Source organism: Rathayibacter sp. AY2B3 (assembly GCF_002931755.1).
Taxonomy (GTDB): domain Bacteria; phylum Actinomycetota; class Actinomycetes; order Actinomycetales; family Microbacteriaceae; genus Rathayibacter.
On the sequence record NZ_PSUG01000016.1, the window covers coordinates 1 to 55,330 of the forward strand.

The window sequence follows — 55,330 nt, forward strand, 5'->3', positions numbered from 1 at the left end:
CGGGCGTCTCGCTCTCGATGGTCACCGAGGGCGCGCTCGAGCTCCTCCTCCCCTCCGGGAGCGTCCGGGCGGAGCGCGGGCAGGCCGTCTTCACCCGGGCGACGCGCGTCCTCGGGACGAGGAACACGGATCCGGTCGGCACGATCGAGATCGTCTTCGGATCGACGTCCTCCCGGTTCGACCTGCAGCTCGGGGAGGAGCCGCTGCTCGTCGAGGGCGCCCTCCGAGGGGTCCGGACCCTCTCCGCGCTCGCCAACGAGATCCTCGGGAGCACCGACGAGTCGTCGATCCCGCTCCCGACCGGCTACCGGACGGCGCTGGAGGCGCTCGCCTCCGACGTCCTCGATCGGATCGGACCGGACCTGCCGCGGACGCTCGACCCCGCGGACCGCCGCCTCGTCCTCGGCGCGCGGCGGATCATCCGGGAACGGCTCGGCGATCCGGCTCTCTCCGTCCGCCGCCTCGCGGCCGAGCTCGCCGTCAGCGAGCGGAGGCTGCAGCGCGCGTTCGCACCGACCGGCACCACGGCGAAGGGCGCCCTGCGGCTCGCCCGAGCGGAGACGGCGGAGAAGCTGCTGCGCACCTACCCGGCGGTGACGCCGATCGAAGCGGAGCTCGTCGCGCACCAGGTCGGGCTGCCCGGCGTCCGCGCCCTGAAGGACCACCTCGCCGCCCACGGGCTGTCCCTCCCGGGTCCGGCGCGGTCGTCCGTCACTCCCGTCCGGCCGGATCCTCCTCGGGAACGACCGGGACCGGCTCCGTCACGCCGATCGTGCTGACGATCGGCACGACACCGGTCCGGACGAACGGCTCCTCCGCCGCGGTCGACGGCTCGTCCGGCAGCGGCGCGGGCGAGCCCGGGGACGACTCGTCCGGGGCCGGTGCGCCCGCCTGCTGCTCGGGGGCCGCCGCGGCGTCGTCCTGGTAGAGGACGTCGGCGGCGAGGGCCTGCTCCATGCCGCGGTCGCGACGCGTCCGGGCGCGGACCGGCGCCACGGCCCGCACGATCGGAGTGCGCAGCCGGCGGTAGGCGATGCGGCCGAGCGTGACTCCGCCGGCGAGGCCCAGCGCGATCATGCCCGCCTGCAGCAGGAGCTCGATCCCGGCGCTCGGGCCGGCGTTCGAGGTGAGGCCGAGGACGCCGCGGTAGAGGGTGAGGCCGGGCAGGAGGGGGACGATCGCGCACGCGGTGGTCACCACGGCGGGCACCCGCATCCGCTCGGCCAGCATCTCGCCGAGCAGTCCGATCGCCAGCGCCGGGAGGGCGTTGGCCATGAGCGGCGCGAAACCCGAGGTGGTCAGCGAGTCGGAGACGAGGAACGCGCCGGCGCCGGTGAGGGCGGCGATGAGCGCGGGCCGCGGCGGGGTGTGCGACGAGAGCGCCCAGGCGCCGGCCGCGACCCCGGCGCCGAGCACCTGCACGGCGGCCGGCCAGGGGCGGGCGTAGGAGTCGACCAGCACCAGCTCGACCCCGAGCGAGCGCGCGCCGTCCAGCACCACGGCGATGCCGACGACGATGCCCAGCGTCAGCAGTCCGACCTCGAGCAGCCGGCCGCCCGCCGTGATCGGGAACCCGTTGATCGCGTCGTCCGCCGCTCCCACGAACGAGAGCCCGGCGAGGAGCACGACCACCCCCGACGCGACGACGAGCGCGGGCGGGAGCACCGCCAGCTCCACGGGCAGCCGCGGCACGACCGCGAGCAGCACCACCGCCACTCCGGTCGCCAGCGCGGCACCGGCGATCTGCTGGAAGAAGGCGGGCAGGCCCCAGCGTGCGAGCAGCTGGTTGACCAGGTCGATCGCGGCGGCCGTCGCAGCGGCGAGGAGCACGACGAGGGGTCCGCCCCCGAGCAGGAGCGCGACGCCCGCGGCCATCAGCGCGAGCGTGAGGGTGACGACTCCGCGGCGGTAGCGGTGCGGCTGGACGAGGATCGCGTCGAGCCGGTCGTGCGCGGCCTCGAACTGGTGCCGGGCCTCCTCGCGGGCCTCGGCGGAGTCGACGGCGTCGGCGACCCGCACCTCCGGCGAGCCCTCGGTGATGGCGGTGACGAGCGCCGTCACGCGGGCGAGTCGCTCGTAGTCGGCGCTGCGGGAGGGGACGACGCGCAGCACGCTCACGCTGGGGGAGTCGTCGCCTCCGTCGTGCACGACCAGGATCGACGTGAAGGTGAGGTCGACCTGGCACTCGATGCCGTACGCGCGGCACACCCGCTGGATCGTCTCGGTCACCTCGGCGGCCGCGGACCCCAGCGAGAGCAGCGTCTCGCCCAGCCGCACGGCCAGCTCGAGCACCCCGCGGACCGTCTGCTCGGCGAGGAGCGCCCGTTGCGCTCGACGGCTCACCGGGGCCGCGGGCCGCTGCCCGCCGAGCTTGCCGACGACCTGCTGCAGAAGACGAGGAGAGCGCACCGTCCAGGGTAGGCATGCGGGGGCCGGTCCGGGGACGGGTCGCGGCCGCGGCTCCTGCTCCGGCCCCCCGTTCAGCACCGCTCGGCCGCGCGGCTCGGTAGCATCGGCGCGGAAGAAGAGATGAGCGGGCGCACGATGCCCGACCGATCGGATGTCGTCGCCGTGCTGGACGCGCTGATCGCTCTGCTCGAGGAGTACGAGCGCCCGCAGTGGGCCGTCGTCCTGCGCCACGATCGATCGCGTCTGCGATCCGGTGACGACGGAGCGTACGACGTCCTCCGGTACCGGCTGTCGGCGCCTCGGGGGCTGCGGGAGACGACGACAGGGCTCGCCGATCGGCGACTGAACGAGCGCTTCCGGGTGCTGGTCGATCGGCTCGACGGGCTCCTGGTGCCCGACCGCGCAGTCGACTCCGACTCGACGCCGCTGCCTCCGCCGGACTTCGGTGAGCGCACGGAGCGGACGGCGCCCGCGCCGGTCATCCATTCCGCAGCCGCCTACGTGCGCGGCACGCTCCTTCTGCTGGGCGGGGGGCGGTTCTACCGGTCCACCTGGACGGTCCTCTCTCGTGATGACCGCGATCGCCTGCGTCCCATGCTCCGGGTGTGGGTGCCGTGCGAGGTCGTCAGCGTGGAGGAGTGCCGGAGTCTTCAGCACGCCTGTCTCGGCTGGTGGCTGACGCTCGCCGGGATCGTGCCCGCCTTCGCGGCCGTGGCCGTCTTCGTCGCGCCGCCGCCGACGTTCGGCCTGCTCTACAGCGTCTGCTTCGTGCTGCTCGTTGCGGCCGCGGTGATGGTTGGAGTGGTGGAACGGCGTCGCTCCGCGGTGGCCGCGCTCTGGAGCGAGCGGACCGGGCGGCTCGTCGCGCCGATCAGCCGAGGAGTGCCGTCGCGCGAAGCCGAGCGTCGCCCGCCTCGCTGATCCGCGGCCGGGGGCTGCGAGCGCGTCGCCCTCAGAAGGAGGCGTGCACCCGGGTCGTCAGCCAGAGGGCGGCTTCGAGCTCGGTGTGCAGCTCGCGGCCGAGGGCGAGCCAGCGCTCCTCCGCCTCGGCGCTCCTCCAGCCCTCGAACACGTCGCACCCGGACGCCCAGAGCTCCTGCCAGCGGAGCAGCGGTCCGAGCAGGGCCTCCGGGACGCCGACCGCACCCGGATCGTCGATCATGCCGTCGACTCCCCAGAGCGGATACCCCGCGCAGTGGTCGGGGGACAGGCGCAGATCCGTGAGCCGCCCCTCCCGATCGGCCCGCGCGCGGGCGAGGGTGCCCTCCTCCGTCGCGAAGCGCGGGACGATCCACTCGACCTGCGTGACGGGGTCGACGACTCGGCGTTCCACGGCTCCTCCTCCGCTCCTCGATGCGCGCACGACCGTAGCAGGGGCGTTCCACGCCGCGTCGGAGGGCGCCTGCCTACACTGGCGAGCGACTGCGTCCGCCAACGGGCGGGCGGGGCGAGGGGTGGGAGCGCATGAGGGTTCACGAGCGCGCGGTGCGGCACGGGCGGCTCCGGCGGCGATCCGGGGTGCGGACAGTCGTGGTCGGGATCGCGGCGGTGGTCGGCGTCCTCGCCGTCAGCGCCACCTCGCTCGTGGCGATCGCGACGGTGAGCATCAGCCGGAACGTCGCCGACAACGCGGTCGACCTGGGCGTCGCTCCTCCCACCGCGGGGAACGTGCAGATGGGCGCGGTCGAGGGCGGCTTCGACGTCCTGGTGGTCGGCACCGACAACGACGCGACGCAGGGCGACACGTTCGGCGTCCGCGACGACACGCTCAACGACGTCAACATCCTTCTCCACGTCTCGGCCGACCATCGCAGCGCGACGGTGATCAGCTTCCCGCGCGACCTGATCCTGGACCGTCCCGCCTGCACCGATCCGGAGACGGGCGTCGTCACCGAGGCGACCACCGGCGTCCCGCTCAACTCCGCGTTCCAGTACGGCGGGCTCGCCTGCGTCAACGACACCCTGCAGCAGTTCACCGGGCTGACCGTGCCCTACGCCGGCTGGGTGTCCTTCAACGGCGTCATCGAGATGAGCAACGCCGTCGGCGGCGTCCCGATCTGCCTCACCGGTCCGATCCTCGACACCGACTCGGGCCTCGACCTGCCCGCCGGCACCTCGACCGTCTCCGGGTCGATGGCCCTCTCGTTCCTCCGCAGCCGCCACGGCGTCGGCGACCAGAGCGACCTCAGCCGCATCTCGTCGCAGCAGCAGTACCTGGCCTCCCTGATGCGCACCGTCCGCTCGGCCGACACCCTCTCGAACATCCCCGCCCTCTACGGACTCGCGCAGGCGACCTCCTCGAACGTGCACCTGTCGACGTCGCTCACGAGCCCGGCGACGATGATCTCGCTCGCCCTCGCGCTGAAGGACGTCGACCTCTCGAAGATGGTGTTCGTGCAGTACCCGGCGCTCGACGACCCGGACTACCCGGGCAAGGTCGTGCCCAACGCCGAGGTCGGGGCCGAGCTCATGAACCGCGTCCTCAACGACCAGCCGGTGACCCTCGCATCCGACGCTCCGGCGGAGGAGGCGCCCGCGGAGGAGGCGCCCGCGGACGGCGGCGCGGCTCCGACGGATCCCACTCCCGTCGCCGTCGACGCTCCGGGTCAGACCGCGGCGGAGGAGACCTGCGCGGTGCCGTCCGACTGACCCGACGGGTCTCGCGACCGCGAAGGCGCCCGGGCGGTGTGCCCGGGCGCCTTCGTCGTCCGCGGTGCGTGGCCGTCTACGCGCGGCGGCGGAGCACCGTCAGGGCGAGACCGCCGAGGATGCCGAAGGCGGCCAGGGCGAGCGGCGCGGTCGTCGAGACGCCGGTCGAGGCGAGGACAGGGCGTTGGCCGCCCGTCTGCGCAGCGGGTCCGGAGCCGGCCGGGTGCCCTGCGGGCCCGGCGCCGACAGGGTGCGCCGTGACCGCGGCGACCGCGGCGGAGCAGTCGGCCTCTCCGGCGATCGGGTCCTCCTCCGTCAGGGTGTAGTCGTAGGAGGTGCTCGCCACGAGACCGCTCGACGTGCCGCGGGCGATGACGCAGTAGATCTCGCTCGCCGGGTCCTGCAGCGGGTACTGGCCGAGGGAGATCAGGCTCCAGCCGAGCGCGTCGACGCCGACCTCGAGGCTCGAGCCGCCGCCCGTGAGCGTCTGGCGCGCACCCGAGGTCGAGAAGACGCCGATCGAGACGGTCTCGTCCGCGCCGAAGCCGAGGAGAGCGCCACCGCTGGTGGGCTGTCCGTCCGCCGGGGCGGGCTCGGGCGAAGCCCCCTGGGGCCAGATCCGGATCGCGGTGCGCGAGGGAACCTGCTCGAGCGACGACGTCACGGAGCGTCCGCTGGTCTCTCCCGTGGCGGTGACGGTGAAGGTGCCCAGCTGGTCCGCCATGGTGTCGGCGTCGAGCAGGACGAAGGCCTCGCCCGAGAGCGGGGTCGGCGCGGGGGGCACGAGGGCGGAGGTGCTGCCGTCGGGCGCGGTGAGCGTGACGGACACGTCCTCGCCGCGGTCGAATCCGCGGAACGAGGCGACGACGCCGTAGATCCGGAACTCGCCGACCTGGATGTCCGCACCGGCCGGGAGCACCCCGCCGTCCTCCCGGTTCTGGAAGACGACGCTCGTGTCGGGCTGCGTCACGGTCAGCTCGACGGCATCGGAGGCGACACGGGCGCCGGAGGCGTCGAGTCCCTCCGCGATGACGGAGATCGTCTCGCCGGGGAGCGGGAGATGGGGGTCCACCGCGACGCCGTCCGCGTCGGTGGGGAGCCAGTCCCGGAGGCGGAGCTCGCCGGAGGCGGTGATCACGCTGGTGGTGACGGCCTCCTCCGAGTCGCCGTCGCGGAGCACGACGACGGCGACGGTGCCGGGCTGGAAACCGGTCCCGGACACGTCCAGGCCGCCGGCCCAGCCCTCCGCCGACGGGATCGCGGAGAACGCCGAGCCCGCTTCGTAGGTGGTGCGGTCGAGGGCGATCGCCAGGGGCGACTGCGCGCTCTCGACGGGCGCGATGGTCGGAGCCGGAGTGGGCGCCGGAGTCGAGGCCGGCTGCGGCGTCGCCGTGGGCTCCGGAGTCGCGGTCGGCTCCGCGGTGGGAGCCGGCTCGGCCGGTGCAGGACTCGAGGCGGCGTCCGGGACGACCTCGGTGGCCAGAGCGACGGACGGGAACGCGAGCGCCCCCAGCAGTGCCGCAGTGGTGATGACGGTGACGCCGTGGCGTCGTCGCGCAGAGCGCACGATTCCTGCTTCCTCCGAGCCGCTGATCGCGGTCGGCTTCCCCATGAGCGGGGGACGCTCGCCCCCTGTCGCTGAGTGTGTCCTATGCGGAACCTCAGCCGGTGCCGGATCCTGCAACGATCCGATCACGCCGCGCGGCGCGAGGTGACGGTTCGGTCACGGGCGCGCGCGGCGACCCGGACAGACTGGTGGGCGACGCTCCCCGGGGGGTCCTCAGACCGGCGGCACGACCAGCAGCACCACGCCGATCGCGGCGCTCACCGCGGCGACCACGCACCAGCGCTCCGCTCGTGTCCCCGCGGCTCCGCGCGTCCGCGCCACGGCGGCGAGCCCGATCGCGAGCACGGCGATGCCGACCTGCAGGGCCACCGTGGTCCGGATCAGCGCCCAGGCCTCGAAGGCGCTCGTTCCGGTCGATCCGGCGGCGAGCAGCGGCACTCCGCCGACGCCCGCCGGCACCAGCAGCAGGCCGGATCCGATCGCCAGCGCCGCGACCAGGTGGGCGAGCACGTCGTCCAGCGCGGTCCGTGGCGCGCAGACCGGCCCGAGCGCGGCGGCGCCGGGCCTCATCGCGACAGTGCGGAGGTGCATGGGGCGAGCGTAGGCCGGACCGCACCCGAGCGGACCCCCGGCGGAGGCCCCTGTCCGGTGGGCATTCCGGAGGAGGATCGGCGCTGAGCGTGCAGTCGACCGGCCCGGTCCTCCGGTCGCTCGTCGACGCCGTCCGGGCGGTTCGCGACGCGGCCCCCGCTGCTCGCGCCACGGGCTTCAGCCGGGCGGCGCATGCTGGGTACGGTCGTCGCGGAGCCGGCCACGCGGACGCGGGAGGCCTCCGGCCGAGGAAGCGAGGACACGGTGAGCAACGGCGTTCAGCAGCTCGTCGACGCGATGCTCGACAAGGTCGAGGCGGAGCAGCCCCACATCGACCACACGATCACGATGACGCCGGTCAATGCGCTCTTCCTCCCGGTCCACGCGAGGGAGCTGCCGGCCCGCGACGTGGACGGGCCGCTGCGCGGGCACATCTACCGGGACTGCCTCGTGTGGGAGCAGGAGTTCCTCGACCACGTGGTGATCGTGTCGCCGGTGGTCGGGCGGGTCCCCGAGGAGGCCTGGGTGCCGAGCTTCTACGGGAACCTCCGCACCGGCGACATCGGACCGTTCCCACCGTTCGTCGACGACGACGAGTGAGCCCGGGCGCTCGCGCGTCCCCCTCGGCCCGGCCCGCGGTCCCGGTCGGCCTCGTGTCTCCCTGCACCCGCACCACCGCCTCGGGCAGGATCAGGGGATGCTCCTGCAGACGATCACCACCGGATCCGGACCGCGACACGTCGGGCTGGTGCACGGGCTCGGCGCGTCGGCGGCGACCTGGGGGCCGTTCGTCGAGCGGCTCGTCGCGACCGGCCGCTGCACCGTCACGGCCGTCGATCTGCGCGGGCACGGCGCGAGCGCACGGGCGGAGTCGTACCGGATCGACGACATGGCCGCCGATCTGGTCGAGTCGCTGCCGGCGGGGCTCCACAGCGTGGTCGGCCACTCGCTCGGCGGAGCGGTGCTGCAGCGCGCCGTCCCAGCGCTCGCGCCCGGCCGAGCCGTCTACCTCGATCCCGGGTTCGCCCTGTCGCTGCCGACGAGCGGCCTCGCCGGACGGCTGTTCTGGGCGGCACCGCTCCTGTCGCTCGGCCTCGCGCAGCTCGGGCAGGCGCGGGCGAGCGCCGCGGTCCGCGCCGCCTGCAGCCCCGAGACCCGCTCGCTCCTCGACGACGCGAAGAAGCGGTTCGACGCGCGGATGGCCGTCGGCGTGTTCCGGGACGTCGCCTTCCACCCGGTCCCGGTCGAGGCGCCGGCGGTCCCGTCGACGGTCGTGCTCTCCGACCAGTCGCCGGCGGTGCTGCCGGACGCCCTGGCGGCGCGGCTCGAGCAGCGGGGCTGGCAGGTGCGCCGGCTCCCGGGCGTGCACCACGACATGCAGCTCGAGGACCCGGAGAGGACGTTCGCCGCGATCGCCGACGTGCTCTAGCGGCGCGCACCTCCTCGGGTCGGGCGCCGGTGAGCGGGGATTCCCCGGAGCATCCGCGTTCCGACGACCGCGGAGGCGGGCGATACCGGAGCTCCGCCCGCCGTCCTCCTGCGCCCGCGGTCAGCGGACGGTCGTCGCGGCGGTGTCGGCGTTGCTGCGGATCGACGGGTCCGGCGTCCTGACCGAGAACGCGGCGGCGAAGGCCGACGCGGTGCCGGAGCCGGTGGCCGTGACGGTGATCCTCTCGGTGACGGTCCGCCCGTTCGCCAGACTCGAGCGCGGGTAGATCACGATGTTCCCGATACGGCTGTACGAGCCCGTGGCGGAGACGAACTGCACGGTCGGGGGGAGGACCACCTTCGAGTAGACGGACGTCGAGGCGGAGGGTCCGGCGTTCTTCGTGAGGAGCGTGTACGTGAACGTCCTCCCCTTCACCGCGGTGGTCGGCGCCGAGACGTCGACGCGCAGGTCCGCCTTCGTGGTCGCCTTCTGCGGAGAGACGGTCAGCGTGCTCGCCGCCTCGGCGGTGCCCGCCGAGTTCACCGCGCGGAGGGTGAAGCCGTAGGTCCCCGCGGTGGTCGGGGTACCGGTGAGGCGCCCGGAGACGTCGAGGGCGAGTCCGGGAGGCAGAGTGCCCGCTGCGACGGTGACGACCGGCGCCGGGGATCCGGTCGCCGTGTACGTGAAGTCGTAGGCGGAGCCGACCACGCCGGCCGCGGCCGTTCCCGAGAGGGTCGGAGCGGTCGCCGCCGGCCCGACGGTGAGGGTGTGCGGCGCGCCGGTGGTGGTGCCGAAGGTGGTGCGGGCGGACACGGTGAAGGAGGACGCTCCCTCGGCGGTCGGGGTGCCGGAGAGGACGCCCGCGGAGGTGAGGGCCAGGCCGGCCGGGAGGGACCCGGAGGAGAGCTCGAACGTCGACGCGCCGCCGGCGGTGAAGGTGTAGGAGAAGGGCGCTCCGAGAGGCGCCGTCACCGGAGGGGCGTCGGCCGTGAAGACGGGCCGAGCGCCGAGGGCGAGGCTGTGGAAGCTGCCGCCCGCCACGGCGGTGACGCCCGTGAGTCCCGTCGGCACGGAGGCCTCTCCGAAGCCGTCGTAGCCCCAGGCGGTGACGGTGCCGTCGCGGCGCACGGCGAGGCTGTGGTAGCCGCCGGCGGCGACGGCGGTGACGTCCGCGAGGCCGTCGGGGACGTCGGACTGGCCGTCGCTGTCGCTGCCCCAGGCGACGACGGTCCCGTCCGAGCGCAGCGCGAGGCTGTGGGAGGAGCCGGCGGAGACGGCGGTGACGCCGGAGAGTCCCGCGGGAACGTCGGTCTGCCCGAAGGCGTCGTCTCCCCAGGCGGTGACGGTGCCGTCGCGGTGCAGTGCGAGGTCGTGGAAGCGGCCGGCGGCGATGGCGACGACTCCGCTGAGCCCGTCCGGCACGGTCGCCTGTCCGGAGAAGTCGTATCCCCAGGCAGTGACGGTCCCGTCCTCGTGCAGGGCGAGGTTGTGGTAGCCGCCGGCGGCGATGGCGGTGACGTCGGTGAGCCCGTCCGGCACCGTGGCCTGCCCGTCGCCGTCGTCGCCCCAGGCGGTGACGGTCCCGTCCCTGCGCAGGGCGAGGCTGTGGTTGACGCCGGCGTCGACGGCGACGACGTCGTCCAGACCGGTCGGCACGGTGGCCTGCCCGCTGCTGTCCTCGCCCCAGGCGGCGACAGTGCCGTCGGCGCGCAGGGCGACGCTGTGGGAGCCGCCCGCGGCGATCGCCGTCGCGTCGGTGAGCCCTGCCGGCGCAGTGACCTGCCCGCTGGAGCCGTCACCCCAGCCGACGACACCGGTCGCAGCGGGAGCCGCGGCGACGGCGGTCAGAGGAGCCGTCGTCCCGATCAGGAGCGCGACGGTCGCCGTCAGCGCGAGCAGGCCGACCGCCGCCCGAGGCCTCGTCCTCCGCTCACGGGCGGAGCGGCGTGTGCCGGCGTCCGGGTCGGTCGGGCGGGAGGCGGAGGGAGAGTGCATGCTGGAGCCTTCGATCGGGTCGACCGTGGGCGGCCGTCTCCGAACAGTGGCACCCGGTCCCGCCGTCGACAACAGCCGCTAGCGGACATGTCCGCAACAGGGCAGCGGCGGGTCCGCGGAGGAGGCGTCCACCTCGGCTCGGGCCCGCGGAGCATCCGCCGCCGGTGCCGGGAGCGGTCCCGCCGGATCGCGCGCCCCGCTCGGTCGTGCCGACACCCCCCCCGACGCGAGGAAGGGCCGCCCCGAGGGACGGCCCTTCCTGCGACTCCGTCGGCCCTCGCTCCTCCAGAGGAGCCGGGCCGACGAGTGCTCAGTGCTGGCGGATCTTGTCGATCAGCTTCCCGCCGAGGTCCTTGACCTTGTCGGTGATGGGGGTGTTCGACGTCGGCCGCTCGGTGACGGTGAACGGCAGGGTGATCGCCTTGCCGGTCTGGTCGCCGGTCACCGTGACGCTGTAGTCGCCGGGCGTGGTGGGCGCCTTCGCCGTGACGGTGAGGCCGCCACCGGCGAGGTCGCGGGTCGCAGTGCGGTCCGTGAACAGGGGCGCGGAGCCGATCAGCTGCGTGTCCCCGTTGAAGCCCTTCGCGGTGAGGGTGACGTCGGCTCCGGGGGCGAAGGACGAGCCGGAGAGCTCGGCCGTGGCTCCGAAGCTCATCGAGCGGATGTCGCGGTCCACTCCGAGCGCGTTCGTGATGGTGAAGAACGTGTCGGTCTGGTCGGTGAGCCCGGCGACGTTCGCCGCGCCCGGTCCGTAGGCGGCGATGCGCAGCTGCGTTCCGGTGTGCTGCTGCGATCCGCCCTCGGCGGCGGTGCCGTACGACACCTTCATGGTGCTGCCGTCGGCGGTCTTCAGCGCGGTGCTGAGCGAGGTCGGCGGGGTGGAGTCGACGATCTGGCTGGAGTGGGCGTGGTCGGCGGTGACGATGACGAGGGTGTTCCCGTCCGCCTCGGCGAACGCGAGCGCGGCCTGGACGGCCTCGTCGAGGTCGACGGTCTCGCCGATCTGGCCGCACGCGTTCGCGGCGTGGTCCTGCTTGTCGATGCTGGCGCCCTCGACCTGGAGGAAGAAGCCCTTGTCGCCGGTGTCGAGGAGGTCGATCGCCTTCTCGGTCATGGAGCGGAGCGTCGGCTGCTCGGCCGGACGGGCGGGGTTCGCGACGCAGGTCTGCGGGGCGGCGTCCGCTCCGCCGACCGTCGCCGGGGTGGGCGCGTAGCGGACGGGCAGGTTGCCGGCGTTGAACAGTCCGAGCACGGGCGCGTCCTGGTCGGCGACGGTCAGCGCGTCGAGCTGCGCGGCGGTGGCGGGAGTCGTGGCGTCGCCGAGCACCTGGAAGCCGCGCTCAGCGGCCTGCTGGAACAGCGGCTCGCCGCTCCAGTCGCCGGCGCGGGCGACCTGCGCGAAGCTGGCCGAGCCGCCGCCGAGGGTCAGGTCGGCGCGGGTGTCGAGGATCTGCTCGCTGATCGAGCCGAGTCCGCCGTTCTCCAGCGCGTCGTCGCCGCAGCTCGCGCTGTCGGGTCCGTAGCAGCTGCGGGCGTCGACGTGGGCGGCCTGTACGGCCGGGGTGGCGTCCTGGATCTCGGCGGTGGTGACGTTGCCGGTCTTCAGGCCGTTCGCCTTCGCGATCTCGAGGAGGGTGTCCTTGCGCTGCTGGTCGATGTCGACCGAGATGGCGTTGTCGTAGGTCTTGGTGCCGGTGGCCCAGGCGCTGCCGGTGGCGGCGGAGTCGGGCACGTAGTCCGGGGCGCCCTTGACGGCGCCCGTCGCCGGGTCGTCCGCGCGGTAGAGCGAGTAGGTCGTGTACTGACCGGTGATCGGCAGGGCGTCGATCCCGGGGAAGCGGCCGGCCGCTCCGTACTGGTAGTTGCGGGCGACGGTGATCTCCGAATCGCCCATGCCGTCCCCGATGAGGAGGATGACGTTCTTCGCGTCCTGCTCCTTCACCGCTGCGCGCAGCGAGTCGGAGAGGTCGGCGTCGACCGGGGAGATGCGGGCGGCTCCGCCGGTGGCGGAGAGATCGGCGGCACCGACGGCGGTGGCGGCACCGGGTGCGGCCAGGGCGGCGGCGCAGACCAGAGCAGCGGCCGACAGGGCCAGGGCGGAGCGTCCGCGGTTCGCGGAGCGGAACAGTCGTGTCACGTCGTGGACTCCTTGAGAGGTGAGACCCCGAAAAGGGGCACGCTCATCTCACTCCTCATCGCCGCGTCGGTGGGTGAACGGTGATGCATAGCTGAGTGAACTTTCCGACGAGGGCTTTCGGCCCCGGCGGCCCGCCGGAGCGTCCTGCCGACCGGCGCCCTGCCGACCGGCGCTCACCGGGAGCGTCGGTCGGCAGGGGCGCGGTCGCCGGGAGCCTTTCGGGTCAGCGCTGGACGAGCGGGACGGCGATGTCGGTGACGTTCGCCCCGATGGTGCCGAGCGGAGTCGCCGTGCCGTTCAGCAGTCCGATCTCGTAGAGCGACCCGTTGACGGCGGCGAGGCCGACCGAGCCGATGGAGCTGCCGTTGCGGAGGACGGAGTAGATGTCGAAGCCGGTCGCGCCCACCGCGTCGAGGCCGAGCTTCCCGGTCGGCGCCAGGGTTCCGGCGTTGGCCGGGGACTGGATCGCGATCTGGTCGAGGGCCGTGTCGAGGACGAACAGCGTGGTCGCGCTGTTCGCGTCGAGATCGTTGTTCGTGTACGCGGCCCCGGCGACACCGGTGGCCACGGCCGGCGCGGCGTAGCTCAGCGTGCCGTCGGCGACCGTCGCGGCGCCCGCGGTGGCGAACGGCTGACGGAGGTTCTGGCCCGTGTCGCTGACGACGCGGAGCGCGTTGGCGGCGGGGTTGAAGTCGACGCCGAAGGAGGTGCCGCTCAGCGCCACGGTGAGACGGGTCACCTGGGTGGCGACGCCGGTGGACGGGTCGATGGAGTAGACGCCGGCGCTCGCCGCGTTGTCGCCGACGCCGTAGAGGGCGCCGTCCTGGACCCGGTAGTCGATGCCGATGAGCGCGGTGTCGCCGCCGGTGAGGCCGGTGACGGCGACGCGGTTCGTGACCTTGCCGGGCTTCGTCGGGTTGAACTGCACGAGCTTCGTGCCGCCGTCGGAGAGTCCGACGACCCGCAGCTTCGCCGCCACGGAGCGGACCGCGTTGATCAGGTTCCTGTCCGACGCGCTGCTGGAGTCGCTGGTCGCCGCGGCGGGAGCGACGCTGCTCGCACCGGCGAGCACGGGTGCCACCGCCATCACGCCCGCGACGGCGACAGCTGCGATACCGACTCTGATGTTCCTGGTCATCGTGCACTCCTCGAGACTTGCGGTCGCCGGAGATCGGCGGCTCGGAGGGGGATACCGTCCGGAGCGCGCGAGCGTTCATCCGATCCGGAGATCCGTGCCCCGTCACTCCAGCGAGCCGTCGGCGAACCGGCGGAGCGCGGCGGCGCAGCGGTCCGATGCCGACCGGAGCTCGAGCAGCGCCCAGGGGTCGTCCTCGACCGTGATGACCATCCCCGACGGCCAGGGGTCGCCGGGGAGAGGACGGGATGCGCGCAGGGGAAAGGCTCCTTCCGAGGGGTGAGGTCGGATCGTGTCGGAGAAGGCTCCAGGGAGGCTGGACTCGCGTCGGCCGACGCGCCACTCCTCCCGGCGACCGGCGGCATCGCCGGGGATCGTCCCCGCGGGCGGTCGAGGGCGGTGCCGGAGGCCTCCCGAATGTCGGTGCCCCCGACCTACACTCGGACGCGTTCGAACACACGTTCGACGCGACGAGGAGGGAGCCGACCATGAGCGTGACCGTCGTGGAGCGCATCGCGACTCCGGCCTCGGACGCCGTCGCCGTCACCTTCCTGGTCACCAGCGAGGCGGTGGCGGCGGGATTCCCGTCGCCGGCGCAGGACTACTTCGACGGGTCGCTCGACCTCAACGACCACCTGATCCGCGACAGGACGTCGACGTTCATCGTGCGGGTCTCGGGCGAGAGCATGGTCGGCGCCGGCATCAGCGACGGGGACGAGCTCGTGGTCGACCGGTCGATCACGCCGACCCACGGGAGCGTCGTCATCGCGATCCTCGACGGCGAGCTGACGGTCAAGCGCCTCGAGCTGCACCCCGGGGGAGTGGTGCTGCGGGCCGAGAACCCGGAGTACCCGCCGATCCACGTCGCCGAGCTGAGCGACCTCCAGGTGTGGGGCGTCGTCACCGTCTGCCTCCACCGGCTGCACCGTGCGCTCTGAGCGGCGCATCGCCCTGGTCGACGTGAACTCGTTCTACGTCTCCTGCGAGCGGCTGTTCGATCCGAGGCTCGCGGGCCGACCGGTCGTCGTCCTCTCGAACAACGACGGCTGCGTGGTCGCCCGCTCCGACGAGGTGAAGAGGCTCGGGATCGAGAACGGCACGCCCTGGTTCCAGATCGAGCCGCTCATCCGCTCCGGTCGCCTCCCGGAGGTGATCGCCCGATCGAGCAACTACGAGCTGTACGGCGAGCTGTCCGCGCGCGTCATGGAGCTGCTGGGCCGCTACTCCGCCTGGCAGGAGGTGTACTCGATCGACGAGTCCTTCCTCGGCGTCGACGGCGACGTGGCCGAGCGGGCGAAGATCGGACGCGCGATGCGGGCGGCGGTCGCGAAGAACGTCGGGCTGCCCGTGTGCGTCGGCTTCGGGCCGAGCAAGACGCTCGCGAAGTTCGTCAACAAGGGCGGAGCGAAGAAGCACCCGCGCCTGGGGGGCGTCTGCGACACCGACTGGTACACGCCCGAGCAGCTCGACGCGCTGATGGCCTCGCAGCACGTCACCGAGCTGTGGGGCGTCGCCGGCCGCACCGGGAAGCGCCTCGCGGAGCTGTCCATCCACACCGTCCGCGACCTCCGCGACGCGGACCCTGCGCTCATCCGCAGGAAGTTCTCCGTCGTCCTGCAGCGCTCGGTCTACGAGCTGCGCGGCGTCGACTGCATCCCGCTCGAGGCCGCCCGGACCGTCCGCGACCAGCTGATCTTCTCCCGGTCCTTCGCCACTCCGGTGACGACGATCGCGGACATGGAGCAGGTGCTCTCCGTCTACGCGCAGCGCGCCGCCCACCGCCTCCGGGCGCAGGAGTCGGTCACCAGGACGATGAGCGTGTTCGCGTCGACGTCGCCGTTCGCGGACGCGCCGTACGAGTCCGCCGGCGGCCTGGCCGGCTTCCCCGTTCCCACGGACGACCCGGTGGCGATGGTGAGGGCCGCGATCGGCACCCTGCGCCCGCGGCTGCGGGAGGGCGCGCGCTACGTGCGGGCCGGCGTCATCCTCACGAACCTGTCGCCGCGGAACTCCCACGCGCTGCTCGAGATCTTCGACGCCGCCTTCGACACGAAGGGACTCGGCGCCACCATCGACGCCGTGACGAAGCGCCACGGGCGGTCCGCGGTCGGCCTCGGGCTGGCGGGGATCCGCGCGGGGCCGGTGTGGACGATGAAGCGCGACGCCCTCTCGCTCCGGGCGACGACGCACTGGGGCGAGCTGGCGACGGCGCACGCGCGGTGAGCCCGCCGCCGGGGAGATCGGGTCATCCGACGCGTAGGCGCCGGGAGCGCTCTCGGGCAGGCTCGTCGCCATCGACGAGTGTCGGTGCGGGGACGGCGGGAGGACCCATGGCCGAGAGCTGGCAGGACGCGTCGGTGCGGGGCGTCGCGATGATCGAGAACGAGCTGGTGGTGCGCGACTTCCTCGAGGTGTGGAGCGCTCGCGACAGCCGGCAGCTCATCCCGTTCCTGCATCCGGAGGTCGTGTACAGCGCGTCGAGCTCGCAGGAGATCGCGGGACGGGCGCGGGTCCTCGAGATGTGCGACGAGGTCCACCGGGCGTTCACCGAGATCCGGATCGCCCTCGTGACGATCGCCGTGGCCGGCAGCGTCGTCCTCACCGAGCACGCCCTGCACCTCCGCTCCGACACGGGTGAGGGCCACTGGCTCCGCTGCTTCGGGAGCTACGAGCTCCGCGGCGAGCAGATCGTCACCTGGCGGCAGCTCCATGGCTGAGGGCCGCGCGTGACGGCGGTGACCGGTCCCGCGCGCCTCAGGCTCGCCCTGGTGCTGCTGGCGATCGCCTCGGGCGCGACCGACGCGTTCGCGTTCCTCCTGCTCGGCGGCATCTTCACCGCGAACATGACGGGCAACCTGGTGCTGCTGGGGCTGTACCCCCGCTCCGCCTGGCTGACGACCGCGGCCGGAGCGGTCACGGCGATCGTCTTCTTCGCCGGAGCGGTCTACGCCGGGTTCCGCGCGACGCGGGCGCGCACGTCGCCGACCGTCGACGGGAGGCGTCCGCTCCGCTCCATCGCGCTCGTGGGGGTCGTCCTCCAGCTCGCCGTCGCGGCCGCCTGGCCGACGGTGCAGGGCGGCCGGTCGCTGCTCGTCGACTGCGCGTTCATCGCGACCAGTGCGGCGGCGCTCGGGCTGCAGACCGTGCTGGCGAAGCGGATCTCCGGCGCCGCCGGACTGACGACGACCTTCGTCACGGGCACGCTCACCAGCCTGATGCAGGAGCTCGCCGAGCGCTCGTCCGGGTCGAGGACCCTCCAGGCGCTCATCGTCGCGAGCCTCGCGGGCGGGGCCGTCGTCGGAGCGGCGACCGTGACGCTCGCTCCGGCCTGGGCTCCGACGCCGGCCCTCGTGCTCTCGGCGCTCGCCGTCGTGCTGCTCTTCGCGCACCGGACGCGAGCCGTGCCCGCGGGAGCGGAGCCCGGGGCCCCGCGTCCCGCGTGACCGGGATCAGGCGTCGAGCGCCCACTTCGGCCGGACCCAGTGGCAGGTGTAGCCGCCGGGGTGCTTGCGCAGGTAGTCCTGGTGCTCCTCCTCGGCGTCCCAGAACTCGCCGGCCGGCTCGACCTCGGTGACGACCGGTCCGGGCCAGCGGCCCGACGCGTCGATCTCGGTGATCGTCTGGCGCGCGACCCTCTCCTGCTCGGGCGAGAGGAAGAGGATCACGGAGCGGTAGGCCGTGCCGATGTCGTTGCCCTGACGGTTCTTCGTCGTCGGGTCGTGAACCTGGAAGAAGAACTCGAGCAGGTCGCGGTAGGAGAGCTGCTCGGGATCGAACTCGATCTCGACCGCCTCCGCGTGGTCGCCGTGGTGGCGGTAGGTCGCGTTCGGCGTGCTGCCGCCGGCGTACCCGGCGCGGGTGCTGAAGACGCCCGGCATGTCGCGGAGGAGCTCCTGGAGCCCCCAGAAGCATCCGCCCGCGAGGATCGCGCGCTCCTCGGCCATCAGACGCCTGCCTTCGTGTCGTGCGCGGACTCGCGCGGAGAGATCATCATGCGGGCAAGTCCATCACGGCCGGGGACGTCGCGGCGAGCGTCGGACGACTCTCGGAGCAGACCGTCGGCGGGGGAGCGGGGCGTGTCCCGGCCGAGCGCTCCGTCACTGCGATCGGTACGCCGCCGGAGATGCACGGGCGGGAACGAGTCATCTGACCGGGTCGCTCCGCGTGCCCCCGTTCCTACGCTCGTCGGTACAACCGAGCAGAGAGCGGAGCGGACCATGGAGCAGCCGAACGTCGAGACGCGCAGTGCACGGCGGGTGATCGAGACCCTGACCGCCAACGGCGTGAAGTACGTCTTCGGGATCCCGGGAGCGAAGATCGACGCGGTCTTCGACGTCCTCGCCGATGAGGGGCCGGAGCTGATCGTCTGCCGCCACGAGCAGAACGCCGCCTTCATGGCCGCCGCGGTGGGGCGGCTGACGGGCAGCCCGGGCGTCGTCCTCGTGACCTCCGGTCCCGGCACGACCAACCTCGCCACCGGCCTGCTCACGGCCAACACGGAGCAGGACCCGGTCGTCGCGCTCGCCGGAGCCGTGCAGCTCTCCGACCGGCTCAAGCGCACGCACCAGTCGATGGACGCGGCCGCCTTCCTCACGACCGTCACGAAGTACACGGTCGAGTCGACCGATCCGGACGACGTCTCGGAGGCGGTCAGCAACGCGTTCCGCGCCGCCGTCACCGAGCCCCGAGGCGCCGCGGCGGTCGTGCTGTCGGCCAGCGTGATGGCCGCGCCGACCTCGCAGGTCATCACCCGGGCGGCCACGGGGCCGACGAGCGGTCCGGCCCGCGCCGAGGACCTCACGCACGCCGCCGACCTGATCAACACCGCGGAGCGGCCCGTCCTCCTCGTGGGCCTCCGCGCGTCGGAGCCGGAGACCGTGGCGGCCCTGCGGACCCTGATCAGCGAGACGGAGCTGCCGGTGATCGAGACGTTCCAGGCGGCCGGCCTCGTCTCCCGCGAGCTCGAGGACCACTACCTCGGCCGCGTCGGCCTGTTCAAGAACCAGCCCGCCGACCTCGCCCTCGCCGAGTCCGACCTCGTCGTCGCGATCGGCTACGACGCCGTCGAGTACGACCCGGTGATCTGGAACAGCGACGTCGACCGCCGGATCGTCCACATCGACTCCGTCGACGCTCCGCTGGACAACCACTACCTGCCGGCGCTGGAGCTGAAGGGCGACCTCGCGCAGACCGTGGCGGCCCTCACGCCCCTCGTCTCCGGTCTGCAGCTCGACGAGGACGCCGCCGACCGGGTCGCCCGGCACCGGAGCGAGCTGGAGCGGATCGACGACGCGGCGCGGACGGCCGAGGCGGCTCCCGGAACCGTCGATCCCGCCCGCCTCGTGCTCCTGATGCGCGACCTGCTCTCGGACGACGCCACCGTGGCCTGCGACATCGGCTCGAACTACATCTTCATGGCCCGGCACTTCCGCGTGTACGAGCCCAAGCACCTGCTCTTCTCGAACGGGCAGCAGACCCTCGGCGTCTCCTTCCCCTGGGGCATGGCCGCGAGCCTCCTGCGGCCCGGGACCCCCGTGGTCTCCGTCTCGGGCGACGGAGGATTCCTGTTCTCCGCGACCGAGATCGAGACGGCGACGCGGCTCGGCCTCTCGTTCACGCACGTGATCATGCGCGACGACACCTACGACATGGTCGGCTTCCAGCAGCTGCTGAAGTACGGCCGCAAGTCCGGGGTCCAGCTCGGCGACTACGACATCGAGAAGTTCGCGGCGGCGTTCGGCGCCACGGGCAGGAGGGTGAGGGGCCTCGCCGAATTCGAGGAGGCCTTCCGGGCGTCCCTGGCCGAGCCGGGCGTCTCGATCATCGACGTCGCGGTCGACTACAGCCGCAACGTCGACATCGCCGCCCACCTGGTCGAGGACGCCTTCGAATGAGCACCCACACGGTCGACTCGACCGACGACTACGCGATCTACCAGAGCTCGACCATGGCCGCGCTGCTGGCCGGGGTCTACGACGGGGACCTGACGATCCGCGAGCTGCTCACCCACGGCGACCTCGGGCTGGGCACCTTCAACCACCTCGACGGCGAGATGGTGATCGTCGACGGCGTCTGCTACCACCTGCGCAGCGACGGCTCCGTCCAGGTGGCGGACGGCGACGACAGGACGCCCTTCGCGGCCGTGCTGCCCTTCCACGCGACCACGACGTTCACGGTGGAGGAGCCGACCGGTCTCGCCGGACTCACCCGGCTGATCGACGACGCGGTCGACGGCGGGAACATCCCCGTCGCCCTCCGGATCGACGGCCGGTTCACCGAGGTCCGCACCCGGACCGTCGGCGAGCAGACCGAGCCGTACCCTCCCCTGATCGAGGCGACCGCGCACCAGAGCGTCACCGGCATCGCCGACACCAGCGGCACGATCGCGGGCTTCCGCACTCCGCAGTTCGAGCAGGCCGTGTCGGTCCCCGGGTACCACCTGCACTACGTCGACGACGCCCGCGAGAAGGGCGGCCACGTCCTCGACGTGACCGTGGCCGAGGTGACGGTCTCGCTCACGACCGTCGCCGGACTGCACCTCGCGCTCCCGGAGACGGATCAGTTCCGCCGGGCGGACCTGGCGATGAAGGACATCGCGGCTCAGGAGGCGCGAGCGGAGGGGTGAGGCGGGTGGGACGTGCGGGGAGACGGGCCGGCCGCGACCCGTCTCCCCGGGGCCGGTCAGGGCGCGAGCTCCTCGCGGACGATCGCCGCTCCCGCGCTCAGCGCGCTGAGCTTCCCCCAGGCGAGGTCGCGGGGGAGCGGCGCCATGCCGCAGTTCGTGCTCGGCAGGAGCAGGTTCTCGTCGACGAACCGGAGGGCTCGGCGCAGAGTGTCGGCGACCTCCTCGGGAGTCTCGACGGTCCCGCTCGCCACGTCGATCGCTCCGAGCATGACCTTCTTGCCGCGGACGAGCTCGATCAGCTCCATCGGGACGTGGGAGTGGTGGCTCTCGAGCGAGACGATGTCGAGCGTGGACTGCTGGAGGAGCGGGAGCGACTCCTCGTACTGCCGCCACTCCGAACCGAGGGTCGCCTTCCAGTCGGTGTTCGCCTTGATCCCGTAGCCGTAGCAGATGTGCACGGCGGTCTCGATGCGGAGTCCCTCCGCCGCCCTCTCCAGAGCGGCCACTCCCCAGTCCTGCACCTCGTCGAAGAAGACGGTGAAGGCGGGCTCGTCGAACTGGACGATGTCGACTCCGGCGTCCTGGAGAGCCCGCGCCTCCTCGTTGAGGATCGCCGCGAACTCCCACGCCAGCTTCTCGCGGCTCCCGTAGTGCCGGTCGGAGAGGGTGTCGATCATCGTCATCGGGCCGGGCAGCGCCCACTTGATCGGCTGATCGGTCTGCTCGCGCAGGAACCGGGCGTCGTCGGCGAACACGGACTTCTCGAGGCCCACGGCGCCGACGACGGTCGGCACGCTCGCGTCGTACCGGTCGCGGATGCGCACCGTCTCGCGCCGCTCGAAGTCGACGCCCGCGAGGTGCTCGATGAACGTCGTGACGAAGTGCTGGCGGGTCTGCTCGCCGTCGCTGACGATGTCCAGGCCCCGGTGGTGCTGCTCGTGGACGGCGGCCCGCAGAGCGTCCTGCTTGCCCTCGGCCAGGGCGTCGCCGTCCAGTCTCCACGGGGACCACAGGGTCTCCGGCTGCGCGAGCCACGACGGCTTCGGCAGGCTGCCGGCGATCGAGGTGGGCAGGAGCGGGAGAGACGTCGAGGATCCGCGCGCGCTCATCGGACCGCTCCCGCGTACCCGGCGGCCCACTGCCGCAGCCGCTCCCCGTGCGGCCTCATCAGGTGCTCCTCCGCGAACCGTCCCTGCTCGACCGCGAGCCGGCCGCGCTCCTCGCGGTCGTAGGCGACCGCGGGCCGCGCGTAGTCCTGCTGCTCCAGGTCCGGCCGGTAGACGTCGGCGGCGGCCGAGCGCGCACCGTAGATCTCGGGCCGGTAGATCCTCTGGAACGTCTCCATCGTGCTGATGGTGGCGATGAGCTGGAGGTCCGAGTAGTCCTCGAGCAGGTCGCCGCCGCAGTAGAACGCGAGCGGTGCCGTGCCGCCGGGCGGCATGAAGAAGCGGACCCCGAGGCCCATCTCCGCGAAGTACCGGTCGGTCAGCGAGAGCTCGTCCTGCCGGTACTCGACGCCGAGGACCGGATGGCGGGTCCCGGTGCGCCGGTACGTCCTGCTCGTCGAGACGCTGATGCAGATGACGGGCGGCGTCGACGAGAGCTCCGCGTACTGCGCGGAGTCCCGGAAGTGCTGGAAGAGGGCGCCGTGCAGGACGCCGAAGTCGTCGGGGACGGTGAAGCCGGCCCGGGAGGCGTTGACCGCCGGCAGCCGCACGCTGAAGTCGTGGTCGCGGAGGTAGGACGAGAAGTTGTTCCCCAGGGTCCCCGGGTGACATCGTCCGGTGCGGCGGTCGAGGATCCTGGTGCGCAGGACCTCCAGCAGGGGGAACTCCCGGTCCTCGCCGTCCGCGCTGAGCCGCAGCCCGACGGAGACGATGTCGAGCCCGACCGTGTAACGGTCCGGATCGTCGCCGGATGCGAGCTCGCTGAACCGGTCGTCGATCATCCGCAGCGCGGTCCGGAGGTTCTCCCGGCGGCGCTCGCCGCGGGCCAGATTCGCGAAGTTGGTGGTGATCCGGGAGCTCGGGGCCGGCGAGTAGTCCTCGTCGAAGGGGGTGAGGGTGATGCTGAAGGCGGGTTCGTTCGTCATGATCGGCCGATCGGTAGGAGGGACAGGGGCGGGGGCGTGATCCCCTACGTCCCGAAGAGATTGGCGCGGGTCCCGCCGGGGGCGAGCTCGTCGCGGAGGATCCCGCGGCGCCGCAGGACGGGGACGAGGTCGTCGAGCATCCGGTGCAGGGTGACCGGGTGCAGGTCTCCGGAGAGGAGGAGCCCGTCGTTGCCGCCGTCGTCGCCGAGCTCCTCGACGAAGTCGGCGAACTCCTCCGCGGTGCCGACGAAGCCGGCGCGGTCGGCGACCCGGCCCTTGCGCGCCTTCCTGGTCAGCAGCTCCCGCAGCGGAGCGTCCTCCGTGCCGCCGTACAGGCCGGCGATGGTGCCGTGCGAGACGTGCTCGCCGAACACCGACCGCGGGACGGGGAGGTCCAGGTCCAGCCCGGTGAGGTCGGTCTCCAGGTCGCTCGACCAGCCGAGCGCGATCCGCCGCAGCGCGTCCTCGTCGGGGTGGCGCGACGCCTCGACGACGCGCGCCGCCTCCTCCGGGCTCGACACGATCTCGGGCTTCACGACGAAGAGCACGCGCAGGTCGTCCGCCGTCCGCCCGTGCTGCTCGGCCGCGGCGAGCACGCGCGCCCGGTAGTCGCGCACCGCCCGGACCTCCAGCGGTGCGAGAGCGAGCTGCACGTCCGACTGCGTGCCGGCGAAAGCCAGCCCGCGGGGCGAGCCGCCGGGGGAGACCACGATCGGGTCGCCGTTCTCGAAGGGGACGGCGTTGAGGGGGCCGTCCACGCGGAAGTGCTCCCCGCGGTGCCGGAACGCGTCGATCCGGGTGCCGTCGGCGTAGCGGCCCGACCCGGGGTCGGCGACCAGCGCGCCCTCGCCCCAGCTGTGCCAGAGCCGGCGGACGACCGCCATCCACTCGTCGGCCCGGTCGTAGGCCGCGTCGTGCGACAGCGGCTCCAGCCCCACGTGGCGGGCGCTGCCGACGTCGGTGACCAGGTTGATCCCGAAGCGGTCGGAGCTGAGGTGCTGCAGGGTCGCCGCCTGCCGGGCGGCGAGGTACGGGGGCGTGATGCCGGCGTTGATCGTCGGTGCCAGCCCGATCCGCTCGGTCGCTGCGAACAGGTACGGCGCCAGGAGGAGCGGATCGTGCTTCGGCCCGCCGTACGCTCCCCGCACCCGCAGATCGAGCGTCTCCGGGGAGCCGAGCGAGACGGCGTCCTCCATCACGATCAGCTCGAAGCCGGCCTGCTCCAGCTCGCGCGCCGACTGCTGGTAGAGGCCGGGCTTCGTCCAGTCGTGGTTCCACTCCCGGTAGGGGTGCCCCCATCCCTGCGGTCCGAAGCCGCGGGAGAAGAACCAGCCGAAGTGCTGACGGCGCGCCACGCTCACACCCCCGCGAGTGCGGGGAGGGCGCGTGCGCGCACCGCGGCGAGCCCGCGCTCGAGGTCGCGGAGGAGGTCGTCGACGTCCTCGATCCCGATCGACAGCCGGAGGAGCCCGGGGTGGATCCCGGCGGCGGCGCGCTCGGCGGGGGTGCGCCCGGCGTGGGTGGTCGACGCGGGGTGCAGCACCAGCGAGCGCACGTCGCCGAGATGGGTCATGTGGCTGAACAGCTCGACGGCGTCGATGAAGGCGGCCGCGCCCGCCTCTCCTCCGGCCACGGTGAAGGAGAAGACGGAGCCCTGCCCGCGGGGCAGCAGGCGCTGCGCGAGGGCGAACGACGGGCTCGACTCCAGACCGGAGTAGTCCACCGACACGACCTCGGGCCGCCCCTCGAGGAAGCGGGCGACGGCGAGGGCGTTCGCCGAGTGCCGCTCGACTCGCAGCGACAGCGTCTCGACGCCCTGCCGCAGCAGGAAGGAGTTCAGCGGTGACGGCGTCGGTCCCAGGCGGGAGACCACGATCTCGCGCGTGTAGGAGACGAACGCGCGTCGGCCGTGCTGTTCGGCCCAGCTGCGCCCGCCGAACGACCGCTCCTCCTGGTTGAGGTGCGGGAAGAGCGCGGGGCGCGCCGCCCAGTCGAACGTGCCGGCGTCGACGATCACGCCGCCGAGGGCCGAGCCGTGCCCGGCGAGGAACTTGCTGGTCGAGTGCACGACCACGTCGGCCCCGTGCTCGATCGGGCGGAGGAGGTACGGGGTCGCGAGCGTGTTGTCGACCACGAACGGGAGCCCGTGCCGGTGCGCGATCGCGGCCAGCGCCGGGAGGTCCAGGAGGTCGTTCTTCGGGTTCGGGATCGGCTCGCCGAAGAGGACCCGGGTGTCGGGTCCGATCCGGCGCTCCCACTCGCCGAGGTCGGACGCGTCGTCGACGAAGTCCACGCCGATCCCGAGCCGCCCGAAGTTCTGCACCAGCAGCCCGCGGTTGCCCTCGTACAAGCGGCGCGACGAGAGCACCCGGTCACCGGCCTGCAGGATCCCCAGGAGAGCGGAGGCGGTGGCCGCCTGGCCGCTCGCCACCAGGATCGCCTCGGCACCGCCCTCGAGATCGGCGAGCCGGCGCTCGACCTCCTCGGTGGTCGGGTTCCCGTTGCGGGTGTACAAGTAGCCCTCGTCCTCCCCGGCGAACCTCTCGCGGGCGTGCTCGAAGCTGTCGAACACGAAGCCGGCGCTGAGGTGCACGGGAGTGACGCGCGCCCCGTGGGCGCCGTCGGGCGCGGCACCGGCGTGCACCTGGCGCGTGGTGAAGCCTGCCGCCGCGGAGGCACGGGGTGCGGGCGCCGCGGTCGTGGTCGCGGCGCTCGCCGCAGCAGTGGTCGCGGTGGTCGCCGGTGCAGTGATCGTCACGGTGTGCTCCTGTCCAGACGCCCGGAAGGCGGATGCCGGGAGCCTGTCAGGCCGAGGGGAGTGCGCGTCGGATCGTGACGGAGTGTGACTGCGAGGGCGTGCCGTCGCGGGGTCGCGGACGCCGACCGTCGGCGTCGCGGGTCGCGCTTCAGCTGTGCGTCGTGTTCGCTCGGATCTCCTCGACGGACAGCTCCGGTGCGCCGCCCGCTGCCGCCGCCGGGTCCATCCAGACGAAGTCCCAGTGGTGGCCGTCGAGGTCGTCGAAGCTCTTGGAGTACATGAATCCGTGGTCCTGCTCGCCGGCCGGGGTCGCCCCCGCGGCGAGGGCCTTCCCGTGGAGCGTGTCGACCTCCTCCCTGCTGTCGGCGCTGAGGGCGAGCTGCACCTCGGTCGAGGTGGTGGCGTCGATGATCGGCTTGCTGGTGAACTCCGCGAAGAACTCCCGCGTGAGCAGCATCGCGGTGATCGTGTCGCTGATCACCACGCTGACGGCGTTCTCGTCGCTGAAGCCCTCGTCGATCGAGTAGCCGAGCGATTCGTAGAAGGCTCTCGCCCGGGCGAGATCGGCGACGGCCAGGTTGACGAAGATCGTGGTGGGCATCGGTGCACCGTTCCTGTCGGGTCGCCGGTGGCACGCCGCCGCCGGTCGTGACTGCATGATGATGACCGGCCGGCGGCGGTGTCAAGGAAGCGCCGTCGAGAAGGCGGCGGATGCCCGGTGCGGGGCGCCCGGGTGAGACTGCGGCGCGCGAGCGGGGAGCGGCTCATCGTCGTGAAGCCCTTTGGGAAGGGTCGTCACGGCTCCGCGTCCGCGCCAGTTCTGGTGGAAGCCGCGCCTGTACGGAGAAGGCTGTTGTTCCCTCGGCCGCTCGAACCTATGGTCGGCGATCGTGACCGCGGCGGCGGGGCTCCTCCTCCGTGACGGACCGCTCGGAAGGGTCGACCATGCGACGAAGCAGAACGTTCCACCTCTCGATCACCGCTGTGATCGCCTGCCTGACCGTCGGGACGGTCGCACCGGCCCCAGTCGCTCCTGCCGCCTCGACGAGTGTCCCGGTCGTCGTGAGCCGCGTCGACGGCATGTCCACGGGATTCCTCAGCGGTGTCGACGTCTCCTCCGTCCTCTCCCTCGAGGAGAGCGGGGTCGTCTTCCGCGAGAGGAGCGGCTCTCCGGCGGATCTCTTCGCCGTCCTCGCTGATGCGGGCGTCACGGCGGTCCGGGTCAGGGTGTGGAACGATCCGTTCGATGACCGCGGCCGAGGCTACGGCGGCGGGAACGTCGACGTCGGGCGAGCCGTCGAGGTCGGCAGACGCGCCACGGCTGCTGGACTGGGAGTGCTGGTCGACTTCCACTACTCCGACTTCTGGGCGGACCCCGGTCGTCAGCTGGCTCCGAAGTCGTGGGCCGGCTCGACGCCGGAGGCGACGGCAGCAGCCGTGCGAGGCTTCACGGTCAGCGCGCTGCGGAGGTTCGAGGACGCCGGCGTCGACGTGCGCGTCGTTCAGGTCGGAAACGAGACGAACACCGGGATGGCCGGCTACTCCCGCGACGCCACATCGATGGACGCCTCCCTCGCAGCGCTCTTCGCAGCGGGTGCTTCCGCCGTGCGGGAAGTGCTGCCGCATGCTCTTGTCGCTCTGCACTTCACGAACCCGGAATCCGTCGGGCGGTACTCGGCGATCGCCGCGGGGCTCCACCGCTTCGGAGTCGACTACGACGTCTTCGCGAGCTCCTACTATCCGTACTGGCACGGCTCGACCGCGAACCTCACCGAGGTGCTGGCCCAGGTCTCACGGACCTACGGCAAGGAGGTGATGGTCGCCGAGACCTCGTGGCCGTACACCCTGACGGACGGCGACGGGCATCCGAACGTCATCGCCACTGCTCCCTCTTCGAGCCGGTACCCGATCAGTGTGCAGGGCCAGGCGACGGCTCTCCGGGATGTCGTCGCAGCAGTGCGCGATGTCGGATCGACGGGCATCGGCGTCTTCTACTGGGAGCCGGCCTGGCTGCCCGTCGGTCCTCCATCGGCTCTCGCCGCGAACCGGTCGCTCTGGGAGCGCTTCGGCGCGGGATGGGCGACGAGCCGCGCCGCGGGCTACGACCCGGTCCACGTCGGCGGGAGTCACGGCGGATCGGCCTGGGACAACCAGGCCCTGTTCGCTGCGGACGGCCGTCCCCTCGAATCCCTGCGCACCTTCGAGTACCTTCGCGGCACCCGCGGTTCCCGCGAGGTCTCGACCTCGGAGTGAAGCAGGTGGTCGATCCTCAGTGGTCCCGCCGCACGACCCGGACGCCCTTCCCCGGAACGACCACGGTCCCGTCCACGGTGCTGCCGGTGATGAGCTCGAGCGTGCCGGGGCTCGCGACCGCCGCGTCCGTCTCGGCATGGTTGATGAGGAAGGTGAAGTCCGCGACGTCACCGTGGCGGACGACGACTTCGAGCCCTTCCACTGTCTCGGCGGGTGGAGTGATGCCGGCGTCCGTGAGCAGGGTGTCGACGAAGTCCGCGAGGTCGTCGCCCCGAAGCCGCGTGGAGAGGTACCAGGCCGATCCGTCGCCGAGCACGTTGCGGGTGATCGCCGGTCCTCCGGCAGCTGGTCCGGAGGCGTACCGCGCTCTCTCGACCGCGCCCTCGAGGGCGATGTCGTCGGTCCAGCCGCTTCCTCGCGCTCCGGAGTCGAGCTCGACGACCTCGCCGTCGCGGAGCGGCAGGAACTCGGGGATCGAGAGGCCGAGGACCTCGCGAAGGGCGCCGGGGAAGCCGCCCTCGTGCACGGCGTCGTTCTCGTCGACGATCCCTGAGAAGTAGGAGGCGGCGAACGTGCCGCCGGCGCGGACGTACTCGGTCACGTTCGAGGACGACGTCCGGTCCATCAGGTAGAGCGAGGGGGCGAGGACGAGGCCGTAGCCGCTGAGATCGGAGTGGGGGTGGGCGAAGTCGACCGTGACACCGCGCTTCCAGAGCGCGGAGTAGAAGGCCTCGATCCGCTCGCGGTGATCGAGCTCGACCGAGGGCCGCCACTCCAGATCGTGCGCCCAGAAGGACTCGATGTCCCACAGGATCGCGACGCGAGTCCGGACGACGGAGCCGAGGACCGCTGAGAGGCGGTCGAGGTCGGCGCCGAACTCGACGACCTCCTTCCAGACCCGCGTCCGCGCCCCGGCGTGGGGGAGCATCGCGGAGTGGAACTTCTCGGCTCCGTACCGGGAGGCCCGGAACTGGAAGAAGAGGACCGCGTCGGCCCCGCGCGCGAGATGGCTCGCGGCGTTGCGTGCGAGCTCACCGGGGCGTTTCGCGATGTTGCGCGGCTGCCAGTTCACGGCCGACGTCGAGTGCTCCATGAGGATCCACGGACGCCCTCCGGCGAAAGATCGCGTGAGGTCGGCGTCCATCGCCAGCAGCACATGGTTGTCGTGGCGCTCTGCGGCCAGGTAGTGGTCGTTCGAGACCAGGTCGACCTCGCTGCTCCATCTCCAGTAGTCGATCGAGGGGCAGGTGGTGGCCATGAAGTTCGTGGTGACCGGCTTGTCCGAGTAGCGCTTGATCGCGTCGCGCTCCGCCGTGAAGCAGGCGAGGAGCGCGTCCGAGGTGAAGCGGGCGAAATCGAGCCGCTGCGTCTGGTTCACGACGGTGGCCGCGACCCGTGGCGCGTCGATCTCGTCCCACTCCCCGTACACCTGGCCCCAGAAGAGCGTGCCCCACGCCGCGTTCAGAGCGCCGAGCGTCGCGTACTTCGCCTGCAGCCAGGCGCGGAAGGCCGCGACGGAGTAGTCGGAGTAGTCCTCGCTGACCGGAGCGCCGTACTCGTTGTGCACGTGCCAGAGGACCACCGCGGGATGCGCGGCGTAGCGCTGCGCGAGCTGCTCCGTGACGGCGACGGCCGCCGCCCGGTACTCGGGCGAGCTCGGGCTGACCATGCCGCGCGAGCCCCGGCCCAGGGTGACGCCCTCCCGGGTGACAGGGTGGGCGTCCGGGTACGCCTTCCAGAACCAGGCGGGCGGGACGGTCGTCGGGGTCGCGAGGTCGACATCGATCCCGGCGCCGTGCAGCAGATCGAGCAGCTCGTCGAGGAACCCGAAGTCGTACCGGCCCTCCTGCGGCTCGAGCAGTGCCCAGGAGAAGATCCCGACGCTGACGAGGTCGACGCCCGCCTCGCGCATCAGGGCGACGTCCTCCGCCCAGACCTCCCGCGGCCACTGCTCGGGGTTGTAGTCGCCTCCGTAACGCAGCCCCGGCCGCCCCGGGATCCACGGAGCCCGGGGGAGCGGACGCCCGTCGGCTCCGGGGAGCCGGTAGCGGAAGGCGGAGGGGGTGTCGCCGGTAGCGGTGGTCATGCGAGCTGTCTCCTTCGGCTGTGCGCGGTCCCAGTGTCGTGCCCTGGTGCGGGTGGCTGCGCCACTGTTGACAGGACCATACACGTATGGCTAACTGTAACCGCTCACAGGGCACGCCGCCGTCCTCCTCCCGAGCGGAGGCGCCGGGGATCGACGAACCAGCTTCTTCAAGGAGGACGAATGCACATCCCGTTCCGCAGGATCCGCTCCCTCGGCGCCGCCGCCGCTGTCACCGGAGCGCTCCTGCTCACCGGTTGCTCCACCGGCTCCGACGACGGAGCCTCGGGCCCCGTCGAGCTGACGTATTGGGCCTGGGCGCCGAACCTCGATCAGGTCGTCGACATCTGGAACGAGGACCACCCGGAGATCCAGGTCACCGTCAGCAAGCAGGACGGCGGCGACCCCGCCATCACCAAGCTGCTCACCGCCGTCAAGGCGGGCAGCGGAGCCCCCGATCTGGTTCAGGCCGAGTACCAGAAGATCCCCACCCTCGTCGCGGCGGATGCTCTGGCCGACATCTCCGACGAAGGCGCCGGCGGTCTGGAGGGCAGCTTCTCCGACGGCACCTGGTCGGCCGTCACGCTCGGAGGTGACGCCGTCTACGCGATCCCCCAGGACTCGGGGCCGATGATGGCCTACTATCGCGCGGACATCCTCGAGAGCCTCGGCCTCGGCGTCCCGACGACGTGGGAGGAGTACGCCGCGGCCGCGGAGGCCGTCCACGCCTCCGACCCGGCCCGACACCTGGGCACCTTCTCCTCCAACGACGCGGGCTGGTTCGCCGGCCTCGCGCAGCAGGCCGGAGCCTCCTGGTGGTCGACGGACGACCGGAGCTGGGGCGTCGACATCGACGCCGGACCGACCGAGAAGGTCGCGGCCTACTGGGGAGAGCTCGTCGAATCCGGGGCGATCGGCAACACGCCGATGTACACGCCGGAGTGGAACGCAGGGTTGAACGACGGTTCGCAGGTCGGCTGGATCAGCGCCGTCTGGGCACCCGGCGTGCTCAGCGGCAACGCCCCCGACACGAAAGGCGCGTGGATCGCCGCAGCTCTGCCGCAGTGGGACGCCGCGAACCCCTCCAGCGGGAACTGGGGAGGAAGCACCACGGCAGTCACCAGTCAGACGAAGAAGACCGCGGCCGCTGCCGAGTTCGCGACCTGGCTGAACACGGATCCGGTGGCGGTCGCGGCACTCGCCGAGGTCGCGGGCGTCTACCCGGCGGCGACCGAGGCGGCGAGAGCAGCGCTCAGCAGCCCGCCCGACTTCTTCAGCACCCAGGGGGACTTCTCCGACATCGCCGCCGCCGCCTCCGAGTCGGTCGCTCCGTTCACCTACGGGCCGAACGTGAACGTCGCCTTCAGCGCGTACAACGACGAGTTCGCGAAGGCCGCCGCCGCGAGGACGCGGTCCGCCTTCGTCGACGCCGTGGCCGAGATGCAGCGGATCACCTCCGACGACCTCGTGAAGAGCGGCTTCTCCGTGGAGTGACCGGTGCGCGGCCCGCGTCCACCATCGGGCCGCGCACCTCCCGGCGGCGAGGATCCGGCGCCGCTTCCCGACCGCTCTCGTTCCGAAGGACTCGGCATGGCTCCCCCACCCCTGACTCTCCCGACCGCGCCGCCGAGGAGAGGTCGACTCGGCACCGGCTTCCGCGCCCGAGTACTCGCTCCCTATGCGATGCTCGCACCGGCGATCGTGCTCTTCGCCGCCTTCATGGCCGCGCCGATCCTCTACACCGTCATGCTCAGCTTCCAGAAGAAGCAGGCCGTTGGGCTCGGCCTGGGTTCCGGCGGCCGGAAGCAGGTCTTCGCCGGCATCGAGAACTACCTCGGGTCGCTCAGCGATCCGGAGTTCGGGGCCAGCGTCGGACGGGTGCTCCTCTACGGGCTCGTCCTCATCCCGTGCATGCTCGGTCTCGCGCTCCTCTTCGCTCTCCTCCTCGACGCGAGGCGGGCCCGTGCGGTCTCGTTCTCGAGGGTCTCGATCTTCCTGCCTTACGCCGTACCGGCCGTCATCTCCTCGCTGCTCTGGGGATTCCTCTACCTGCCGGCCGTCTCGCCTTTCGCGTACGTGATTGAGCGGCTGGGCGGGGAAGCCCCCGACATCCTGTCCTCCGGCGCCGTCGTCTTCGGGATCGCGAACATCGCGCTCTGGGGCGGCGTCGGATTCAACATGATCGTCATCCACACCGCCCTCCAGGCCATTCCCTCCGACGTCTACGAGGCGGCACGGATCGACGGGGCGAGCGATCTGCAGATCGCGCTGCGCATCAAGATCCCGATCGTCACCCCCGCTCTGGTGATGACGGCGCTCTTCTCGATGGTCGCAACTCTGCAGGTGTTCGCCGAGCCGACGACGCTGCGACCGCTGACCAACAGCCTCTCGACCTCCTGGTCCCCGCTGATGCTCGTCTACCGGGACGCGTTCACCCGCGACGACATCCACTCCGCCGCCGCGACCTCCGTCGTGATCGCGCTCGCCAGTTTCGCCGTCTCCTTCCTCTTCCTCCGGGTCGTGCAGAAGCGAGCCTTCGGACAGGAGGACTGATCCGTGCCCGGCATCCTTCAGCGGCCCCCCGCCCGCACCGTCGGGCGGACACGGTCCAGGACCGCACGCCGCGACCCCGATCGCGGACGTCCGGGCTGGATCGCGACGACGATCCTGCTGATCGGCGCCGTCTACTGCCTCTTCCCCGTGCTGTGGGTGGTGACGGCGTCCACGAAGAGCGGCGGCGAGCTCTTCTCCACCTTCACGCTCGCGCCCGGCTCGCATCTGATCGACAACGTGGTCGCTCTCGCGCAGTACCGGGGAGGTCTGTTCTGGCGCTGGATGCTGAACACCGCGCTCTACGCGGGCGTCGGTGCAGTGGCCTCTACCTGGGTATCGGCACTGTCGGGATACGTGCTCGCGAAGTTCGACTTCCCAGGCAGGAAGGGCGTCTTCGCCGTCCTGCTGATGGGCGTCCTCGTCCCCGGCGTGATCCTCGCGATCCCTCAGTACTTCCTGCTGGCCGAGGTGGGGCTGACCAACTCGTTCTGGGGAGTGCTGCTGCCGCAGATCATCAGCCCCTACGGCATCTACCTCGCGCGGATCTACGCCGCGGCCGCCGTGCCGACGGAGGTCATCGAGGCCGCCCGGACCGACGGCGCCCGGGAGATGGGGATCTTCACCCGGATCGCCGTTCCGATGCTCCTGCCGGGGCTGGTGACGATCTTCCTCTTCCAGTTCGTCGCGATCTGGAACAACTTCATGCTGCCGTACATCATGCTCGGCGACGACTCGCTCTTCCCGCTCACGGTCGGCCTGAACGGGCTGCTCAACCAGGGCGCCTCCGCGCCGGCGCTCTACACGCTGGTCATCACCGGGGCACTCCTCTCGATCCTGCCGCTGATCGCGATGTTCCTCGTCCTGCAGCGGTTCTGGCGGGTCGACCTGGCGGCCGGGGCGGTGAAGTGACGCGGATGCCTTCGCGCGGAAGAGGCGGGACGCCCTCACGCCCCACGATTCAGGACGTCGCTGTCGAGGCCGGTGTCTCGCGCGGGACGGTCTCGCGCGTGCTGAACGGCGGAAGATGGGTCAGCCCCGAAGCGCACGCGCGAGTGGAGGCGGCGATCACGAGGACCGGCTACCGCGCCAATCCCCACGCCCGGAGCCTGTCCCGCAGCCGCACCGACACGGTGGCCTTCCTCCTCACGGAGGACGCGCGCTCGCTCTTCGAGGATCCGAACTTCGCCACTCTGCTCCGAGGCGCCTCAGCCGCACTCGCGGAGCACGACGTCGCCCTCGTCCTCATCCTCGCGGGGACGGAGCACGAGCAGAGGCGAGCTCTCGCCTACATCGACGCGGGCCACGTCGACGGGGTCCTGCTCATCTCCGCCCACGTCGGCGCACGGCTGCTCACGGACATCCAGAGATCCTCAGTGCCGGCCATCGCCTGCGGCGTGCCGGTCGGCTACGAGAAGCGCATGGGCTACGTCGCCGCCGACGACGAGGAGGGAGCGCGGGAGATGGTCGCTCATCTGCGGAGCCTCGGACGCTCGCGCATCGCCACGATCGCCGGACCGCCCGACACTACGGGAGGGATCGCGCGGCTCGCGGGCTACCGCGCGGAGGTGGGCGGTGCGGAGGCGGTGGAGTTCGGCGACTACGGACGGGCCGGTGGGGCCACTGCGATGGAGGCGCTTCTCGCCGCGCATCCCGACATCGACGCCGTCTTCGCCGCCAACGACCGCATGGCAGCAGGCGCTATCGACGCACTCGCCCGGCTCGGCAAGCGTGTGCCGGAGGACGTCGCCGTCGGCGGATTCGACGATTCGGCCGTCGCCCTCACGACGGACCCGCCGCTGACGACCATGCGGCAGCCCTTCGAGCGGATCAGCGCGGAGATGGTCCGCCTCCTCCTGCAGGCGATCGAGGGGGAGCGCCCGGCTGCCATCACCCTGCCTACGGACCTGGTGAGGCGCGGGTCGACCCAGCCCGGCGTGAGCCCGTGACGACGGCGGTGCCGGTCTGGGCCTCGCGATCACCCGGGCGATCCTCGCCCGGGCAGGCGGGACCGTCACCGTCTCGACGTCGTTCACCCGGCCCGCCGGGGGCCGGTCTTCACGGCGACCCTCTCGGTACCGGCCTGACGGCGACTGCCCGGCAGCGGTCATCATGGGAGGCGTGCGCCGGTGGTCGGGTCCGACACCGCAGCACGGGCAGGAGGGAGGGGGAGTGGTCCGGAGCCTCGTCCTCACCGGCGGCGCGGCCTGGCTGCTCGGGTCGACGATCGCCGTTCAGCTCTACCCCGCGCTGCTGCAGCGGCTGGTGCGGGCGCGCATCCAGCGGGCGGGGCAGGCTGGAGGAGGCGCGTCCTCCGTCGCAGGGGCATGAGCGCTGATCCGTCGGGGACTCAGTCGTCGCTGTCGCCGCTGGGCGCGGGTGCCTGGTCGGTGCCGGTGGTGGAGTCGGACCAGACGGCCTGCGCCCCGGAGTCGCCGATGCGGACGACGTCGATGGTGGCTCCGACGGAGACGGCGATCGCTGCGACGGCAAGCACGATCCCGACGACAGGGCGGCGGGTGGTGGCGTGGTCATCGCTCCGTCGCGTGCGGCGGAACCAGAGCCACTGCACCAGGGCGATGAGGAACAGGCCGGCGGCCCAGGGGAGCAGGTGATCGCCGAGCTCCGTGTGCAGCTCGAGGATCGCGGACGGCTCCGTCCGGCGTTCGAGGGCTTCGCCGGCCTGCGTGGTGAGCGGGACGGCGATCAGCGCGGCCAGGGCGATGATCGGGGTGAAGATCCCGAACCTGCGGCGGGCGGCGGGCCAGACGCTGCCGAGGACGAGCATCAGTGCGGCGAGGGGGAGCAGGACCACGACGGCGTGCACGAGGAGCGGGTGGAGAGGGAGGCCGTTGATCTGCCAGTCGTTCATCGGGGGCGCCTTCGGTCGAGGGGTGCTGTCCTCGTGACGCTACGCGCCTGTCCCGCGCGCTCCGCCGGATCGACGCGTTCGTGTGAGCCCTCGAACGATCGCTCGCCCGTCCTCGGAGCCCACTCCCCGCTTCACCGCCGAGCTGCGAGGCGCCGACCGGGCGGAGTCAGTGCGTGCGCTCGCTCGTCGGAGCGATCAGTCGTCGGAGCCGGTGGCCTCCTGCGATCGGTCGTCGAGGGCCCGGCTGTCACCGCTCGGGCAGCACCATCGTCACCGCGACTCCGCCGGAGCTGCGGTTCTCGAGGGCGACCGAGCCGTCCGCGGTGTCGACGAGCGCCGCCACGAGGGCGAGCCCGAGCCCGCTGCCGCCGTCGCGGCTGGTGCGCGCCTCGTCGGGCCGGGAGAAGCGCTCGAAGGCGTGCGGCACGAACTCCTCCGGCACGCCGTGCCCGGTGTCCTCGACGTGCAGCTCGAGGCCGGAGTCGTGCTGGCGCAGACGGAGGGTGATGTGTCCTCCCGGCGGCGTCGCAGCGATCGCGTTCGCGCCGAGATTGTCGAGGATCCGCGAGAACGCGCTCGCCGAGAGCGGGTAGGGCGCATCGGCCCGCTCGATCGCGGTGTCGAGCTCGATCTCGGGGCCGGCGCCTCCGGCGATCGTCCTCAGCCGGTCGACGGAGTCCATCAGCTCGGTCTCCAGCTCGCGCGCCGTCGCGCGCGCCGCGACCGGCGGGGCGGCGTCCAGGCGGGAGAGCTCCAGGAGGTTCGTCGCCAGCCGGGACAGGCGAGCGAGGGACCCCTCGGCGGCGCGGATCTCCGTCTCGAGGGCGTCCGCGTCGCCGAAGTGCCGGTGCGCGAGTTCGAGCTGGGTGATGACGACGGCCAGTGGCGTGCGGATCTCGTGGCTGGCCGCGGACACCATCTGCCGTTCCCGATCCGCCGTGTCCCGCGTCCGGGCGAGGAAGGCGTTCAGCGTCTCCGCCAGGTCCGACAGCTCATCAGTCGCCGAGCCGACGGGGAGCTCGCCTCCGTCACGATCGCCGAGCGAGGCGGCGGTGCGGCGCATCCGCTCGACCGGACGCAGGGCGACGCCGGTGAGCAGCCATGCGGCGAGAGCGGACAGGATCACGAGGGCTGCGGCGCTGACGAGCAGCGTCCGGTCGAGGGCCGCGACGGTGAGGTCGCTGCCGGCGCCGCTGCGCGCCGCCCAGAGCTCCCACGTGCCCGCGCCGGTGTCGAGGGTCCGCGAGACGACGGTGAACCGCACGTCCTCGTCGGTGACGACCGTCGAGGCGCCGTCGTTGCCGCTGCTGCGGTCCAGGACCTCGTGGACGTCGTGCGGCATCGTGTCGACGGGGACCGCACCGCCGGGAGCGCGCGCGAAGATCAGGATCCCCTCGGCCGGCGGGTCAGGGGTCTCGGTCGGCTCCGATCGCAGATCGGCGAGGTACGGGGCGAGGTCGCCCTCGGCGAGGGTCACCTCGGAGGCGACCACGATGCTGCGGAACTGCGCGTGCAGTACGAGGGTGGTCGCACCGACCCCGATCAGCGCGACGAGGAGGCTGCCGAGAGTGATCCGGGAGCGGATCGAGAGGGAGCGCAGCAGCCTCACTCGGCGCGCTCCAGCCGGTACCCCGCGCCGCGGACCGTCGTGATCCGAAGGCCCGTATCGGCGAGCGCGAGCTTCTTGCGGAGGTAGCTGACGTACTGGTCCACGAGAGTCGGCTCGAACGTCTCCGACGACCCCCACACCTCGGTGAGGATCCCCGTCCGGGTCAGCACCTCGTCCGGCCGCAGGGCGAAGAAGCGCAGCAGGGTGAACTCCTTCACGCTCAGCGCGAAAGGGCGGTCGCGGACGGTCGCCCGCACCGCCAAGGCGTCCAGGCGCAGCGCTCCGATCTGCACCACAGGCTGTGGGCCGCTGGTCCGGCGGCGGATCTGCGCGCGGATCCGCGCGCTCAATTCGCCGAAGTGGAACGGCTTCGTGACGTAGTCGTCGGCGCCCGAGTCCAGCCCGAAGATCCGGTCCTCGACGGCGTCCCGCGCCGTGATCAGCACCACCGGGACGGTGCTGCCCGATTCGCGCAGCCGACGGCAGACCTCGAACCCGGTCATCCCCGGCAGCATGACGTCGACGACGGCGACGTCGACGTCTCCCGCCGTGAAGGCGATCAGCGCATCGACACCGTTGTCGACCAGATGCACGTCGTAGCCGTCCTCCTGCAGCCCCCGCTCGACGAGGGCACCCAACTGCGGGTCGTCCTCGACGACGAGGATCCGGGGCATCAGATCGCGCCGGACGTGCCGAGCAGCGACCCGATCAGGAACGTGGCAGCGAGCGCCAGAGCGCCGCCGACGACGATGCGGATCATCGGCCGCAGAGCCCGGCTGCCGCCGACCCGGGCGCTGATGAACCCCGTCGCGGCGAGGGCGATCAGCACCACAGCGAAGGTCACCGGAACCCTCTGTTCCGGCGAAGGGAGCAGGATCGCCAGCAGCGGCAGCGCGGCGCCGAGGAGGAACGACAGTGCCGAGGCGCCGGCGGCGGCGAGCGGACTGGCGACCGCCTCCTCGCTCAGGCCCAGTTCCACTTCCAGATGCGCGGTCAGAGCGTCGTTCTCGCTCAGCTCGCGGGCGACCCGATGCGCGGTCTCCGGGGTCAGGCCCCGCGCCTGGTAGAGAGAGGCGAGCTCCTCGAGCTCCCCGGCGGGATCCTCTGCCAGCTCGACGCGCTCCTTCTCGATCAGTGCACGCTGACTGTCGCTCTGGCTGCTCACCGACACGTACTCGCCCAGCGCCATCGAGATCGCACCGCCGACGACCCCTGCGACGCCCGCCGTCAGGATCGGTGCCGTGGCGGTCGTGGCGCCGGCGACGCCCACGACGAGAGCGGCGACCGAGACGATTCCGTCGTTCGCGCCGAGCACGCCCGCCCGCAACCAGTTCAGCCGCCCCGAGATCGCACCGTCGTGAGGTTCCGCGCGGGGCGAGGAGGGCGGAGGCGCGGACGGGGTCGACATGAGGGCCATGCAAGCACCAGCCCCGCTGACGCGCCAGCAAGGAGAGGCTGCCCGATCCTTCCGACGCCGCCCGGCTGAGAGGAGACGCAGGGGAGGGGCAGAGGTCGGCGCAGGCCGCACGCTACGGTGCGACGACCTCCCCGGACCCGAAGGAATCACCATGCCGCTCATCCGCATCGACCTGATCGAGGGCCGCTCCGACCAGCAGATCACCGCACTCGGCGACGCGCTGATGCGCACCCTCGTCGAGGTCTACGGCCTCCCGGAGCGCGACCGCTTCCAGATCGTCACCGAGCACAAGCCCGGCCGGCTCACCGCCCTCGACGTCGGTCTCGGCATCGAGAGGTCCGAGCAGGTCGTGGTCATCCAGATCTTCACTCAGACCGGACGCACCACGGACGAGAAGCAGACGTTCTTCGCCGCACTCGCCGCCGCGCTGGAGGAGATCGGCGTCGACGGCGCCGACCTCGTCGTCGGCTTCGTCGAGAACACCGCGGCGGACTGGTCCTTCGGCTTCGGTCGAGCGCAGTACCTCACGGGCGAGCTCGCAGCGCCCGGCAGCGCGTCATGACGCCGTCCCGGCGGGGAACGGCTCTCTGAAACGCGTCGCGACCCACTCCGGTCGTCGGGCCGCCACTCGGGCAGGGCCCAGCGGGCGCGGCCGACGGAACGCGACCGGTCAGCCTGCGGGCCTGCTGAACAGGTTGACGACGTTCCCGTCCGGGTCGCGGACGAGGGCGGAGCGGTTGCCCCACGGCATGGTGCTCGGCGGGAGCACCACGTCCTCGCTCCGGGGTGCGAGCTCGGCGAAGGCGCGGTCGACGTCGGGCACCTCGAACTCGAGCAGCATGGAGCGGTTCGACGCGGGGACGACGGCGCCGTCGAGCATCCCGACGGTCGTGGTGTGGGCGATCGCGAGGGTCGCGCCCGCTCCGGTGAACTGCGCGAAGACCGGCGCCGGGCGCTCGGCAGGACGGCCGATGACCTGCTCGTAGAAGGCGACGAGGCCGTCGAGGTCGTCGGTGACGAGGCGGAGGGAGGTGAACGGCATGGGGCTCCTTCAGGGGCGGGGACGAGGTGGAGGCACCAGGCTCGCCGGTCGTCGCGACACCGTCCTGTCGGTGTTTCCGCAGATCGTCCTCGTCCCCGCGAGGTCCGCGGCGGCCGTCGGCGTCCCCGGAGCGGGTCAGTCGTCGACGACGGACCGCAGTCGTCCGTACTGGAGCGCGAGGTCCTCGGCTCGGAGGGTGCGCTGCGGAGGCCGCTCGTCGGTCACCTCGACCGACAGCATCCGGTCGCCGCGGAACGCCCGGACCCCCTCGCGCAGCCGGCACCACGCGATCAGGTACCAGTGCTCCTCCTTCCCGATCGAGCCCAGCGGTTCGACGTCGCGGACCGACTCCGCACCGCTGCTGTCGCGGTAGCGGAGCCGGACGACACGATCCGCTCGGAGGGCCGTCGCGAACTCCGCCGGGACGGGCGCCTCCTCCTCGCTCTCGAGGAAGTGCACCCGGGAGGCGACCGCGCCGGCGCGGGCGGCCACGTCGTCGGGCAGGACCGCGAGCGTCTTCCGGGCGGCGGTCCGGGCCGCCTGCCGGAACGGACTGCGCCGCAGCGCGCTGAGGCCGATCAGCACGGCGACGGCCTCCTCCAGCGTGAACCCGGCCGGACCGAGGGTCGCCGACGCGTCGATGACGTAGCCGCCCGTGCGGCCGGGCTCCGCCCAGATCGGCAGACCCGCCTGCTGCAGCGCGGACAGGTCCCGCTCGATGGTCCGCACCGACACCTCGAACCGCTCGGCGAGACGGCGCGCGCTCCGCGGCCGGGGCGAGACCGCCCTCAGCTCCTCGACGAGCCCGTAGAGACGGTCGGTGCGGTTCACCCGACCATCATCCGCCCGGGCGCGCCAGGTCGCGGTCGTCAGCGGACTCACTGTGCGGCGGTGCTTCCGCGCGACGCGCGATCAGGTCAGCGCCGGCAGATCGCGGGTGGTCTCGGCCACGTCGGTGAGCCGGGCGGCGAACCTCTACCGTTGCACCCGTGCCCCTCCTTCTCGCCGGCCTGCTGTCGTGAGAGCGCTCGTCGCCTGGCTCGAGCACCGCCAGATCCCGCTCTACCTCGCGGCGATCGCCGCCGGCGCCGCTCTCGGACTGCTGCTGCCCGCCGCGCACCACCTCGATGTCGCGATCGAACCGGTGCTCGCGCTGCTGCTGTTCGCCACGTTCCTCGGGGTCCCGTTCGCCGCGATCGGACGGTCTCTGCGCGACGGCCGCTTCCTCGCCGCGGTCGGGGTGCTGAACTTCGTCGTCGTGCCGCTCGTCGCCTACGGGCTGTCCCGATTCGTCGCCGACACTCCGGTGCTGCTGTTCGGGGTCCTGCTGGTGCTCCTGACGCCGTGCATCGACTACGTGATCGTGTTCGCCGGCCTCGCCGGAGGAGCGTCCGACCGACTGCTCGCCGCCGCACCGCTGCTGATGCTCGCGCAGATCCTCCTCCTCCCCGTCTATCTGCTGCTCGTCATCGGTCCTGCGGGGGTGGCGGTGGTCGACGCCGGTCCGTTCGTGCGGGCGTTCCTTCTGCTGATCGTGGTGCCGTTGTCCGCGGCCGGTCTGGTGCAGGCCCTGGCGCGCCGACACAGAGCCGGACGGATCGTCGAGTCCACGATGCTCGGGCTCATGGTGCCGCTGATGACGGCCACGCTCTTCACCGTCGTCGCCTCCCAGGCCGGCGCCGTGGGCGCCTCGGCCGGCCGGCTTCTCGTCCTCGTGCCGCTCTACGCCGGATTCCTCGTGGTCATGACCGCTCTGGGGCTGGGTGCTGGACGCGTCTTCCGACTCGACGTGCCCGCGACGCGCGCCCTCGTGTTCAGCGGCGCGACCCGCAACTCGCTCGTCGTGCTGCCCCTCGCACTCGCGCTCCCGGCGCCGCTCGCGCTCGCGCCGGTCGTCGTCGTCACGCAGACTCTCGTGGAACTCGTCGGCATGGTCGTCCTCGTCCGACTGCTCCCTCGGCTCGCCCGAGACCGAGCAGCGGGGGCCGGCCCGGTCTGACGCGGACTCACCAGCGCCCGAGACGACTCGGGCCTGCAGAAGGGCCGCCCGGGGAGTCGCCCGGAAGGTGCTCGCCGGTCAGTCCTTCTCGGGTCTGCCCGCACTCCCTGCGTCAGCGGGCTCGTCGGCCGAGGTGAGAGGAGCTGCGGACTCGACCGCGGTGGGCTGGACCCCGGCTGATCTCGCAGTCTTGGCGGCGAGGCGCTTCTTCTGGGACTTGCCGGTGCTGAACGGGCTCACCCACAACCAGGAGAAGCGGCGCAGCGACTGGAAGAGGAACAGCGACGCCCAGAGGGAGAACACCGTCAGGGCGACCGGGAAGACCGTTGCCGGGAGGGGTGGGACATTCGTCTCGCCGAGCAGGGGGACGAACGCGACGACGACAGCGATCACGAAGAGGTGCAGGAGATAGATCTGGAAGCTCTGCTGCCCCATGGTGACGAAGATCTTCAGTGCGCGGACCTTGACGAGGTACTGGGAGCCGGCGATGCCCGCGATGATCGCGACCGAACTGGCTATCAGGATGACGCCCGGAATGCGGTTCGCGTCGAAAACGACGATCACCGCGATGATGCCGAGGTAGGACACCGCGAGCGCGAGCGCCTGCCAGAGCTTCACGCGAGCGGCGAAGCGGTAGAACGTGCGGGGGATGAACATCGCCACGAGGAAGAAGAGGAAGTTCTGGAGGACCCGGTCCCAGCCGATGTTGTCGGTGTCCAGCAGGCCGGTGGTCGTCGCCGCGACGGCGAGCAGTCCGGCCACCGAGAGCTGGATCCACCGGGGCACCTTGCGGATCAGCCAGGCGAGGATGCTGAAGATCGCGAGAGCCCAGATGAACCAGTAGCTGCTCGACGGCAGGATGGGGAGCACCAGCACGTTGAGCGGGTCCGTCGGCGAGGTCGCCTCCGATCGTGAGAACGGGACGACGAGGTAGAAGGCGACCCGGATGAACGACCACAGCAGGTAGAGGTACACCAGCGCGAGCACCCGGCGGCGCCACAGTTCGGCGAACGTCCACGTCAGCATCCGGGCGGCCGTGAGGCCCGCGATGAAGAAGAACACGGGCATGGGGAAGTAGAGCAGCACCGTGCGGAGCTTCGGGACGTACCCCGCGAGGTCGAAGAATCCCAGGAACAGCGACGAGTGGTAGAGCACGACGAGGCTGATCGCGACGCCCTTGGCGAAATCGATCCACTCTCGCGACTCGGGGCGCTTCACCACGGCGCCTGCCGTGCTCGAGCCCGTCATCCGTCGCTCCTCGCGTGGGCGCACAGGGCGCGATCACTCTTCACCGATTGCTGCGGATCCATTGCGCCCCCAAGATGCTGAATACGAATCGGCTGCGAATGAGCCCCGATTCATTCCCCGTACGGGTTTTGAGAGTACGCGAAAGAATCCGATCGCGGACGAATCGCTGGAGCATCGAGGCGGCCGGGGAGGTCCGGACGCCTCGCAGACACCGGACGACGTCCTGTCCGTGGAGTCGCCCGCCCCACGCCGGAGGGCCTTCGGCTCGATCCGAGCGACGTCGGACGGTCCGCGACCGCAGACGAATGAACCGTGGAGGGACGCCGTGACGACACTTTCGTCCAGTTCCCCGGGTTCGCTACCCGAAGGATGAGACGAAATCGGCCCGCGGCCAGGACACCCCGACCTCTCCGGCATACTCCATGACGTGAACGACGCCACCACCGCCCCCAGTCTCGACGGCCGCGAGTTCGTGATGACCTCCTCGACCAACAGCGCGGTCGACCCGGAGTCGCCGTCGCGGTTCCACTACTCCGAGCGCGACGGAGTGGTCTGGGGCGACTACGTCGGCGACACCGTGACCTTCGGCCGGTTCGTGGGCACGCGCACCGGCGACGCCCTGCAGGTCTCGTTCGTGCATCAGCTGATCGACGGCGGGACCGTGGTCAGCGGCACCGGCGGCAGCCGTGTCGAACTCGACGGCGAAGGCCTGCTGCGGCTCGTCGAGGAGTTCGAGATCGACGGCGACGACCACGTCAGCATCTGCGTCGAGGTCTGACGCTCAGCGCGCCGCGTCGCGGCCGTTCCCCGCGGTGGTGAACCGCGTCATGCCGATCCGGAGCGGTCGGGGATGTCGGAGGGCAGCAGGTAGGCCTTGCGCACCACCTCGTCGAGCACGACGACCGAGACCACCGACTTCACCTCGGGCCGGGCCGCGACCACGCCGGTGACGAAGTCGTGCACGCCGCCGATGTCGAGCGAGCGGACCAGGAGCATCGCGTCGTGCTCGCCGGTCGTGATGCAGCAGTACTCGACGTCGGGCATCTGGAGGATGCCCTCGCGGAACCGGTGCCACGACTGCGGGTGCACCGTCACGAACACCAGGGCGCAGACGTCGAGCCCCACCTTGCCGGGATCGACCAGGGCCGAGAACCCGGTGATGACCCCGGAGGCGGTGAGCTGCTCGACCCGGTTGAAGACGCTCGCCCGCGAGACGTTCCGCGCAGCGACGGTGACCCTCGGCCCCCACCGGGTGGAGCTGCTGCAGTACGACCCGCCTCGACCGCTCGAGTCCGCCGGCTCGCCCGCACAGGTCGGCACGGTGCACATCGCGCTCACGGTCTCAGACCTCGATCGTGTGCTCGAGCTCTGCGCTGGACACGGCTGGAGACCGGTCGGGACACCTCACCGGATGACCGGTGGCGCCCGAGCCGGCACGCGCATCGTCTACCTCGAAGGGGACTGGTGATGCTGGTCCGTGACGCCTGAGACGAATCCGTGCTCTGAGGGCATTCACTACTGAGGGGGTGATGTCGGATGGTCGGTGCTGCTGAGGCGACGCTGGTGGATCGTCTGCGCGGCGGTGACCCTTCGGGGTTGGACGCTCTCTTCAGGATGCACGGCCGCGCGGTCCATCGGGCTGCGAGGAGCTTCCTCGTGGACGCCGACCAGGCGGAGGACGTCGTTCAGGAGAGCTTCCTCCTGCTCTGGAAGCGCCGCTCGAGCGTGCGCATCGCGGGGGAGTCGGTGCTGCCGTGGCTTCTGGTGACGGCGCGGAATCTCAGCTCCTCGACCAACCGCCGCGAGCAGCGCCGGCGCCACCAGCCCCTCTCCGACGACACCGCTTCTCGCGGCGTCGACGCGGAGACGAGCGACCGGCTGCTCGACGTGCGGCGTCTGGTCGAGCAGATGAGTGCGACCGACCGTGCGATCTGGACGGCGTGCATCGAGGACGACCTCAGCTACAGCGATGCCGCCGCCTCCCTCGGCCTGTCCCACGGGACGGTCCGCAACCGGCTCTCGCGCGTGAGGGCCTCCCTGACGAGAACCCTGACGGAACGGACAGAGGACCATGGACAGTCGTGACCTGAGCGATGAGCAGCTCGAGCGCATCAGCGCACGCCTCACGCAACGGATCCGCCGCCGCCGACGTTTCGGCCAGGCCGCGGCGGTGACGCTCGCCGGCATCGCGGGCGCGGTCCTCAGCGCGACAGTCGTCACTGCGGTGACGACGGACCGCGGCACTCCGGTCGCGGCGCCCGTCACCTGCTGGGAACAGGACGGGCAGGGCGTCGCACTGTCGGGCGAGATCCGAACGACGGCAGAAGAGCCCATCGAGTCACTCGCCGCGGCATGCGCTGCACTCCTGGGGTCGGGTACCGACGGCATCACAGACGGGACGGACGCTGCACTGTTCTCCCTCGCCGGAACCCAGGTGTGTCAGGAGGGCGGGGGGATCCGGATATTCACGGGGATGAGCACCCCGGTCGACTGCACCGACCTGCCCATGAACCAGGACGGAGTCGACCAGTGATCACCAGACGTGCGAGACCCCTTCCCTTCAGCATCCTCTGCCTCTCCGGGGCGCTCCTTCTCGGCGGATGCGCGACGAGCGCCACCGTGTCCGGCGCACCGTCGTCATCGCAGGTCCCGGGTGAGCAGCTGCGAGCCGAAGACGTGACGAAGCTCACCTACGAGAGCACCGCGGTCATCGGTGATCAAGGATCAGGCGGATGGGTGCTCGATCATCCGGTCGGTTTCCACATCGTCAGCATCGACGGCCGATCGAAGCTCAGCGTGAACGAGCCCTGCAACGGGCTCACCTACGATCTGCAAGCGGCCGGCCTGCAGCCTTCCGTCTGGGTCGTCACCGCAGGCCCTGCGACGACGTTCGTCGCCTGCACTGACGGCGAGCAGTGGCTGGTGGACGTGCTGGGCGCCGAGGACGTGAGCCTCACGCAGACCACGACCACGCTGCGCATCCGCTCCGGCCCCGTCACCATCGACGCAACCGCGAGTACGACGCCCACCTCGACTGAGACACAGGCGGCACCGGCCTCGACTCGGGACCCCCAGCCGTCGTCACTCCTGACGGAGGCCCCGACGTGCCCCCCGACTGATGACACCGCCTACGGGCCGATGATCGACGTCCAGCAGCTGACGAACCCGGCGCTCGACCTGGCCGACGGCGCCGGAAGTCGCCTTTCGACGCTCAGCGCGGAGGAGAAGACGCAGTACCCGATCTACGCGGTGCGGGCGACGTATGCGGAGCTGTCCTCCTGCGCCCCGGGACTCGGCGGCGACACTCGAATCGCACCGGAGGCGCTGATGTGGGCTCTGAGCGTCCACGCCCCTGTCGTGAACGACGCGCCGTACGGATTTCCGGCCAAGAAGTGGGACGTCTACACCGTCGTCTACGACGGCGATACCGGAGAGGCGACGGCCTCCTCGACGGGGGTCGACCTCCAGGCGCTCGGGATGCGCGGTGCGGTGATCACCGCACGGTAGAGGAACGAGAAGATGATGGATCGGCGTTCAGTACGGGGATGGTTGATCGGTCACGAGACGCGGCGGTCCCGGTCGACGTCTCCAGTAGCTGTGGGTGTGCAGCGCCCAGCTGTGCTCGGCCTCTGAGGTGGAGGTGTATGCGCATGACTCGCGTCTGGTTCAGAGCGGAGGAAGCTCGACGTTCTGGCGTGCGGCCAGACGGGTGAGCGCGGCTTCTAGGTCTTGCCGAGCTAGCTGTTCTGCTTTCGGTCCGGTAGGAATCTTTGCGACAGAACGCCTGACGATCATTGTCAGTGTTGTGTTCACGAGTCGGACGATCGGCGTCTCGCGCGGTGGCTCGTAGTTGACGTACCCACTCACGTGGTCCACGCCGACGAGGCGCCACCACCGTTTCCACTCGGGTGAGCAGAGTCGGTCAGCAAGCCGGTCGACCTCGGCGAGATACTCCGCGGGAACATCATTCACCGGGCCCCCTCCTCCCCACCCGACGTAGACGTCGTCAGTGGGCTGCTCGATGAAACGAAAGCCCGCCCCGACGGCGGGGCCGGTCGGCTCGATCGGCAGCGGCGTCGTGAACCCTCCGCTCAGGTGGACCGTACCGGTGGCGACGTCGAGGGTGAACCGTCCGCGATCGCCGAGCAGGATGCCGGGAATCGATACGCCTTCAACGGAGGAGCTCGACGTCCATCGCAGGTCTCGTGCAGCGCGATCGAACGACCAGAAGGTGGAGTCGCCGACTATCGTCTCGGACAGCACCGGCGGCCGCCCTCCGCCCAGGTGCTCGACTTCGACACGGAGACGGAAGCAGCCGTCGTCCTCGAGCACGCCGATCAGCCGCATGCGATGCGATCGAGCCGGGTTCTTCTTCCATGGCCCGCGACGCGGTTCCCCGTAGTCGACTCCTCTTAGAGCGTCAGTCGCTCGACTCACCGCGGCCGGATCGCCGCCCTGGTTGCTCACCAGCCTTCGCAGCGTCTCCGTCCACATCGTCAGCACCAGTTCATCCCGCGCACGCACATCGAGGTTGTGGAATCCCGCCGGTACCGCGAAGTGGACCGAGTTCTCACCGTCGATCACGATGCGAGAGATCTCGACCTCGAGATCGGTACTCGCGGATGCTCCTCCTGGGAGAAGTCGGATGCTCGCCCGCGGCATCTCTATGCGCTGCTCCGCCAGGCGTTCTCCGAGCGGTTCGGAGATCTTCCTCGACCCTCGAAGAATGGCGTCCATCTCGAGCAGGGGCCAGTCCGATTCGTCCGGGGGGCGCGGTGGAGACCATCGGACGTCCGGGTGGCCCGTGTTCGGCCAGAGGTGCACTTCCCTCAGAATCGGCGCCATGCGCCGATCATCCCACCGGGACAGCGCGACAGTGGCGCCTCACGGTGGGCGGCTAGGTCTCCGGTGTGCGGATCGGTGTCGCAAGCGGGTCCTGCGGCGGCGGGTCCGTGAGGTGGACTGACCACGCTTCGCCGTGGCTCTCGGACCAGGAGAGGTACATGTCGCAGCGCGCGAGCCCGGGTGCATCGAGGATCACCCTCGCGTTGACCGGGACGACGTCGGAGTAGACGGTCGGTTGGGCTTGAGCTTGTGCGACCGGGGAGCACTCGGCGACGAGCTCCGCGACGGAGTTCGGGTTCGATGCTGGGAAGTGAGCCATGACCGCGGTCTGCGGATCGTCCGTCGTCAGGTCCCGCACCAGCGTCTCGGCGTACTCCTCGTTCAGACCCTCTTTCGGGTAGTACGGCTCCGCAGTAGCGTTCGCGAGGGCGAGGGCGGATCCTGCTGCGCCCAGCGCCAGCAGAACAGCGAATCCTCCGATGAGGACTTGAGTCGATCTCCGGGCCATGTGCCGATCATGCCGTCCAGCTCTCCTCGTGATCGACAGGCGAGGGCGGCTGCCTCTTCCGGTCGACGAAGAGGAAGACGGCGGACCCGAGGATCGCCGATCCCACGACAGCCGCTGTCACCCCGAGGACGACCCAGCCCGCGGGGACGTCTGGCGCAACGGCGAGGCCGACCGCGACGCCGACGAGGGCGAGGACGAGTGGCGTGAGGGCCACAGCTGTGCGGCGCATGCTCGCAGCCTGGAGGGGCTCGATGCTGAGCCGATCGCGTTCGAGCCCGTCCCGTTCGAGGATCGTTCAGTGGGCGCGGACTGCACCACGCCGACGGATACGAAATTCCAGCGCAGCGACCTTCGGGAGCGTGTCGCGCAGATCCTAGCCTTCGTCACGTCGCGCCTCACGGCGCATGAGGACCACGAACCCGACGATGACGAAGAGGACGACGAACACCACGGAGACGATCGGCCAGTAGGTCACGAAGAACCAGACGATGGCCAAGGGCACCAGGATGACTGCGCGGGGATCAGGCACCCGGCGTTCCCCCGTGCCCCGCCAGCCGAAGGGGCGGGTCGAATGGGTGCTGCTCGTTCTTGCGGGAGCTGCTCATGTCGCGGGACAGCTCGTAGGGGAGCGCGGCGAGCGTGCTTTCCACGCGGAGGCCGGTGCCGGTACCTGGCGGTGCCTTCCGTTCGCGGCGCTGCGGCGTCACTGTTCCGTGCTGGAGGGCGACAGTCGAGCGGCTGCGAGCTGGCGGGTGCCGGGATCACCGACACCCAGGATCAGGACGCTCTCGATACCGCCGATCGTGTCGGGATCGATGATCTGCAATTCCTGGTCGGCATCCGCTGTCAGCGAGCCGACCTCGCTTCCGACGTCCGCAGGGAACCTCAACTCGCCGTCATTGTCTTCGAGTGGAGCGCTTGTGAGAAGGACTCGCGGCTCCACTGCTCCGGTCAGGCTCAGCCCGCTGAGGGACAGCCACACCGTCCCGTCCTCTCGCTCCTCGATCAGGAGATCACCGCTCGCATCGTTGGACACGCTCTCGAGCGAGGTGCGGATGGGCAGCTGCTCCAGAAGTGACTGTGCGGCGGGAGAGCCCGTTGTATCGGAGCCGTCCGTAGGGCTGCCCGTTGGGAGGCTGGAAGCGGTGGACGTCATCGAAGGGCTGGTGACGGAGGTTCCATCGAGGGGTGCCGTGCAGCCGGCCAGGGCGAGAACGAGCCCGCTCACAGCGACCGTGGCCGATAGCCGGCCGATCGCGTTCCTGTCTGTCATGGTTCCTGCTGCTCCGTCCGTCGATCTGTCGCTCAGCCTACGCAGGGCGCGATTCTCATCGCCCTGTCGACGGTTCTCTGCGGGGCCGGTGGCGTGAACTCCTCCCGATCGGATCGTCGTCCGAGCAGCGACCGGGCGTCAGTCGCGCTCCGCCCCCTCCCCTCCAGACATCGTGAGCCAGAGGATGAGGGTGAGGATGAGGCCGATGATGCCGCTGACGAGCAGCGCAGCGACGGCGACGGCAGACGCGCCGAACGACCCCTGAGCATCGTTGCTCATCTCCACCGGCACGAACCAGTAGGCGACGGCTCCGACGATGAACAGCACGCTGACGACAAGGGCGCCGATGCAGGTGTCCCGTCGCACCTTTTCTTGGGACCCGTCGCCTGAGAGGGTGACGAGCCACAGGATTCCGATCACGGCGGGAGCGCCGGCGAGGAGCACGAGTAACACGGGTTCCCCTAGCTGATGACGGGCCGCGACAGTATCCGCAGCTGGGGCAGGAAGAGCGCCTCGGCCGATACGGCGAGCATCACGCTCCTCTGTCGAGGGCGACCGTCTGGCTCGCGGTCATCGGGCAGCAACGGTGAGATTCAGGTCCTCACCGACGCGGAGGATCTCGTCCGGGGGGAACCGGAACGGGTTGAGGTAGAACAGGTCGTCGGCCGTCATGCCGAATCGTGCCGCGACGTCCTCTGCGAGGTCGTTGCGAGCGACCGCGTACGACGTCGGCTTTCCGTCCGTGGATGACACCTCGCCACGCGCTGCTGCACGCGGGCCGGCGTCCCGGGCGACGAGGGTGCTGCGCTGCGGCTGCACGTTCCACTGGACGTCAGCGATGGCGAGGATTCTGGTCGAGCAGTCGGGGTCGTCCTGCGGTCGTGTCGTGAGAACGAGTTGATCGATCGCTGTCGGGTCGCCGCGGAACTCTGAGAGGTTCCGCCACGCCTTGTAGGGCTTCCCGGACTCCGCGTCCGCGAGACGCATCGGGAAATCGACGTCGAAACAGGTGGTATCCGCGTCGATCGGATCGAGCGCCCCCATGACCGCTGCGGAACCGGAAGACGCGGCGGGGATGACGAGCTCGTCGGATGCCAGGGCCAGCCGGCCGTCCGCCGCGCTCAACTGGACGGCGCCGGTTGTCCCGTCGCTCCCGGTGAACGTCGCTACGCCTAGATCGCCGGTCAGCGGGGAGGTGAAGCCGTCGTCCGTGTTCGTCGCCGGAGGCGGAGTCGAAGGTGCAGGCTGCGCCGTGCATCCCGTCACGACTAGCAGGCATGCCGCGACCGCGACCGTGCTGCGCACCTTCGAGAACGTCCCCACCGGCTCAGGCTAAGCGACGTCACCGCTTTCCTCGTGGTCGCGTCTCCGCCTGAAATGCTCAGCGCCGTTCCGAAAGGGGAGTGTCTGTCGCCGGTCATCAGGAAGCCCGACGGCTCCTAGGCTGACCTGATGAATTCCCCGGCATCGACCCGCCCACTCGTGGGCGCTGCTCGCATCGCCGTCGGCGCAGCCGCGATCGCGGTGATCCTCCACACCTACGCGCTGAGCATCGCGGCCGGCGACCCGAATCCGTTCGACTACTTCGGCTACTTCACGAACCAGACCAGCCTCCTCGCGAGCGCGGTGCTGATCGTCGCGGGTTCGATCGCGCTCGCCCGCCGTCCGACCCCGGTGTGGCTGAGCTACGTCCGCGGCGCGGCGACGGCCTACCTGATCGTCGTCGCCGTGATCTACAACACCCTCGTCCCCGGTACCGGGACGGCCCCGCCCTGGGTCAGCGCCGTCCTGCACGTGGTGCTCCCCGCGCTCGTCCTCCTCGACTGGATCGTCGTCGCCGACCGCGGACCGCTCTCGTGGCGCCGGCTGTGGGTGGTCCTGCCCTACCCGATCGTCTGGGTCGTCGTCGTGCTCGTCCGCGGAGCGACCGACGGATGGGTGCCCTACGGGTTCCTGCTCCCCGAGAACGGAGTGCCGTCGCTCGTCCTGCACGTCGCCGGGCTGACCTGCGCGGTGCTCCTCGCGGGCGCGCTCGTCTGGGCGCTGAGCCGACGCCGTGCCTCATCTCGTTGATGTCCCGTCCCCTCTCGCCGTGGATCACGAGAGGGCGCTCACCACAGCTGGAAGCCACGCGACGAGGACAGGCCGACCGAGAGCCTCCGCGGAGCGACGTACCCACCGACAGCGGCAACGACGATCCAGATGACGACACCTACCCCGCCGCCAGAGCCATCACGTCTCTGGGCTCGACCAGCACGAAGAAGAGAGCGGCCGTCGCTCCGCGCAGGGTCGCGATCGAAGCGAGCGTCGGCTCGCCGGTGCCACGGAGAGAGGCCGACCATTCCGTGAGCGTGGCGAGCGCGCTACCGAGCGATCGCGCGCTTCGCCTCATCCGCATCGCCTCCGGCGTTCCGTCCGGGGATCGTTCACCGGTCGCTGGAGCGCCTCCTCACATCGGTCGCTGCCGTCCAGCGATCATCGCGAGCGACGGCGCCCGGCCCTTCTCGATGTGGGTGAAAGCGATCGACTCGGCGAGGCGGTCGTTGCCCGAGCGGATCGCGTCGAGCAGGCCGTGGTGCTCGTCGGACTGCTGGCGCTGGTCGCGGGCGCTGGTGAGATAGAACAGCCAGGTCATCCGGCCGGTGACGGCGCGCATCAGCGAGGTGAGCAGCGCGCTGCCGGCGACCTCGACGATCGCCTCGTGCACGACGGTCGAGGTCTCGGCGACCTCCAGCCAGTCCTCGCTGTCGAGGGCGCGGTGCTCGGCGTCGATCGCCTCGAGCAGCGGCTGCAGCGACGCCCCGGCGGCGACGGCCTGCGCGGCCAGTCGCGCGGCGAGCGTCTCGAGGCTGAGCCGGACGTCGAAGAGCTCGACGACGTCCTCCACACTCCACTGGGCGACCCGGGTGGAGCGGCGGGGCAGCATCCGCACGAAGCCCTCGTTCGCGAGCTGCGGCACGGCTTCGCGCACCGGTAGTCGCGACACGTGCAGCTCGGTGGCCAGCGAGGCCTCGACGAGCCGAGACCCCTGCGGGTAGTGGCCGAGGATGATCTCCCGGCGCAGCGCGCGGTAGGTCTGGCTCGCGAGCGACTCCTCGGTGCTGACGAGTGTCATGACGGTCCTCCTCGCGACGCCGGTGCGACCATTCAACACGCTCGGCCGCTCTCCGCCGTTCAGCCGGGCCAGCTGCGCTCCTTCGGCAGCGGGCGGGCGTAGCTGTCGATCCGGCTGGTGCCGAGCCGCTGCCGGACGAGGGTCTCGACGAGCGCGGCCGCCGCCGCGACGCCGTCGACGACCGGCACGGGCAGGCGCGCGCCGACGTGCTCCTCGAGCCCCGCCATGCCCGCGCAGCCCAGGCAGACGACCTCGGCGCCGCGGGCGATCGCGCGCTCGCCGGCGGCGACGAACGCGTCGAGGGTCGCCTGCGGATCCTCCTCCAGCTCGAGCACGCCGAGGCCGGTGTCCTCGATCGCGGCGCAGTGCGCGATCAGGCCGGCGGTGGTGAGGCTGTCCTCGATCTGGCCGACCGCGCGCCGGACCGTGGTGACGACCCCGTAGCGGCGGCCGAGCAGCATCGCGAGGTGCGCGGACGCCTCGGTGATGTCGACGACGGGGACGTCGAGCAGCTCGCGCGCGCCCTCGCGGCCGTGCTCGCCGAACCCGGCCATCACGACGCCGTCGATGCCGGCCGGCAGCCGCTCGAGGGTGTGCAGGACGGCCGCGGCGCTGAGGAAGCTGTCGTACCAGCCCTCGGCCGACGCGACGCCCCAGCTCGGCGTGATCGCGACGATCTCGGTGCCCGGCCCGACGGCGAGCCGGGCGCGGGCGGCGGCCGTCTCGGTCATCGACTCGGTCGTGTTGCAGTTGACGACGGCGATGCGCATCAGCGGCCCGCCGCCGCGGGGACCCCGGAGAGCCGGATCTCGCTGCCCGCGTCCCGCAGCCGCCCCAGATCGATCAGCGCGGCGGCGACCGCGAGGTCCTGCGCCGCGAGGCCGACGGAGTCGAAGACGGTGATCTCCTCCGTGCAGACGCGGCCGGGAGCGGTGCCGGCCACGACGTCGCCGAGCTCGAGCAGCCCGGCCGCCGCGTCGAGCGCGCCCTCCGCGATCGCGAGGACGAGGTCCCCCGACTTCGCCCGCGCCGTGGCAGCGCTGTCGACGACGAGCGTGCCGATCGTCATCGCCGCGGCGTCGAGCTCGCGGTGCTCCGGCCGCGGACGGGCGCCGACGGCGTTCACGTGCTGGCCGGCGTGCAGCCAGGCGCCGCGCACGATCGGCTCGACCGACGGCGTCAGCGTGCAGAGCACGTCCGAGCGCTCGGCGACGGCCCGCGGATCCGCAGCGCGGGTCACCGGATGCCCCACCGCCTCCTCGAACCGGTCGAGCGTCGCGTCCGACCGCGACCAGACCACGATCTCGTCCAGGTCGCGCACCGCCTGCAGCGCGCGGACGTGCGCGACGGCGAGGTTGCCGGCGCCGATCAGTCCGAGCACCCGGCTGTCCGCCCGGGCGAGGTGCCGGGTGGCGACCGCGGAGGCGGCGGCGGTGCGGGCCCGGGTGATCAGCGCTCCGTCCAGGACGGCGACGCACTCTCCTGTCACGAGGGAGGTGACCAGGATGGTCGAGCGCTGCGTCGGGAGCCCGCGCGAGGCGTTGCCGGGCAGGTCGGCCATCAGCTTCACGGCCGCGAGGCCCAGGGTGTCGGAGCGGACCGCCATCGGCAGGATCAGCCCGTCGTCCTCGCCCGCGAGGGCCGTCGGCGCGCCCTGGTGCAGCGCACCGGAGCCGAGGTCCGCGAACACCTGCTCGACCGCGCCGAGCACGTCGACGTCGGGGAGCAGCGCGGCGATCTGCTCGGAGGCGAGGACGAGCGTCATCAGCGCGCGCCGACCGTCGCGCGTCCGGTGAGCTCTGCGAGGGAGGGGGCGCTGGTGACGAGCCCGGCCTCGGCGAGGATCCGCATCCAGCGGTCGGACGCGGCCTCGTCGATCACGGTCGTGTCCCAGACCCCGCCGGCGGCCATCTCGTCGGCGGCCTCGTGCAGGAGCACCGGATCGCGGTCGGGCCAGCGTGCGGCGAGCACCGCGTCGATCTCGGCGCCGGCCTCGCCCGCCGTGATCTTCTGCATCGCCGTCTCGATGGCGTCGACGAAGCGCTCGGTGCGGTCGGCGAGCTCCTCGACCCGGTCGGTGCGGGTGTAGTAGACGCTGTTGGGCATCACGCCCGCGTCGAGGTGGCGGAAGACGATCTGCCCGCCTCCGGCCGCGACGAGCTCCTTCGCCGAGAGCAGGTCGAGCACGATCGCGTCGCCGAGGCCGTCGCGGTAGAGCTCGAGCATCATCGCCGTGGACAGATCGCGCGCCCAGCGGGTGGCGGAGACGTCGAGCCCGGCCTCGCGGATCAGCCCGGCGGTGAACTCGAACGGCGCGCTGCCGCCGGCGCCGGGGGCGAGCACGACCTTGCCGGCCAGCCAGTCGAGCCCGACCGGTCCGGAGCCGTCGCGGGCGACGATCGTCATCGGGAAGCGGTGGTTGAGCTGGCCGACGACGGTCAGCTCGCGGCTGGTGCCGGCGTACATCCCCGGGACCCAGAGCCCGCCGAGGGCGAGGTCGGCGGCGCAGGAGTCGAGGTTGTCGAGGACGCCGGTCCAGGGGTCGCAGGCGGTGGCGGTGACGGCGAGGCCGCGCTCGGCGAACAGGCCGCCGACGTCGGCGACGTACTCGGGGAGGTAGTTGAGTCCGTTGGCGGTGGCCGAGACGGTGAGAGTGTCCATGGTGCTCCTTGTGGTGCTGTCCGGTGGATGGTCACGCCCCCGGCGCCGGAGCGCCGGGGGCGTGGGTGGGTCAGTGGGCGGCGGCGGCGATCGCGTTCTCGTTGACGTCCTCGAGCGAGCGTCCGCGGGTCTCCGGGGCGAAGCGGGAGGCGACGACGAGCACCGCGTACATCACGGCGGCGAGGCCGAAGACGCCGGCGAAGGCGAACGAGCCGTAGAGCGCGACGGCGAGGAACGGCATGACCGCTCCGGCGATGTTGCCGATGCCGTTGACGATCGAGGCTCCGGAGGCGCGGATCGCGGTCGGGAAGATCTCGGCGGTCCAGGTGGCGAGGGTCGTGTTGGTGACCATCGTGAAGAACTGGAAGAGCGCGCCGAGGATCAGGATCGCCCCGGTGCCGTTGCCGAAGCCGGCGAAGGCGAGCGCGGTGAGGCAGCCGAGGACTCCCGCGGCGCCGACGGCGGTGC

59 protein-coding genes (1 of these 59 cut by a window edge) are annotated in these 55,330 nt (G+C 71.6%); 25 read left to right on the forward strand and 34 right to left on the reverse strand.

Going from position 1 to position 55,330, the window contains the following annotated elements:
* The coding region (locus tag C5C24_RS07070) for an AraC family transcriptional regulator (RefSeq protein ID WP_146082547.1) at positions 1–779 on the forward strand (779 nt) is incomplete at its 5' end.
* Here C5C24_RS07070 and C5C24_RS07075 read toward each other — a convergent pair.
* Positions 712–2,409: a threonine/serine exporter ThrE family protein gene (locus tag C5C24_RS07075; protein WP_181135493.1), complete on the reverse strand. Its 1,698-nt coding sequence runs from the start codon at positions 2,407–2,409 to the stop codon at positions 712–714. The genes C5C24_RS07070 and C5C24_RS07075 overlap by 68 nt on opposite strands.
* Positions 2,410–2,529: 120 nt before the next feature.
* On the opposite strand from C5C24_RS07075, the gene C5C24_RS17905 reads away from it, so the two are divergent.
* Complete coding sequence (locus tag C5C24_RS17905; RefSeq protein WP_181135494.1) at positions 2,530–3,330, forward strand: hypothetical protein; 801 nt, start codon at positions 2,530–2,532, stop codon at positions 3,328–3,330.
* A gap of 31 nt (positions 3,331–3,361) precedes the next feature.
* Here the strand turns inward: C5C24_RS17905 and C5C24_RS07085 are convergent, their stop codons facing one another.
* The gene (locus tag C5C24_RS07085; protein ID WP_104277801.1) at positions 3,362–3,742 is read right to left on the reverse strand and encodes a hypothetical protein; all 381 of its coding nucleotides are present in this window, start codon (positions 3,740–3,742) and stop codon (positions 3,362–3,364) included.
* A 197-nt stretch (positions 3,743–3,939) separates the two neighbouring features.
* Here C5C24_RS07085 and C5C24_RS07090 point away from each other — a divergent pair, with 197 nt between their 5' ends.
* Positions 3,940–5,058: an LCP family protein gene (locus C5C24_RS07090; protein ID WP_104304619.1), complete on the forward strand. Its 1,119-nt coding sequence runs from the start codon at positions 3,940–3,942 to the stop codon at positions 5,056–5,058.
* A 76-nt stretch (positions 5,059–5,134) separates the two neighbouring features.
* Here the strand turns inward: C5C24_RS07090 and C5C24_RS07095 are convergent, their stop codons facing one another.
* Complete coding sequence (locus tag C5C24_RS07095) at positions 5,135–6,625, reverse strand: hypothetical protein (RefSeq protein ID WP_146082550.1); 1,491 nt, start codon at positions 6,623–6,625, stop codon at positions 5,135–5,137.
* Positions 6,626–6,838: 213 nt separating this feature from the next.
* A complete protein-coding gene (locus tag C5C24_RS07100; RefSeq protein ID WP_104304621.1) occupies positions 6,839–7,216 on the reverse strand; it encodes a hypothetical protein in 378 nt (125 codons plus the stop codon).
* Positions 7,217–7,480: 264 nt separating this feature from the next.
* On the opposite strand from C5C24_RS07100, the gene C5C24_RS07105 reads away from it, so the two are divergent.
* Both C5C24_RS07105 and C5C24_RS07110 read left to right on the forward strand, forming a co-directional pair.
* Complete coding sequence (locus tag C5C24_RS07105) at positions 7,481–7,816, forward strand: hypothetical protein (protein ID WP_104304622.1); 336 nt, start codon at positions 7,481–7,483, stop codon at positions 7,814–7,816.
* 97 nt (positions 7,817–7,913) lie between these two features.
* Positions 7,914–8,645 carry an alpha/beta fold hydrolase gene (locus C5C24_RS07110; protein ID WP_104304623.1) on the forward strand — a complete coding sequence of 244 codons (732 nt, stop codon included), beginning with the start codon at positions 7,914–7,916 and terminating at the stop codon, positions 8,643–8,645.
* A 120-nt stretch (positions 8,646–8,765) separates the two neighbouring features.
* Here the strand turns inward: C5C24_RS07110 and C5C24_RS07115 are convergent, their stop codons facing one another.
* From C5C24_RS07115 to C5C24_RS07125, 3 genes are all read right to left on the reverse strand, one after another.
* A complete protein-coding gene (locus tag C5C24_RS07115) occupies positions 8,766–10,640 on the reverse strand; it encodes a putative Ig domain-containing protein (protein ID WP_104304624.1) in 1,875 nt (624 codons plus the stop codon).
* Positions 10,641–10,950: 310 nt separating this feature from the next.
* Positions 10,951–12,777, reverse strand: coding sequence for an alkaline phosphatase (phoA, locus tag C5C24_RS07120; RefSeq protein ID WP_258065079.1), 1,827 nt, complete (start codon positions 12,775–12,777; stop codon positions 10,951–10,953).
* A gap of 223 nt (positions 12,778–13,000) precedes the next feature.
* Complete coding sequence (locus C5C24_RS07125; protein WP_219812845.1) at positions 13,001–13,915, reverse strand: DUF4394 domain-containing protein; 915 nt, start codon at positions 13,913–13,915, stop codon at positions 13,001–13,003.
* Between the two features lie 485 nt (positions 13,916–14,400).
* Between C5C24_RS07125 and C5C24_RS07130 the strand changes: the two genes are divergently transcribed.
* From C5C24_RS07130 to C5C24_RS07145, 4 genes are all read left to right on the forward strand, one after another.
* Positions 14,401–14,850, forward strand: a complete 450-nt coding sequence (locus C5C24_RS07130; RefSeq protein ID WP_104233991.1) for a LexA family transcriptional regulator — start codon at positions 14,401–14,403, stop codon at positions 14,848–14,850.
* Positions 14,840–16,135: a Y-family DNA polymerase gene (locus C5C24_RS07135; protein WP_104304625.1), complete on the forward strand. Its 1,296-nt coding sequence runs from the start codon at positions 14,840–14,842 to the stop codon at positions 16,133–16,135. Before C5C24_RS07130 ends, C5C24_RS07135 begins: the two co-directional genes overlap by 11 nt.
* 107 nt (positions 16,136–16,242) lie before the next feature.
* Positions 16,243–16,629, forward strand: coding sequence for a nuclear transport factor 2 family protein (locus C5C24_RS07140; RefSeq protein WP_104247117.1), 387 nt, complete (start codon positions 16,243–16,245; stop codon positions 16,627–16,629).
* A gap of 9 nt (positions 16,630–16,638) precedes the next feature.
* On the forward strand, positions 16,639–17,355 hold the full coding sequence (locus C5C24_RS07145) for a YoaK family protein (RefSeq protein ID WP_104304626.1): 717 nt from the start codon (positions 16,639–16,641) through the stop codon (positions 17,353–17,355).
* A gap of 6 nt (positions 17,356–17,361) precedes the next feature.
* On the opposite strand, the gene msrA is transcribed toward C5C24_RS07145, so the two are convergent.
* Positions 17,362–17,856, reverse strand: a complete 495-nt coding sequence (gene msrA / locus C5C24_RS07150; RefSeq protein WP_104277813.1) for a peptide-methionine (S)-S-oxide reductase MsrA — start codon at positions 17,854–17,856, stop codon at positions 17,362–17,364.
* 273 nt (positions 17,857–18,129) lie between these two features.
* Between msrA and alsS the strand changes: the two genes are divergently transcribed.
* Positions 18,130–19,806, forward strand: coding sequence for an acetolactate synthase AlsS (gene alsS / locus C5C24_RS07155; protein ID WP_104304627.1), 1,677 nt, complete (start codon positions 18,130–18,132; stop codon positions 19,804–19,806).
* Positions 19,803–20,537 carry an acetolactate decarboxylase gene (gene budA, locus C5C24_RS07160; RefSeq protein ID WP_104277443.1) on the forward strand — a complete coding sequence of 245 codons (735 nt, stop codon included), beginning with the start codon at positions 19,803–19,805 and terminating at the stop codon, positions 20,535–20,537. The genes alsS and budA overlap by 4 nt, the downstream gene beginning before the upstream one ends.
* 56 nt (positions 20,538–20,593) lie before the next feature.
* On the opposite strand, the gene C5C24_RS07165 is transcribed toward budA, so the two are convergent.
* The 5 genes from C5C24_RS07165 to C5C24_RS07185 all read right to left on the reverse strand — a co-directional run bounded on the left by C5C24_RS07165 (position 20,594) and on the right by C5C24_RS07185 (position 25,988).
* A complete protein-coding gene (locus tag C5C24_RS07165; RefSeq protein WP_104304628.1) occupies positions 20,594–21,646 on the reverse strand; it encodes a methionine synthase in 1,053 nt (350 codons plus the stop codon).
* Positions 21,643–22,629, reverse strand: a complete 987-nt coding sequence (locus tag C5C24_RS07170) for a putative oxygenase MesX (protein WP_104281838.1) — start codon at positions 22,627–22,629, stop codon at positions 21,643–21,645. The genes C5C24_RS07165 and C5C24_RS07170 overlap by 4 nt, the downstream gene beginning before the upstream one ends.
* 44 nt (positions 22,630–22,673) lie before the next feature.
* Positions 22,674–23,984, reverse strand: a complete 1,311-nt coding sequence (locus C5C24_RS07175) for an LLM class flavin-dependent oxidoreductase (RefSeq protein ID WP_104304629.1) — start codon at positions 23,982–23,984, stop codon at positions 22,674–22,676.
* Positions 23,985–23,986: 2 nt separating this feature from the next.
* Positions 23,987–25,273 carry an O-acetylhomoserine aminocarboxypropyltransferase/cysteine synthase family protein gene (locus tag C5C24_RS07180; RefSeq protein ID WP_104304655.1) on the reverse strand — a complete coding sequence of 429 codons (1,287 nt, stop codon included), beginning with the start codon at positions 25,271–25,273 and terminating at the stop codon, positions 23,987–23,989.
* Between the two features lie 262 nt (positions 25,274–25,535).
* On the reverse strand, positions 25,536–25,988 hold the full coding sequence (locus C5C24_RS07185) for a VOC family protein (protein ID WP_104257611.1): 453 nt from the start codon (positions 25,986–25,988) through the stop codon (positions 25,536–25,538).
* 344 nt (positions 25,989–26,332) lie between these two features.
* On the opposite strand from C5C24_RS07185, the gene C5C24_RS07190 reads away from it, so the two are divergent.
* Positions 26,333–27,640: a glycosyl hydrolase 53 family protein gene (locus C5C24_RS07190; RefSeq protein WP_104304630.1), complete on the forward strand. Its 1,308-nt coding sequence runs from the start codon at positions 26,333–26,335 to the stop codon at positions 27,638–27,640.
* Between the two features lie 16 nt (positions 27,641–27,656).
* Here C5C24_RS07190 and C5C24_RS07195 read toward each other — a convergent pair whose 3' ends face one another.
* Positions 27,657–29,726 carry a beta-galactosidase gene (locus C5C24_RS07195; RefSeq protein ID WP_104304631.1) on the reverse strand — a complete coding sequence of 690 codons (2,070 nt, stop codon included), beginning with the start codon at positions 29,724–29,726 and terminating at the stop codon, positions 27,657–27,659.
* A 180-nt stretch (positions 29,727–29,906) separates the two neighbouring features.
* Between C5C24_RS07195 and C5C24_RS07200 the strand changes: the two genes are divergently transcribed.
* From C5C24_RS07200 to C5C24_RS17910, 5 genes are all read left to right on the forward strand, one after another.
* Positions 29,907–31,217: an ABC transporter substrate-binding protein gene (locus C5C24_RS07200; protein ID WP_104304632.1), complete on the forward strand. Its 1,311-nt coding sequence runs from the start codon at positions 29,907–29,909 to the stop codon at positions 31,215–31,217.
* 96 nt (positions 31,218–31,313) lie between these two features.
* Entirely contained in the window at positions 31,314–32,276 is a 963-nt protein-coding gene (locus tag C5C24_RS07205; RefSeq protein ID WP_104223278.1) for a carbohydrate ABC transporter permease, read from the forward strand.
* A gap of 99 nt (positions 32,277–32,375) precedes the next feature.
* A complete protein-coding gene (locus C5C24_RS07210) occupies positions 32,376–33,185 on the forward strand; it encodes a carbohydrate ABC transporter permease (protein ID WP_258062243.1) in 810 nt (269 codons plus the stop codon).
* A gap of 5 nt (positions 33,186–33,190) precedes the next feature.
* Positions 33,191–34,222, forward strand: a complete 1,032-nt coding sequence (locus C5C24_RS07215; protein ID WP_104223277.1) for a LacI family DNA-binding transcriptional regulator — start codon at positions 33,191–33,193, stop codon at positions 34,220–34,222.
* 223 nt (positions 34,223–34,445) lie between these two features.
* Positions 34,446–34,604: a hypothetical protein gene (locus C5C24_RS17910; RefSeq protein WP_181135495.1), complete on the forward strand. Its 159-nt coding sequence runs from the start codon at positions 34,446–34,448 to the stop codon at positions 34,602–34,604.
* Between the two features lie 19 nt (positions 34,605–34,623).
* Here C5C24_RS17910 and C5C24_RS07220 read toward each other — a convergent pair whose 3' ends face one another.
* The 4 genes from C5C24_RS07220 to C5C24_RS07235 form a co-directional block, all read right to left on the reverse strand.
* On the reverse strand, positions 34,624–35,145 hold the full coding sequence (locus tag C5C24_RS07220) for a DUF2231 domain-containing protein (protein ID WP_104281843.1): 522 nt from the start codon (positions 35,143–35,145) through the stop codon (positions 34,624–34,626).
* 247 nt (positions 35,146–35,392) lie between these two features.
* Positions 35,393–36,754: a cell wall metabolism sensor histidine kinase WalK gene (locus C5C24_RS07225; protein WP_104304633.1), complete on the reverse strand. Its 1,362-nt coding sequence runs from the start codon at positions 36,752–36,754 to the stop codon at positions 35,393–35,395.
* Positions 36,751–37,428: a response regulator transcription factor gene (locus C5C24_RS07230; protein WP_104304634.1), complete on the reverse strand. Its 678-nt coding sequence runs from the start codon at positions 37,426–37,428 to the stop codon at positions 36,751–36,753. The genes C5C24_RS07225 and C5C24_RS07230 overlap by 4 nt, the downstream gene beginning before the upstream one ends.
* Positions 37,428–38,162 (reverse strand): VIT1/CCC1 transporter family protein, encoded by a 735-nt coding sequence (locus C5C24_RS07235; RefSeq protein WP_104281873.1) that lies wholly within the window; start codon positions 38,160–38,162, stop codon positions 37,428–37,430. The genes C5C24_RS07230 and C5C24_RS07235 overlap by 1 nt, the downstream gene beginning before the upstream one ends.
* A gap of 160 nt (positions 38,163–38,322) precedes the next feature.
* Here C5C24_RS07235 and C5C24_RS07240 point away from each other — a divergent pair, with 160 nt between their 5' ends.
* A complete protein-coding gene (locus C5C24_RS07240) occupies positions 38,323–38,733 on the forward strand; it encodes a tautomerase family protein (RefSeq protein ID WP_104223271.1) in 411 nt (136 codons plus the stop codon).
* Between the two features lie 108 nt (positions 38,734–38,841).
* Here C5C24_RS07240 and C5C24_RS07245 read toward each other — a convergent pair whose 3' ends face one another.
* A complete protein-coding gene (locus C5C24_RS07245) occupies positions 38,842–39,213 on the reverse strand; it encodes a VOC family protein (RefSeq protein ID WP_104304635.1) in 372 nt (123 codons plus the stop codon).
* A 135-nt stretch (positions 39,214–39,348) separates the two neighbouring features.
* Positions 39,349–40,044 (reverse strand): YafY family protein, encoded by a 696-nt coding sequence (locus C5C24_RS07250; protein ID WP_104281847.1) that lies wholly within the window; start codon positions 40,042–40,044, stop codon positions 39,349–39,351.
* A gap of 187 nt (positions 40,045–40,231) precedes the next feature.
* On the opposite strand from C5C24_RS07250, the gene C5C24_RS07255 reads away from it, so the two are divergent.
* Complete coding sequence (locus tag C5C24_RS07255) at positions 40,232–41,212, forward strand: arsenic resistance protein (RefSeq protein WP_104304636.1); 981 nt, start codon at positions 40,232–40,234, stop codon at positions 41,210–41,212.
* A 78-nt stretch (positions 41,213–41,290) separates the two neighbouring features.
* Here C5C24_RS07255 and C5C24_RS07260 read toward each other — a convergent pair whose 3' ends face one another.
* Positions 41,291–42,460 (reverse strand): acyltransferase, encoded by a 1,170-nt coding sequence (locus tag C5C24_RS07260; protein ID WP_104277429.1) that lies wholly within the window; start codon positions 42,458–42,460, stop codon positions 41,291–41,293.
* 427 nt (positions 42,461–42,887) lie between these two features.
* Between C5C24_RS07260 and C5C24_RS07265 the strand changes: the two genes are divergently transcribed.
* Positions 42,888–43,238 carry a hypothetical protein gene (locus C5C24_RS07265; protein ID WP_258060307.1) on the forward strand — a complete coding sequence of 117 codons (351 nt, stop codon included), beginning with the start codon at positions 42,888–42,890 and terminating at the stop codon, positions 43,236–43,238.
* Between the two features lie 47 nt (positions 43,239–43,285).
* Here the strand turns inward: C5C24_RS07265 and C5C24_RS07270 are convergent, their stop codons facing one another.
* Positions 43,286–43,789, reverse strand: a complete 504-nt coding sequence (locus C5C24_RS07270) for an Lrp/AsnC family transcriptional regulator (RefSeq protein WP_258065083.1) — start codon at positions 43,787–43,789, stop codon at positions 43,286–43,288.
* Here C5C24_RS07270 and C5C24_RS18620 point away from each other — a divergent pair.
* From C5C24_RS18620 to C5C24_RS07285, 4 genes are all read left to right on the forward strand, one after another.
* A complete protein-coding gene (locus C5C24_RS18620; RefSeq protein ID WP_219815345.1) occupies positions 43,713–43,928 on the forward strand; it encodes a VOC family protein in 216 nt (71 codons plus the stop codon). The two genes, C5C24_RS07270 and C5C24_RS18620, sit on opposite strands and share 77 nt — an antisense overlap.
* Before the next feature lie 68 nt (positions 43,929–43,996).
* Entirely contained in the window at positions 43,997–44,545 is a 549-nt protein-coding gene (locus C5C24_RS07275) for an RNA polymerase sigma factor (RefSeq protein ID WP_104304637.1), read from the forward strand.
* Positions 44,532–44,993 carry a hypothetical protein gene (locus C5C24_RS07280; RefSeq protein ID WP_104304638.1) on the forward strand — a complete coding sequence of 154 codons (462 nt, stop codon included), beginning with the start codon at positions 44,532–44,534 and terminating at the stop codon, positions 44,991–44,993. The genes C5C24_RS07275 and C5C24_RS07280 overlap by 14 nt, the downstream gene beginning before the upstream one ends.
* Positions 44,994–45,136: 143 nt before the next feature.
* Positions 45,137–45,967, forward strand: a complete 831-nt coding sequence (locus tag C5C24_RS07285) for a hypothetical protein (protein WP_146082551.1) — start codon at positions 45,137–45,139, stop codon at positions 45,965–45,967.
* A 159-nt stretch (positions 45,968–46,126) separates the two neighbouring features.
* Here C5C24_RS07285 and C5C24_RS17590 read toward each other — a convergent pair whose 3' ends face one another.
* From C5C24_RS17590 to C5C24_RS07315, 7 genes are all read right to left on the reverse strand, one after another.
* On the reverse strand, positions 46,127–47,305 hold the full coding sequence (locus C5C24_RS17590; protein ID WP_146082552.1) for a hypothetical protein: 1,179 nt from the start codon (positions 47,303–47,305) through the stop codon (positions 46,127–46,129).
* 52 nt (positions 47,306–47,357) lie between these two features.
* Positions 47,358–47,813 (reverse strand): hypothetical protein, encoded by a 456-nt coding sequence (locus C5C24_RS07295; protein WP_104277421.1) that lies wholly within the window; start codon positions 47,811–47,813, stop codon positions 47,358–47,360.
* Positions 47,814–47,820: 7 nt separating this feature from the next.
* The gene (locus C5C24_RS07300) at positions 47,821–48,042 is read right to left on the reverse strand and encodes a hypothetical protein (RefSeq protein ID WP_146082553.1); all 222 of its coding nucleotides are present in this window, start codon (positions 48,040–48,042) and stop codon (positions 47,821–47,823) included.
* 144 nt (positions 48,043–48,186) lie between these two features.
* Positions 48,187–48,342 (reverse strand): hypothetical protein, encoded by a 156-nt coding sequence (locus tag C5C24_RS17915; RefSeq protein ID WP_181135497.1) that lies wholly within the window; start codon positions 48,340–48,342, stop codon positions 48,187–48,189.
* A gap of 174 nt (positions 48,343–48,516) precedes the next feature.
* Positions 48,517–49,086 carry a hypothetical protein gene (locus tag C5C24_RS07305; protein WP_104304642.1) on the reverse strand — a complete coding sequence of 190 codons (570 nt, stop codon included), beginning with the start codon at positions 49,084–49,086 and terminating at the stop codon, positions 48,517–48,519.
* A gap of 138 nt (positions 49,087–49,224) precedes the next feature.
* Complete coding sequence (locus C5C24_RS07310; protein ID WP_104304643.1) at positions 49,225–49,539, reverse strand: hypothetical protein; 315 nt, start codon at positions 49,537–49,539, stop codon at positions 49,225–49,227.
* A 117-nt stretch (positions 49,540–49,656) separates the two neighbouring features.
* Positions 49,657–50,409: a hypothetical protein gene (locus tag C5C24_RS07315; RefSeq protein WP_104304644.1), complete on the reverse strand. Its 753-nt coding sequence runs from the start codon at positions 50,407–50,409 to the stop codon at positions 49,657–49,659.
* A gap of 129 nt (positions 50,410–50,538) precedes the next feature.
* Here C5C24_RS07315 and C5C24_RS07320 point away from each other — a divergent pair, with 129 nt between their 5' ends.
* On the forward strand, positions 50,539–51,159 hold the full coding sequence (locus tag C5C24_RS07320) for a Pr6Pr family membrane protein (RefSeq protein ID WP_104304645.1): 621 nt from the start codon (positions 50,539–50,541) through the stop codon (positions 51,157–51,159).
* Positions 51,160–51,535: 376 nt separating this feature from the next.
* Here the strand turns inward: C5C24_RS07320 and C5C24_RS07330 are convergent, their stop codons facing one another.
* The 5 genes from C5C24_RS07330 to C5C24_RS07350 all read right to left on the reverse strand — a co-directional run.
* Positions 51,536–52,201, reverse strand: coding sequence for a GntR family transcriptional regulator (locus tag C5C24_RS07330; RefSeq protein WP_104277414.1), 666 nt, complete (start codon positions 52,199–52,201; stop codon positions 51,536–51,538).
* Between the two features lie 59 nt (positions 52,202–52,260).
* Positions 52,261–52,971, reverse strand: a complete 711-nt coding sequence (locus tag C5C24_RS07335) for an aspartate/glutamate racemase family protein (protein WP_104277413.1) — start codon at positions 52,969–52,971, stop codon at positions 52,261–52,263.
* Positions 52,971–53,966, reverse strand: a complete 996-nt coding sequence (locus C5C24_RS07340) for an ornithine cyclodeaminase family protein (protein WP_104304647.1) — start codon at positions 53,964–53,966, stop codon at positions 52,971–52,973. Before C5C24_RS07340 ends, C5C24_RS07335 begins: the two co-directional genes overlap by 1 nt.
* Entirely contained in the window at positions 53,966–54,862 is an 897-nt protein-coding gene (locus tag C5C24_RS07345; RefSeq protein ID WP_104277411.1) for an ABC transporter substrate-binding protein, read from the reverse strand. The genes C5C24_RS07340 and C5C24_RS07345 overlap by 1 nt, the downstream gene beginning before the upstream one ends.
* 70 nt (positions 54,863–54,932) lie before the next feature.
* On the reverse strand, positions 54,933–55,330 hold the 3' portion of the coding sequence (locus C5C24_RS07350; RefSeq protein ID WP_258065080.1) for an MFS transporter. Its footprint extends 1,132 nt past the window's final position; only the last 398 of its 1,530 coding nucleotides appear in the window; its start codon lies beyond the right edge, outside the window; it ends in the stop codon at positions 54,933–54,935.

Coding starts and splice junctions, on each gene's coding strand:
- C5C24_RS17905 (WP_181135494.1), top strand. CDS start 2,530: ATGAGCGGGCGCACGATGCCCGACCGATCGGATGTCGTCGCCGTGCTG.
- C5C24_RS07100 (WP_104304621.1), bottom strand. CDS start 7,216: ATGCACCTCCGCACTGTCGCGATGAGGCCCGGCGCCGCCGCGCTCGGG.
- C5C24_RS07110 (WP_104304623.1), top strand. CDS start 7,914: ATGCTCCTGCAGACGATCACCACCGGATCCGGACCGCGACACGTCGGG.
- C5C24_RS07115 (WP_104304624.1), bottom strand. CDS start 10,640: ATGCACTCTCCCTCCGCCTCCCGCCCGACCGACCCGGACGCCGGCACA.
- C5C24_RS07125 (WP_219812845.1), bottom strand. CDS start 13,915: ATGACCAGGAACATCAGAGTCGGTATCGCAGCTGTCGCCGTCGCGGGC.
- C5C24_RS07130 (WP_104233991.1), top strand. CDS start 14,401: ATGAGCGTGACCGTCGTGGAGCGCATCGCGACTCCGGCCTCGGACGCC.
- C5C24_RS07140 (WP_104247117.1), top strand. CDS start 16,243: ATGGCCGAGAGCTGGCAGGACGCGTCGGTGCGGGGCGTCGCGATGATC.
- msrA (WP_104277813.1), bottom strand. CDS start 17,856: ATGGCCGAGGAGCGCGCGATCCTCGCGGGCGGATGCTTCTGGGGGCTC.
- alsS (WP_104304627.1), top strand. CDS start 18,130: ATGGAGCAGCCGAACGTCGAGACGCGCAGTGCACGGCGGGTGATCGAG.
- budA (WP_104277443.1), top strand. CDS start 19,803: ATGAGCACCCACACGGTCGACTCGACCGACGACTACGCGATCTACCAG.
- C5C24_RS07165 (WP_104304628.1), bottom strand. CDS start 21,646: ATGAGCGCGCGCGGATCCTCGACGTCTCTCCCGCTCCTGCCCACCTCG.
- C5C24_RS07170 (WP_104281838.1), bottom strand. CDS start 22,629: ATGACGAACGAACCCGCCTTCAGCATCACCCTCACCCCCTTCGACGAG.
- C5C24_RS07185 (WP_104257611.1), bottom strand. CDS start 25,988: ATGCCCACCACGATCTTCGTCAACCTGGCCGTCGCCGATCTCGCCCGG.
- C5C24_RS07190 (WP_104304630.1), top strand. CDS start 26,333: ATGCGACGAAGCAGAACGTTCCACCTCTCGATCACCGCTGTGATCGCC.
- C5C24_RS07195 (WP_104304631.1), bottom strand. CDS start 29,726: ATGACCACCGCTACCGGCGACACCCCCTCCGCCTTCCGCTACCGGCTC.
- C5C24_RS07200 (WP_104304632.1), top strand. CDS start 29,907: ATGCACATCCCGTTCCGCAGGATCCGCTCCCTCGGCGCCGCCGCCGCT.
- C5C24_RS07205 (WP_104223278.1), top strand. CDS start 31,314: ATGGCTCCCCCACCCCTGACTCTCCCGACCGCGCCGCCGAGGAGAGGT.
- C5C24_RS07215 (WP_104223277.1), top strand. CDS start 33,191: ATGCCTTCGCGCGGAAGAGGCGGGACGCCCTCACGCCCCACGATTCAG.
- C5C24_RS07220 (WP_104281843.1), bottom strand. CDS start 35,145: ATGAACGACTGGCAGATCAACGGCCTCCCTCTCCACCCGCTCCTCGTG.
- C5C24_RS07230 (WP_104304634.1), bottom strand. CDS start 37,428: ATGCCCCGGATCCTCGTCGTCGAGGACGACCCGCAGTTGGGTGCCCTC.
- C5C24_RS07235 (WP_104281873.1), bottom strand. CDS start 38,162: ATGTCGACCCCGTCCGCGCCTCCGCCCTCCTCGCCCCGCGCGGAACCT.
- C5C24_RS07240 (WP_104223271.1), top strand. CDS start 38,323: ATGCCGCTCATCCGCATCGACCTGATCGAGGGCCGCTCCGACCAGCAG.
- C5C24_RS07245 (WP_104304635.1), bottom strand. CDS start 39,213: ATGCCGTTCACCTCCCTCCGCCTCGTCACCGACGACCTCGACGGCCTC.
- C5C24_RS07260 (WP_104277429.1), bottom strand. CDS start 42,460: ATGACGGGCTCGAGCACGGCAGGCGCCGTGGTGAAGCGCCCCGAGTCG.
- C5C24_RS07270 (WP_258065083.1), bottom strand. CDS start 43,789: ATGTGCACCGTGCCGACCTGTGCGGGCGAGCCGGCGGACTCGAGCGGT.
- C5C24_RS07275 (WP_104304637.1), top strand. CDS start 43,997: ATGGTCGGTGCTGCTGAGGCGACGCTGGTGGATCGTCTGCGCGGCGGT.
- C5C24_RS07280 (WP_104304638.1), top strand. CDS start 44,532: ATGGACAGTCGTGACCTGAGCGATGAGCAGCTCGAGCGCATCAGCGCA.
- C5C24_RS17590 (WP_146082552.1), bottom strand. CDS start 47,305: ATGGCGCCGATTCTGAGGGAAGTGCACCTCTGGCCGAACACGGGCCAC.
- C5C24_RS07295 (WP_104277421.1), bottom strand. CDS start 47,813: ATGGCCCGGAGATCGACTCAAGTCCTCATCGGAGGATTCGCTGTTCTG.
- C5C24_RS07300 (WP_146082553.1), bottom strand. CDS start 48,042: ATGCGCCGCACAGCTGTGGCCCTCACGCCACTCGTCCTCGCCCTCGTC.
- C5C24_RS07305 (WP_104304642.1), bottom strand. CDS start 49,086: ATGACAGACAGGAACGCGATCGGCCGGCTATCGGCCACGGTCGCTGTG.
- C5C24_RS07320 (WP_104304645.1), top strand. CDS start 50,539: ATGAATTCCCCGGCATCGACCCGCCCACTCGTGGGCGCTGCTCGCATC.
- C5C24_RS07330 (WP_104277414.1), bottom strand. CDS start 52,201: ATGACACTCGTCAGCACCGAGGAGTCGCTCGCGAGCCAGACCTACCGC.
- C5C24_RS07335 (WP_104277413.1), bottom strand. CDS start 52,971: ATGCGCATCGCCGTCGTCAACTGCAACACGACCGAGTCGATGACCGAG.
- C5C24_RS07340 (WP_104304647.1), bottom strand. CDS start 53,966: ATGACGCTCGTCCTCGCCTCCGAGCAGATCGCCGCGCTGCTCCCCGAC.
- C5C24_RS07345 (WP_104277411.1), bottom strand. CDS start 54,862: ATGGACACTCTCACCGTCTCGGCCACCGCCAACGGACTCAACTACCTC.